Consider the following 53,028-nt stretch of genomic DNA (forward strand, 5'->3'; position numbering starts at 1 on the left):
GGTGGCCTTGAAGAAGCATATAGAAGGGGTTTATGAAATGACTAAAATGGGCGTGGTTCCCGCAGCTCAGGGCAAGAGAGTAGGCTGGGCCTTGGCCCTGGCGATCTTGGAAGTGGCCAAAGGAATGGGAGGCCGCAAGGTGGTGCTTTACAGTAGCAGAAAGCTCACTCCTGCGATCAATATGTACCGAAAGATGGGCTTTCAGGAAGTAGTGCCCGAGGCCGGAAAGTATGCCCGGTGCGATATTAAAATGGAAATAGACCTTTGATGAAAAATCAGGAAAAACCAGAAATTGTGATTCGGGGAGGCACTATAGCCGAAGTCCTTTCCTTGAGTCTGGCCATACCGGAGTTTGAGCAGCCCTATGGGGATACCGCTTATGCGGAGCGCCTGAAGAGCAACCCTCATTTGATAATAGTGGCTGAATACGGAGGGAAATTGGTAGGGTTTAAGGTAGGGTATGCCACGGATGACAAGACATTTTATTCTTGGATGGGAGGTGTATTGCCTGCTTTTAGACGAAATGGAATAGCGGGGATTTTGGCAGAAGTGCAGACCGATTGGGCTAAGAAATCCGGGTATGAAAAGCTGGTGTTCAAAACCCGCAACATCCATAGTGACATGATCAGGTTTGGGCTAAAGCGCGGTTTTATGATCACGGAGCTGATCAAGCGTGCCAAGCCAGAAGATCACAGGATCATTATGGAAAAGAAAATTTGAATAAAATCACGCTGATTATCAGTGGTAGACAGGAGCTAAAGGCTTTTTGGAAGAATAAATGTTGGAAGATCACTTGGAGTAAAAGGGATATATTTCTACTTTTGCAGACCTATCCTGCGCACGTGGTGAAACTGGTAGACACGCCATCTTGAGGGGGTGGTGCCCTATGGGCGTGGAGGTTCGAATCCTCTCGTGCGCACAAATCGGTCTTCTAGTACGCTAGAAGGCCAATTTTTTAATACTGAAACGGGTTTTGAAACGGGGCTCGTTGAAATACTGGGAGGAGAGGCCCAGATTGTTGTGGAAAATAACAAACCAATCTATCCTTATGAATTGGCCACGCTCTATGATGCCAAAGGCGATCTCAAAAAGCGGTGGTGTGTCAATTTTAAAGTTTATAGTCTTCTTGAAAATAAACTGGTCAGAAGGCAACATTGGATATCCTCAAAGTTAAATACCAAAGCTGCTAGGTATAAGGAAGGGAAGAAAGTAATCCGGAATATCAATACCCTATTGGTGAAGGGATATGTCATCGGTAAGTCCAAAGAAAAAAAACGGTTTTCCAAACAAAAAGTAATGACCTTCTTGGAGGCATTTGAATGGGCTAAGGAAAGGAGAGAGGTAAATGTCCGTAAAAGGTCTATGCAGGCTATGGGGCTGCTGATCCGTATGCTAGAAAAATTCCTGGATGATCATGGAATGAAGGATTTTCCTTTGGTGGCCGTAAATCATGAAATGTGTGATGAATTTATGGCATATGTGAAGCGGGAAAGGAAGATTTCCAATAAGACTTTCAATAATTACCTGGGATTTGTAAAAAGCAACTTTAACTTTTTGGTAAAAAATAAGAAGATCCCGATTAACCCCGCTATGGATGTTTCCCGATTGAAGGAGGAGGAAAGTGAGCGGGTTTCGTTTCCGAAAAAAGTCAGGGATAAACTTCTTGTTACCTATGAAAAAGAATGCCCTGAGCTGAAGATATTTGCCCAGTACATTTACTATACCTTTATCAGACCCAAGGAGCTAAGGTATCTAAAGGTCAAGCACATTCATGAAAAGAGTATCCATATCCCTGGCCATGTATCAAAAAATGGGAAAACCGAACATGTCCTAATCAGTCCAGCTCTAGAGAGACTTTTCCAGCAGCTTGATGTGCGTAAATATCCTCCAGATCACTATCTGATAGGAAGCCAAGGAAAGCCGTCATGCCTTAAGGTTAGTGCCAATTACTTTACCAAAAAGCATTTGGAGATACGCAAGAAATTGGACCTCCCACAAGAATATACCCTCTATTGCTGGAAACATACCGGTGTGGTGGATACCTATATCGCTACCAAGGATATCGATTTTGTTTCCCGACATTGCCGGCATAGCAGTTTGGATATGACCAAAAATTATATCAGGGCACTTGGGCTCATGATGGATTATCACCAAAAGGATAGTTTGCCTGATTTGGAATTATAGATACAAAGAAACGCATCTTGAAACGGGGTCAGGTGCTATGGTGCGCACTAATCTGCTTGTATTCTTATTCTGGGTGGTTTTAGACTGTTTTGAAACCAATTTTGAAACCATGAAGGCCTTTGAGATCATTCAAAGGCCTTTTATGAACTAGTCTTCTGTGTCTGTTTTCCATAAAATCCAGATGACTTGGGCTGCCCTATAATGGGTGGCATTTTTGTAGTCCAGGTCAAGACCAAAATGTTCATTGATGACCTGCATATCTTCTTGGGAAAGTAGTTTCTGAGTGCTCATGGTTTCGATTAGTTAGATTCTTCCAAAATAATGGACAGGTCGTCAAGAAAGGTGTAGTTCTGCTTGAACAGACCTATGTTATCGCTAAAAACGAGATTTACCATTCGCTTCTTCAGCTCCGAGATATCCCCGGGCAGCGTCTGATGGTCCAGGAGAAAGTTACGGATGGGCGTAATGCTTATTTCATAGCCCCTTTCCGTATGCTTGAGAGTCATTCCCCTTCCGGAGACCTTGATGGATTCTGTAAATGCATCCCTCATTTCTTCCAGGACACTGATTACATCCGAAACGTCAATGGCATCACCCGTCTGCTGCTCGAAAGTCTTGCTACCTTCCTGCAGAAACCGGATAAGCTTTTCTAACTGGCCAGGCATGGCACTTGGTGAAACACGCTCAAAAATGTCGTGAAACTTTTCGTAGAACGAAATGTTGTCTAAATTTGTCATAATAAAAACGTTTTTAAAGGTTTTTTACGAGATTCTTTGAAAATGATTTGACCGGAGGTCGCACCCTCCGGTTTTTTTATTTCTGGTTAATTAATTGTTCCAATTCAGAATTAAATTGTCTTAATGATTCAGGATCATTTTGTAGTGTCTTTTGGGCAATGCCAACAAGCAATCTTTGAGCTTGCAGTATCAATCCGCCTGCTTTGTCTAAGTTACTTTTATCTTCCTCTGATAGTCCACTGTCGTCTGATTTTAAAATTTTCATACAAAGCTTCCTTCCGTCTATTGCCATTTCTTTGAATTCAGTCATAATTTTCCTCCTCTCCGTTTTCAAACAGATTCATCTGCCTGTTATTGGCAAGCCATTCCTCAAAGGTTAGCTCCCTTGCCTTCTTGAGGTTTTTGTTTTCTTCATCCAAAACTCCTTTGGCATTTTTGAAATTTGCCTTTGCCTGATCTACTAGAACCAATCTTTCTTCAATCACCTTTTGTTTTGCTTCGAGGAATTCCTGAGTATCCACGAAGTTTTGGTAAAGTACGTCGTAGCATTTCTTTTTATAAGAAAGTACAAATTCTCTTGCCTCTGGTTTCACATTTTTAGGGTTGATAGTGAAGAGCCATCCGAAGATATATTTGAACGGAATACAGAACATTTCATACTGCTTTCCATCGCTTCCAGTTGCCAACCTCAGGTTGGCAACTGAGTTCAAAATATCGTCGTTTTCAATCTTCCTTTTTTGCCCATCCTCATCAATTCCTAAAGCTTTACAGATTGGTCTTATAGGAACTAATTTACTTCCATTCTCGATCACTAAGATTTTACTCTCATTGATGACTGCTACTGTTTTTGTTTGTGCCATATCGATATATTGTTAATATGTATATTTACAACAAAGATAAATAACTGGTAATATAAAAAACAAGTATTAGTCAATAAAAGTTTATACTTGTTGCAATTACAACAAAAACAACATACTTTTGAGACATGGCATTAATAACTTTAGACGTACCGAATGAGAGCCATTTAAAGGTTAAGCAGTTACAGCTTGAAAAAGAAATGGCAGGAGAAAAAGTAAACTTGAAAGAGATTTACTACGAGGTCATAAAAAAAGGCCTAGAAACCATTAAAAAAGAAAACCCGACCAAATAGGCCGGGTTTTTTATGAGGTTCAAATTTCTTTGTCTTCTTTAGAATAAATACTATAATATGTATATTTTTCATCGACCTCAGACCATTTATATTCTGATCGCTTAAACCTTAGTTTTTCTAAAAATTCAACCAATTCTTTTTGAGAATCTTCAATGTTAGCATTACTGGCAAAAAATCCACCTATTAAAGTAATTGTAGTGCTGTTTCTGGCTTTAACTTCAACGTCGATATTTTCTCTCCAAAGTTGTTTTCCTAATAGTCTCCCGTATTCTTTTCGTAGTAGTGGGAATTTATTTTTCTGGATAGAAGGAGCTGTTGCTTTTATTGAATCAATCTCTTTTTGGATACCTGTATAATTGATATGTTCCAGGGCTTTTTTAATTCTCATTTCAATATTATCAAGTAGGATCATATCATCGATTAATTCTTCTAGTGAGTCCCAACTGGTTTTATCCTGCAATAAGGAAAGTTTGGAATTAACTCCTTTAAGTCCCTCTAGGTATTTTTTTGCTTCAGATTTCTTAAGCTCCGCTTCCTTCTCTTTTCGTGATTCTTCTTGAGATATTCTAATTTCTTCTAAATACTTTTGAGCATTCTCATAATTTTGATCGCTTTCTTTAACCTCAATAAAATGTTTTATTGCGTAAGATGTATTCCCTTTTTGAAGTTGATCTAAGCCTTCTTTATAATGGTTGGTTTGACAGGAGAATAAAATAAGGCATAGGAAAATAGATAAAGCTAAATTTCTCATAAATAAAAAGATTTGTTTTAAAATGTTAAGGTAATAAAAATCCCTGAAAACAACATTTGGTTTACGTTTACACTCTTTTCATTTGCATACCAAGGAGTGATGAACGTAAGTTGCTTAGGGCCTCCAGTATTCCGTTTTGACAGCTGGATTAAGTGGTTGTATCTTTTTTGGGCGGATAAAAGCGTCTGAATTACCTGCTGTTCTTCTTTTTTCTCGCTGCCTTTTTTCATGGTTCAATAATAATTATCGTTTGGCTTACTTTATGTATTTATCCTTTAATTTCTGTCGTTTATTTCTGAACTCTTCCAGCTCACTATCTACCAGGTAGGCTTTTATGCTTGTCGGTAAATTATCCAATTTGGAATCAATGGATTTCAGGAGTGTCAGCATCTCTGGGTCCGAATTGTTGATTGGCGTTATTGGGGTTTTAGTACCGTTTGACTCTCCGCCTTTATAGAACCCTCTGGTCTTTTCCTGCCGGATGGCCTCGATGGCCGGAAGCACATCGGCTACATAGGGATGAGAGCGAATAAAGGACGGGACCACATATTCATCTTTATGGACATAACCCGTGAATTCTCCATACCGGTCGCCTATGCCCATTCCGGATCGTCCTGTGTCGCCTCCGGAATAGAAGGAAGTAACAGTAGATGAAGACCTCCTATTGCCTTGTGGACGCTGTGGAGTTTCTTTCTCTTTTTCGGTCCCGCCTTTCCATTCTGGTACAGAGGTAGAACTTAGCGCACTTTTAGCTTTGCCAATTGCTGCCAGAATTGCTCCTGTCATAGTGGCTAAATAACTGGCAAAGACTAAGGGATTACCACCTGAACCTGCAATTACCTTAGGAACAACACTAGATAAACTGGCAGCAAGGTCAATTCCTATTTGGGCTGCAGTAAGTACTTTCTGAAACTTAGTCAGTTCTCCGGATTTGTTCCCAATAAAATCAATCGCCCCTCCTAATGCTTGGCTCATGCCTCTTGCAATTTCAATTCTCGCTTCAGCATTGGTCCGTTCTCCTTCTACTGATGCATCTCCATATTCTTTCTCAATTTTTTGTATTTCTTTCTCCCATTTTTCGATTATTTCTGCTTTATCAAATCCATGCTCGTCGGCCATATCCAATAATTTTTGGAACCGATTATTGGTTTGTAGAATGGCCAATTCTTTTTCCTTGCCCAATGCCTCTAAAACTTTTGTAGCGGCTTCTTGTCTGTCCTGCTCAGCTTTATCGATGTAGGTAGATCTAATTAGGTCAAGTCGTTGTTCTTTTTCCAGTTCCAACTGGACAGATTCATCTACATACTCCTTTAAGGATATGGTACCTTGGTCATAAAAAGACTTAAGTTCAGCTTGCAGGGTGTCGTATTTTTGTTGGGTACGAATAATTTCCTGATTTTCTTCATCCATTCCAGCCATCTGGTATTCCTGACGTATTTGCCGGATTTTTTCCTGATAAGCTAGCCATTGCTTTTCCAGCTTTTCGAGTTCAGCTAAGGCTTTGTCAGGGTCAATTGGAAGGCCTGTATCATTACCTTTTTTATCGGGATCTCGATCATCCTTATACTTCGCGTTAACAGCTTTTACCTCTGTTGTCCTCATGCTTTGGAGTTCGGCCAAAGTATCTTCATACTGCTTATGGGTGGCTATTTGATTGTCCAGGTGTTCTTTTAGCTCTTTCTCGAGAAGGTCATATTTTTTGTTTACAGCAATTAGTTCATTTTCTTTTCCAATATCAGTACCAGTAGATAGTGGGTTGTTTGATATCTTATCCTGAAATTCCTCCCATTTGTCTATTGTTTCATCACTTATTGAATTTTTAAGATTTATTCCTAAATCTTTTGCCAATTGGTTTTTAGCATCCATAAGCGCCTTGTTCTCTTCCAAGGATTCATTATAAGAATTTGTCTCAACTTTAAGCTTAGCAATTTCATCAATTAGTCCTCTGGAGTCTGATGTTCCAGGGTTTAAAAAGTCCCAAACAGAGGATTGTTTACCTGCTTCGTTAGCTAGATTTGTAGCAGTTTCAATAAGATTGTTTCCTTCTTTTAATTCCAGGTTGTATTTTTCAGCAATTGCCACCATTTGCTCTCTTACTCTTCTCTCGGTATCAGTTTTTTGAATAAGTTTATCCGCTACTTCTTCGCTCTGATCAATTATTTCCTCCTCCTTAATTTTTAGGGCGATGCTATTTATCATTTCCTCATTTGCCCTTGCTATTGCGTTTGCTAGTTCATTATTGGAGATTTTTTCAGCGTTGAGGTTACCCAAGTGTTGCGGATGATTTTCTATTAACTTATTTATAAGTTTTCTCCGCTCTTCCATCCCTTCATTAGTGGTTATAATTTGGGTATATAATTGCATCATCTCTGTCCTTTCTGCCTGCATAGTTTCAGACACAGGGATTTCGATCCATTCAGCCCATTTGGATACAAACCGATTCAAGCCATCCATTATGGCACTGTTTACGAACATCCCCGCCAGCCACTTCTGGACCTTCTCCAAGTTTGCGGCGAAGTTGTTGTTTTTGGTGTTGAATTCGTCGATTACGGAAGTGCCTTTTTCGAAGGATGAATTGGCGATGTCTTGCTGCTGGCGTAGTTTTTCCGTGTTATTGGCTAGGGTACCGAGTACGCCGACCACTCGCCCTCCATCCTGCTCCAGGTCGACCATTGTGGACGCCAGTTGGGTGATGCCATCGGAATTTCCCTTGACGCCTTCAAGCACGCGAAGGAATGCCTCATTGGCATCATTGTTCATCAGTTCCACGAACTCTGTTACTTCCAATTTGGCATACTTGGCGTATTGCTTGGCATTTTTGGCCATGTCCAGGAAGAGCTTGGAAAGGGCGGTGCTGGATACTTCTGAAGTCTGGCCCAAGCTGTCCAGCGTGGCACCTAGGCCAAGGATGTCCTGAATGGTGATCTTGGCCAGTGGCGCCACGCCGCCCATGCGTTTTGAGAATTCCACCAAGTAGCCCTCATTAGCGGTGGATGCCATGCCAAGATCATTAATGGCGGACCCGACTTTGAGCAAGGAATCCTCAATGCCTAAAGCGGCTTTGATATCATAGGTGTCGGTAAGTTTACCCAGTTCACGCATGACTTTCTCCGGATCACCAAGCGCATCGCCAAGGGAGACGTTGATTTTATCAGCGGCGCGGACAAATCCCTCGATGTCTTTCCGGGAGGTGATCCCTAGGCGGCCGGCTATTTCCGCCAGTCCCAGTAGCTCCCTGCGTGGCGTTCGGGTGTTAAAAGTCTTCAGGGTTTTGCTGAGTTTTTCGAGCTCTTCATCGGTAAGGTTGGTAGTTTTCTGCACATCTGCCAAGGCGTCAGAAAGCCTTGCCGATCCGTCTATCATGGATTGGAACTGGCTGAATATTTCAGTCGCTCCTAGTGCAGATAGGGCAATAACCCCGAAACTCATCAGCTCTTTTTTGATGCCGCTAAAGAAGCCTTTGCTGCCGCGGAGTTCAGCGTTTTGGTTGCGGATCTCTTTATTTACATCCCGCAGCTCTGCCTTGAGGCGTTTGTAATCCTTGGTGCCGCTGGTGGTGGTATGCCGGATCTCGTTTCGTAGCTCACGCTGATACCTGGTCAGCTGGCCAAGGGTCATTCCGGATAGTCCCAGCTCTTCCCGTAGCCCGCGGATCTGCTTTCTGACGTCTGCCAATTTTTTGTTGGCCCGGACATATTCATCGGTGCCTTTCTTGGCATTCTTCATGTCGATCTGGAGCTCCTTGGCTTCCATTTCGAGCTTGCCGAGTTCGTTGATGCCTTGCTTGCCGTCCACCTGCAGGCGGACGCGGGAGATGTCTTCTTTTACTTTAGCCATGGTAGTGATCCCCTTCGGCTACGCTCAGGGGGCATTAGTTGGTATGGGGCTAAATTGGAGGGAATTGGTGGGGGAGTGTAGGACAAGTGTTTTGGAGAGGAAAAAAAATCAATTAAAAATCAATGGTAGTTTTATGGATTTAAAGTGATCACAGATTGGCCATTTTTTTGTTTTGTAGAATTGATAAAAAAGATATTTCTTTGAAGTGAACCAATAATTAAATATAACAATGGAGCACCATGAAAAAATCAATCCGAATATTATTAGAATCAATAATAGTCGTGTAGGACTAACAATAAACGATCCTGAAGGGAATCAAGAATTGCTTAAAATGTTTAACGACCTACCAGTAAACAAATCATTCAAATCCAAAATTTCAATAAAAGTTGAATTTGAAAAGGATGAGAAAATGAAAGAACAAGTATTTATGGAGTTTGATAATGTTTTACTTCAAACTAAGGAGGTCAGTTTTGGTTGGTAGCAATTTTTATTCATTTTCTGATTTAAGTATAAAAGTTATTGTAAGATGCCTCTTGATCAGTTTTATAAATTAATAGAAAATTCCACAGAAATTTGGGATTCAGGAATAGGTTTTCTGGTAATGATTTTTACTGGAATTCAGACGTTTATTGTTGTTGTTGCTTTTAAAGAGGGTAGAAAGTATTTACATCAGCATAGAGAGAAAATCAAGGAGGAAAGGAGATTAGAAGTGATATATAATACAATGAAATTTACAAAGAACTACATTAGCTGGTTGATGATTTTATACAGAATTCCAATTAGCATAAAGGAGAAGATGGTAAAGGGAAGTCTTACTGAAAGTAAAGCTGCTTTGAAGATTATTGAGGAATATATTTCTAAAAGAAATCAATATTATGAGAAAAATGAGCTTCATACTGATATTGATTTAAATGTTAAAATTTTAGGGGAAAAGAATATTTCAAGGGTTTGGAATAATCTTTCAGAAGCGGTTTCAGCAATAGACCATAAATTTGAAGATTTAGGAAACCCCGACCATGGTTTAGATCCCGATAAAATTAGAAAAAAAGTTATGGCTATCCCTAATGGAATGTTGGATCAGAATTATGATGAAAGTAGACAGGCATTAAGTAGTTATAAAAAGCTTATGGATTTGCTTTTAATAGAATATCGAAAAAAAATTACTCCAAAGGAGTTGCTTTAAATTAAGCATATAGAAACAGGGCCTAAGCCCTGTTCTTTTACTTTTTAACAATCGGCAGAATCGATCTCAGAATACCAGTATGGACTTTATATTCTTCGCCATCCTTGATCTTGAGGGCGTTGAAGGGGATGGGGACGAGGGAGACGGACTCCTGTTTTTCCTTGATGCCTTCCATGTCCTTGTCGTATTGCTCCTGTTTGGATGGGGGGATGACCTGAATTTTTTCGCCGTTGTATTCCTGGTCTTGGGCGTAGAGGCTGAAGGCCTGTCTGGAGGCAGCTTCATATCGCTTGGCTACGGGCTCGGTGGATTGGAGGTTTTGGACGGTGTCCCAGGCGACTTCCGGATCAAGTTTTAAGTTGGCCAGGCTTTCGAGGCCTTTGTGGATGTTGAAAATCTCCCAAGCAGTAAGGTTGTGCTTCTTTGGTTTTTGCATGATTATTTAATATTTGCTTGTACAAGTTTGTTAAAGGCTGCGAGGTCACTGGCCGGGACCGTGATCACCTGACTGGCGAAATCTACCTGCGAGGCTCCTTTGTCCAGCGCTTCCTGGCTTGCAAAAACTTTATGCTCCACATAGATGTCCACAGTGCCGTCCGGCTTTTCTGGTTTTACATCAGCCCGATGAAAAACGTGTACAGCATCAGGGTAGGTAAAGTGATGTGCGGTTGATTGGTGAGGTTTTTTGATCGTTTTCATGATAACATAAATTATGGTTAGATTCCTTTGATTAGTCGCCCGTTGGCTCCTGCTGCAAGGATATAGTTCCCAAACTTGGCCAGTGATAGCAAATGATCCGATACGCCACTGGGCTCTATGGACCAGTTGATGCCGTCACCGCTTTGGATGATCGTTCCATTCTCGCCGCAAGCCAGCCAAAGGCTGTGATAATCGCTGTAAATTACATCACGCAGGTTTTCTGACGTAGGACTGGATCTGCTGGTCCAGGAGGTGCCGTTTCCGCTGGTGATGATCGTGCCGTTATTGCCTACTGCCACATGCCGGATGGTGCCGGTGGTTCGGGAATAGATTCCGAATAAGTTGCTGGATGTAGGAGTGGACTCCAACGCCCAATAAGGACCATCTATGTCGAAGTAAAGGTTAAGGATGACCCCGCCATTACCACAAACAATGATCTCCGTGCTGATGGCATGGAGATCATTGGAGGTGTTTACACGGTCGTAATCCCCCCAGCTATTTAGGCCATCACTTACCGCGATAGTCCCGTTATCACCTACTGCGTAGAACCCATTCGATGATACCCTATACGTGATCCCGTTCAATGAACCGAATGAGCCAGTGGCTGTCGTCCATGACCCTGTGGTGGTCGTTGTGTAAAACAAATTTCCTGATGTAGCGGGTGCATAGAAGTAGCCCGTGCCAAAATGGATCACATCAGTATAGATGTTCAGTCCAGGAGCTTGGCCCGTCCAAGAGCTACCGCTGTTAAAAGACCTACTAATCGCGTTCTGTCCTACCAGTACGATATCGGTATCTTGATCAGCATCGACCCCAAGAATATCGAATGATGATCCAGTAGGAACATTTACCCACGTCAATATCCCAACGGGCCAAATCTGCGTAGATCCGGCCATGACCTTTTTTACATTAGAGGATCCGGCTTTAATCTTTCCGATCTGGGTGATGACGGTATTTCCTAATCTGATGGACATAACCTAATCCTTTATAAAGGCGATGCTTGGCTTGGTGCCCAGGGCATCCCACTGCGCTTGTGTCCCTCTCCAAAAATTTGTTATGGTATCCGCTGATTGATCCACCCTGCCGTAGCGTGAGTCGTGGTTATGGGCGACTTGGGAGTATCTGGAATCGAGCTGGGAGTTGTTACGGACTTGACTGCCTCCGGTTCCGGAGATTACATAGCCTTGTGATTGCACCCAGCTTTGAGTCGCATAGCCATTCAGGTCGGATGATTGGAGGTATCTAGAATCAAGTTGTCCGTTACTTCTAACCTGTCCCGAGCCAGAGCCTATTGTTGCCTTTTCAAACCAACCCGACCAACTACTCCCGTCGTAGTATCTTTGCCAGCTCTGGTAATTCGCTCCTGACATAACTTCCTGAACCCTTCTTGAGCTGCCTCCAATATGAGTTATACCCCATAGGTTACCAACCGCCCCTGATGGAGCACCGGTTGCCGAAGTAGGTGCAAGAAAGAATCCTTGTCCGGCTGTGTTTAAGCCCGAATAAACAACGGCATAACCTAAACCGTAGTCTCGGAAATTCCCCCACCCAAAAGCTGTTTGACCGTTCAAAATCCTACTGTCATCACCCTGCGCTACCGTACCTGATGTCGTGCCAAAATTCTTGTTAAATGCAGTATTTTTGGAGAATAGGGGTTCGTACCCACTTTGTACCCAACTTTGCGTGGCCGGGGTGGAGAGATTGCCACTGTGCCATACTGTTCGATTGGAAATTCCGTCCGAATATTGAAGTCCATTGATGCCGCCCGCTTCATCTAGACGGATAGACGTGTTTGAAACGTCATTCCTGATATCTAAACTACCCGTAGATGAGGATCCAAACCCTAAAAAAGCCTGCCTGGTAGCCCCATCGATCTCATAAATTGAAAAGTAACCTACATTGGAATTTCCCGAACCGGTACCTTTGATTCTGAAAGGAGAGAATGAAGCGCCCCATAATATACCGGTTTTGGTCTCATCGCCAGTTTTATGTATAACCGCAGAATCCAACGCATAGCCTTGAGAGCTTACCCAGCTTTCTGTAGCATAACCAGCAAGATCTGCACTAGTAAGGTAACCCTGTGATGTCACCCATGATTCTGTGGCAGGATTTAATAGATTGCCAGAATGCCACATCTCTCTCCATGAAGTACTTGGGTTAAGGGATAGGTTACCAGACCTAAAAAAATACCTATTGGCAGATTGGGTAATTCCAATTTGGACACTTGTAGCAGACACGCTACTATTTTGAATAGTCTGAACCCATATTGTTTCTGCAAGAGGAAGATTAGTGGCTGAGGAAGTAAATAGTGTATAATTAGTCACTCCCTGCATGGTGCCGCCATCAGAAGCATTTCCACTTGATATCTGGGGTCTGGAAAAAACATAATCGCCCGATAGCTGGTATCTTGCATCTAATTGAGTATTCGTCCGCACTTGGGATCCCCCAGTACCACTAATAGTGTAACCTTGCGATTGCACCCAACTTTCTGTAGCATAGCCATTCAGATCAGCACTCGTCAGATAACCAGCAAGCGCATGATTGCCCCATCCAAAAGCCGTCTGTCCATTCAGAATCCTACTGTCATTCCCCTGGGCCACGGTACCTGAAGTAGTTCCGAAATTCTTGTTAAATGCAGTGTTTTTGGAGAATAGGGGTTCGTACCCACTTTGTACCCAACTTTGCGTGGCCGGGGTGGAGAGATTGCCACTGTGCCATACTGTTCGATTGGAAATTCCGTCCGAATATTGAAGTCCATTGATGCCGCCCGCTTCATCTAGACGGATAGACGTGCTTGAAACGTCATTCCTGATATCTAAACTACCCGTAGATGAGGATCCAAACCCTAAAAAAGCCTGCCTGGTAGCCCCATCGATCTCATAAATTGAAAAGTAACCTACATTGGAATTTCCCGAACCGGTACCTTTGATTCTGAAAGGAGAGAATGAAGCGCCCCATAATATACCGGTTTTGGTCTCATCGCCAGTTTTATGTATAACCGCAGAATCCAACGCATAGCCTTGAGAGCTTACCCAGCTTTCTGTAGCATAACCAGCAAGATCTGCATTAGTAAGGTAACCCTGTGATGTCACCCATGATTCTGTGGCAGGATTTAATAGATTGCCAGAATGCCACATCTCTCTCCATGAAGTACTTGGGTTAAGGGATAGGTTACCAGACCTAAAAAAATACCTATTGGCAGATTGGGTAATTCCAATTTGGACACTTGTAGCAGACACGCTACTATTTTGAATAGTCTGAACCCATATTGTTTCTGCAAGAGGAAGATTAGTGGCTGAGGAAGTAAATAGTGTATAATTAGTCACTCCCTGCATGGTGCCGCCATCAGAAGCATTTCCACTTGATATCTGGGGTCTGGAAAAAACATAATCGCCCGATAGCTGGTATCTCGCATCCAATTGGGTATTGGTTCGCACCTGACCGCCTCCGGTGCCGGATACTGCATAGCCTTGCGATGTTACCCAGCTTTCAGTGGCGTAGCCGTTGAGATCTGCACTGGTGAGATAACCAGCCAACGCATGATTGCCCCAACCAAAGGCCGTCTGACCATTCAAAATCCTACTGTCATTCCCCTGCGCTACCGTGCCGGCAGCCGTTCCGAAATCCTTATTGAATGCAGTGTTTTTACTGAATATAGGCTCATAAAAAGCAGCATAATCTGCCGGTTGGGCGGTGATGACTCCTGTTCTACCGAAAACACTTGCTACGGCATCAGTATTCCTGACCACATCCCAAATGACACCATCGGCTATCGCCCAGTCTCCCACTTCATAATAGGTGCCATTATAAGTTCCTGCGGTTTGGGTTACGTAATAGTGGCCTTTGACGGTAGTGGGATCAGGTAAGGCTGGGGTGTTGGTGTTTGCGTTCCATTGCCCCTGGTAGCTGACATTCCCTAGCAAGGCATCATTGATCTGGGAAAGGGGTACTTTCCCATTAAGATCGAGTGTGGCCACGCCATTGACTATGCCTTTCTCCGATTCTCGAATATATCGTCCATCCAAGTTGATGGTCAATCCGAAGAGCCCTTGTCGGGTAAAGGAGAGGTTACCCGTAGTTTCGTTAAAGTTTCCACCGGTAATGCTCCGGGTGTAGGCCGTGTCCCAGTTGTTTTTATTGTAGCCCAGTTTCGGGGTAGTGCCGGCAAAAAAGTCATCCATCTGGGTTTTCGTGTAGAAAAGCCCTTTGGACTGGCCAAGGTTTATAAGCTGATCATCTGTCAGTGCGTAGGGGCTGACCAGTGGTGCCGTGAGGTCCCGGGATCCATCGGTCTTGACAAATGATTCCAGTTCTTCCGGAAGGCCATAGATCTGTCCGATCTCATGATTGTGCTGATTGGAATTCAGCGCAGCCGACCCTGTATTGTTGATGTAGGCGGCCATGATGCCTTGCCTGATACGGGTATTTTCTTGTCCGGGAAGGAGTCGTTTGAGTTGGGCTGCTAGTCTGGATTGGCTCATTTAGTCTTTACCTTGTACATCTTCACTTTGGCCAGGGTCTGTTCGTCCCTTGTGATGGCTTCTTCGATCTCATCGATCAGATATACAATGTTACGAATGCGGATAAGTGATGTCTTGGACAGGTTGATCATGTCCGCATCTGATAGTAATAACACCGATTCGTAAATCCGGGGCTTGCCCTGAATGGTTTCCAAATCCTTCCACCAAAAGCCCATGTGCTCCGATCGGATATTAAGGTCATATTGGTTGGCGTTGACGGTTTCATCGGCTTTGTAATGGTTGGCCGAAGCAAAGGAGTAGGGATCGCCATTGGCGGCGGTTTGCTGACCGTAAAATCCAAATATCCTTAATCCGATCTCCTTGTTTTCAATTCCCGCTTCGGGATTGTTGGCGGTCATCTCGATTGCAGGAAGTTTTTTACCATCCACCCAAGCGTCTTTTAGGGAGTAGAGTGTCAGGGGTTTGTCAATCTTAAATTCGGATGCCTCCTCATCCTGCATCACAAAAGCATATAGCTCCCAAGCAGGGGATTCATCCTTTGCCTTCTCAAATCGAAAATAGGCCCCCAAGGATTGCACCAAGGCGATTTCTTCCAGTTCAGGATTAAGGGCTGTCATATCGGTGTATTTCTGCACCGTATAGTCAGGAGCCTCCGGAGGTTGGTTGTTCAGACCGTCAGCAAACAGCGGGTCCGGGTTGTCATAGGAAAAGGAAAAGCCATTTTCTTGGGCATGTTTCAGCGTGTACACGCGGTGCGCCTGCTTGGTCAGGTCCAGCACGTCCCTGCTCCGGATGATGTTTCGGATAAAGCGGATGTCCACCCGGTTTTGAAGGGGATTGAAGTCATATTTTAGGCCAAAGAAATTTTTGAGGCCTTTCAGGAATTCAGGACACGAAACATCAGGGAGATGGTTTTTGACCTTGATGGCCAGGTCCAGGACATTGCGATAGCTGTAATTGGGATTGTCGATATCGGGATTGTAAAGATTGCCCGTAATGCGGCTCACCCTATTGCCGGTGGAAGTGCTTTTCACCTCAACAAAATCCAAGGTTCGATTATTGTAAAGGAGCATGTGCTTAACCATGTCCTCCTCAAAAAACTCACCAGAAGCCACGATTCCCGCTTTGGCAAACACCTTTTTGACGACTTCGGTAAGGTAAAGAAAGGGGATGGCCGTGTGCTCCCAATTGGTGGCATCTTCCCAGGTGGAGAACACAGAATTGGTGATATGGAGATAACCGTTGGGATCGTACCGGTTTACCTGACCATCAAATACGGCATTATTGCCTTCATATAGTTCACGGTTGTATAGTTGCGGAAAGGCAATCCTTTTGGATGGATCAAAATTGTCAAAATTTGACATGTCCAACCGGATATCATCATCCTCTCCCACGCGAAGGTTTCTGTTGTTAAATTCAATCCATTCGCCTCTTCTGGTAGTGAATCCGGAAACGCTAATGGTGAGTGCGGTGCTTTGCTCGATTACCTTGATATAACTTCCACGGCCTATTTCATCATTCGAATAGACCACACTGGTTTCCATGGGGATGCCCAGCGAATGGAGCCAGTCCAGCACATCCTGATAAAAAATACTCAGCTGCTCCTGTACGTGATTATAATATTGATCTTCTTGTCCTGCCTGGACTTCTCCGGATATATCATAGTCGGCACGGTTCCATTGCTTAGTGGTACCGTTTACAGTGGTGTCCACACGCTCGGCCGTCGAAAATCCTGACAGGAACATGCTGAAGATTTTAAACGTCTCCTCTGGTTCGTTCAAGGTGATGATATCTTCATCCTCATAGCAGTCCCCAAGTTTGGTTTCGGCGAAAGCGGAAACAAAGAATCCTGAATTGAGCGCAAATACCGCTTCGATGGTGTCATCGTTAGCCTCTAGTATTTCGAGCTTCCCTTTATAGATCCTATTGCCAGACTTCCACAGTTCCGCATCAAAAGGGACGGAAAAGTCCCATGCTGTTTGGGGATCATTAGGCAGGCCCAAGGCGGTCATGAGCGCCTGATCGAGCGGAATGGTGATGGGATAGGAGTAATCCCCCACCAGATCACTGGTGAATATTCCGGTAATGCGTTTGCGCGTAAGCTGGTCGATAGGGATGGATTTGCCCGCAACCCTAAGTTCTAAGGGCAAATATGCTACGGGAACACCTGGTTCGGTAGGCTTCGGATCCGGGTCAGGATCGGGCGGCGGAGCTTCCTCTTCGAAGTTGGCCGTTATAAACGTGTCCGAATCGGGCATGACAAAATCAAAGGAAGCCTGATCCGACACTTCTATTTCGTCAATGGTCCAATTTACAAATTGATAGCCTTCATTGGCCGTGGCTAAAAGAGGGACGATGTCATTTTCTTCATGGATATATTCACCTGTTTCGTCCACTGCGCTTCCTCCTTCCGAGGGTGAGGCGATTACGGTAAGCGATAACTCTAGGGGAGGGGAGTTGGGATTGCACATGGTGTGGTCTGTGCAGGATCCTCCAGATGTAACTGTGTAGGGAAAAGAGACCGTCTGTCCGGGGTTGTTGGCATCCTCAAAAGTTGGGGCAGTCTCAGAGCAGAGGTAGATGGTATTGGTGCCATCGCCATTGTCGTAAGCTTCCAATTCGGTCATGGAGACATTCGTCAAGGCACCATCCACAGGAGTGTAATTGACGAGATATTGCGATACCTCTCCTTGAGGTATCGTCCATTGGTGACAGATTCCGGCCATTATCGAGAATAAGCTAAGTTGTCAAATGCAAATCGGGCGGTAAATTCCGCAGTGTGCTGATAAACCCCATCAGTACGCATTAGGTGGTCGGTATTTTCCAATAGGAGCTTCCGCAGCTTGTTGCCCTCTACCAGGTAGGTGTGGTTACGTAATGTCATATCCTTCAATGCCAATTTTTCCTCCAGAGGCATATATCCCGTGCGCAAGATCATGGAATCATGGGATTTTTGATTGAAGGTGCGGTAGGTACCTTCCTGTCCGTCATGATCAGGCACCACGGCCGTTTCGAACACTTCGCCAGTGGGTTGGTTGGAAAGGGCCATGACCCCCGTGAGCGGCAGGCTGTCAAATCCACCAAGGCTATTGCCATAATAGATTTGGGAGAAGTACTTTGGCCTGTGGTGGATTAACCTATAGGTTAATTTTTCCGCCGTACCGGTCAATCCGGTAATATCGATATCGACTGATTTGATCAAGTCAAAATTTGCGGGAAGGGTATAATTCCAATAGACAGGTCGGTACTGGGTAAGGGATCCCAAGGAACTGCTAAACGTATCATCCGGGGTGCCATCCAGGTACTTTACCACAGTGCGCAAGGTGGCGGCTCCCGAGATTAGCGGAAGGATGGAGAGGGTGATTTTTTCCTTCTTGAACAACCTCCTGGCCAATGGACGACTGGTCAGGAATAGATAAGCCGAATCGCTGACCAAATCATTTAGATTGTGGACATAGCTTTGTCCGGCCAGCCAAGCGTGAAAGATGGCCGATTGGCTGAAGGCAGTGGCTTCTATGCCATCTACCACGTCCCGCGACTGTACCCGGTACCTTTTCACCAAGCCATCTATCTGCTGAACGGCGGATGATGTAAGGTCAGGCCGTTGAAAGGCCAAGGCTCCGGACAGTGATCGATGTAGAAATACAAACGCTTGATCGGTGTCGTAGGAGTAGGGGTTCAAAAACTCTCCGATCCTGCGAAAGGAATCACTTCCGTAATCGTCTTCGATTTCGAGTTGGCATTCGAGTTCGGAAGTACCTTCCCTGCCAGAAGCTGGATCCGCATCATCAGCAAAGGTAGCTTGGAGTGGATCCAGAACCGGGTGGATGGCTGGTAATGGTGTAGTGAGGGATGAGGCCATTTTGAAGAATCAAGATTCAAGATGAAAGTATCAAGACTGGATCGCATGGCGATTGGGGTCTTATTTCCTCACTAAGTTACCTTTGTTAACAGCTATTTGTTAGGACGCCTGTTAGGATGCTTCCATCCTTTTCCTAACCAGGAACAAATAAATAAGTAAAATGCGGCCGAATTAACAATAAACTCTAAAATCTGAATCATGGTAATTGTTGGTTTAGTTGGTAAAAACGAAAAAAGGCCAATCCTCAATTATGAGAATTGGCCTTTTTTCGGCGAAATATTTAAGTACAATTTAGGAATTATAATTGAATAACTAAAGAGTTTTAATTTGCTATTTTAAAAAGTATATTAATAAACTCTTATATCTATATAATTTTTAATAACTGATATACAGTAGGTTATTGTGGTTTTATAAGGATTTCTAAGAACTTGTTAAAAAAATGAATGGCACATCAAAAGCTAATTTTTATCTTTAAACTATGTTGAACGGTACAGAAACAGAGAAACCTTGAACTCTCTGCTTCTGGATTGAAAGAGTTCAAGGTTTTGAATAAACTAAAATCAGAAAGGAGGTAAATTATGCAGTATGAAATAATCCTTTTGATTCTAGCGTTCGGGTTGAATTCCATATTGGAACTATGGAAATCAATTCTCCAACGTTGGAATAGGGCTGAGAGGTAATCAACCCATTCAAATCACCAATTTAGAGAACATGTGGTTTTAAAATTTCAGGAAAGCAGGCTTTTGGTCTGCTTTTCCTTTTTCAAATGTAAATGTATTTTTACTTAAAGTAAATAAATTATTTACTAAATCACAGATTCCTGGAGGCTATTACTCGCTTTCTCCAATATGATTATCATTAGAAAGATGTTTTTGAGCTTGATTTAAATTATTAGTTAAACTTGATTCCTACAATCTCGGTCTCCCCACATTCCCTCTAGACCTTGATTCCAATGGCTCCTTTACTGAATTAATAGCGGCTTCCATAAGGGTGTAGCCCAAAATCCCTTGGAGGTCGTTTATGCGGCCATAGAAGGTACGGGAGTACCATTTTTTTGGACGACGTTTTTTGATTTTGAGGAGCTGGGCGTTGGTTTCGGTGGATTCGATCTTTCTGGCGCGTCCGGCGCCCATGTCCACAAATCGTCCACGGACCAGGAATTCCAGTTCAGCCTCTAAAAGATCGTTTGCTTTCTGGCTCACTTGATGGTCCAAGGAACGGTCGAGCTTTTCGGTGTCGTCGACCTTTAGCCGCTTCTTTTCGATGCGCAGCATCATTTCAGTGCGCTTGGTCCAGTTGGTCAGTATGTTGAGGACTTCGAGGTTCATGAGTTAGATGTTAGACGCTAGATATTAGATATTAGACTTGAGTCGGAGACTCTGGGTTAGTAAAGTGCTGGGGCGGAGACCCAGCACAACCGATTATGGCATGGCGATCATGAGGCTCTCGACTCCGCTCGAGGTGGCATTTACGTCATCGCGAGGCCGACGATAGGAGGACGAAGCGATCTAGTGCTATGGGGACGAGATCGCTTCGCAGGCTCGCGATGACGGTATCAATCATTAGAATACCAATCGTCTTCTACGTATTGGAGTTGGGAGCCTTGGGCCATGTTGATTTCAAAACGCCATCCGTAGCAGTTTTGGAATACGGGGCCGACTTTGTTGTACTTTACTTGGCTGAGGTCGAAGAGAGACAGCATCTTGGGGATACCAGTGCCTCGTCCACTGGCCAGTTGGACCTTGTGCCGGAACATCTGATTGATGATGGCCATACCAATTTGCTTGCAGTTGTCCATCTTTAAGCGTTTATCTTCGGCATTCTGAATGGTTACCCGCTGTAGGATCATGAAGGCGCCATAATTGGTGTCCCGGATATTGGAGTTGATATACTCAAGCTCGCCTTCGGGGTTTTCCAATACCATACAGGGATTAGCCATGTTCATGGCGGTCTGGGCTACGCTTAGGATCTCGTCGATATCCATAAAAGCAAATCGAGGTGAATCTTCGGTATGGCTGATGGGTTTGTAATCCTTGGCCAGGTTAAGGAAGTATGATTCGTAATCGGTGTAATTGATCATTGGTATAGACTTTAGACAATAGACATTAAAACGTCATCGCGAGTCCGACCTTGGGAGGGCGAAGCGATCTTGTGCCTCGGAGACGAGATTGCCGCACTTCACGTTCGTTTCGTTCGCAATGACGATTTTTCATTTCTTCTTGGGTTTTTGATTGGCTTTTTGGATGCGGTGGCTGATATCGGTGAGTGCAACGGTGAGGTTGGTCTTTCCGATTTCCTCAATTTGGGTCATGTCTTCTGCCAGGCTTTGGATTAGGGAAACCCATCCTCCGGAATTGGATTTTCTTGGTTTGTTGCCTTTGGGTTTCTCCTCTTCCTTTTTGAAAATCAGGGGAAAGTTTTTGATCAGTAGGTTTCGGCAGCCATCAAACCACATAAGGATGGCGATTTTGGTTCGGTGATCAATGGCCTTTATCTTCTTTGCCCGCTCGTTAACTTCACCATCCACCAGTGGAAGCCGACAATCATAAGCGTAATCCGGAGCGGTCTTCTTCCGTCTGGGACGGTAGATCACCGCAATGAATTTATCGAGCGTGTTTTCGTCCTTGGTCTTGAGGTAATCGAGGAAATGTTTTTCCGCCAAAATATACTCCCAAAGGGTGCAATTGGACAGCCTGTCCAGTGGTCCCGAAAATAGGACAAATCTACCCCCTATATTTTTTATTTTCTGGGTGGTAAAATCCGGGAATTCGGCAAAGGATCGGGTAATGAAAATCAAATCTCCACGTTCGGTGATATTTGCCTGAAATAAGTAAAAGAAGCGGAGCCTTATCCGCTTCCACCATGGCAGGGATTGAGTGAGTACAAGGAATAGGAGCTTGGCCAGATCAGTCCCAGCCTTCTTGGTGGTTGAGAGCCAAGCCGCAGTAATGAGTTGCTTACGGCTCAGCTCGTCCCACCTTGAGGGTAGTGGATAGTTGGTATTTCGTATGGTGATTTGATGCATGGCTATTTGGTTAGTTGATTCGGAGACTCAAGGTTTTGAGGTGCGGGGGCGGAGCCCCCGCACAACTAAGGCGTTTTTATTTTGATGAATAGGATGATCGCGCCTATGACGATGGCCAGGGCGATACCGACTCCCATATAGGGGACAAGGTTGGGCTTTCGCTCGACCTCCATATCCAAATCGTCTTCTTCTAGGTTATCGGATTGCTCTGCACTTCCTTCAATAGAAGATTCAGTTTTTGTGTTCGATATTCCTCGTTCCGTTCCCTGAATATTCGACCGTGTATCTCGTCTTGTGCTATGGCGGATTGAATCTGCTTCTCCGACAAATTCACCGTTAGCATTGATCTTGATCGGTTTGCCATTGGTGTAAACCGTAAGTCTGGATTCTTCGAATTCCCGAAAGGATTGGTCATATGATTGTTCGAATTCATTTTGGGCTTCATCTATGATTTGCTGATTAAATTCCGTTTTACTTTCCGACTGCTGTCGGATAGAAGTCTTCTGCTTGGTCTTGAATACAGAGCAGGAGGATAGGAGCAATAGTGCACTAATGAGTAATCCAGTCGGCCACTGCATAGATCTGTCGTTTAAGTCGTTTCTTTCTATAGACGCCATCGCCCTCCCGGGATCCGGCATCATTGGTGTTCCCTTCCACGGTGACGGCGTATTTTTCTGTCCATTCGTGGATAAATCCTACATGTGCGATGCGCTTTTTTGTGCTAAAATAGATCCCAAACACATCCCCAGATTGTGGATTGCCTTTTGCTTCGCTGTTTCGCTGATAGATTACCCTTGAGGCGGGAAACCAGCTTGGAGACCAGGCATTGGCCCCTGAAGCCGGTAACCCATTTTCACTCAGCACCCACTTCACAAAGGCCGCGCACCAGGCGTAGCCTTCTCCAAGTCCTACCGATGCCAAATACTTTTTGATAGCTGGGCCATGGTTGTTTTTTCCAACCTCCAGTTGGCCGACTTCTTCTAGGAATGTGGCTGTGACCTGATGACGGATACTTAGTGTATCCGTCATCGCGAGTCCGACCTTGGAAGGGCGCTGCGATCTTTCCTCAGGAAGAGGAGATTGCTTCACTTTGCTTCGCTCCGTTCGCAATGACGGTAGGTCTTCTACAGGTAGGCGGCTACCAGGATCACTCCGGCAAGCAATAAGGAGAGATAGACCAAGCAGAATAATAGTAGTCTTTGCCATGGGGTCAGTTTTAAGTAATCTTTGATATAGACTGTTTTTCGGTAATAGTCGAACAGGAATTTGAAATTAAAGCGGATGCCCATAAAGGCCGCAGTACTGAGAATCGGCAAGATGACCACTGTGACCAATACTGTCTGAAATATTCCCCAATCAAATACTCCTGCAGTAGGATCTATCCACCGGATTATAGGAATGGAAGCGGCAAATAGGAGAATGCTAACAGGCACTGACCATAGTTCTGGCCAGAGTTTGATAAATGAAAGGAGGCGTTCTTTTATTTTAGTTATCATCGTGTTTGATTTTATTGCTCATCAGAAGGGAGAGCATGGTTTTGATTTCGATTAGACTATTGCCCTGCTGTTGGAATTTTCCGTCCAGTTTTTTGACCTCTTGAAATACCTGTTGGTTTTTCTTGGATATCAGGTCGCGGATTTCCTTTAGACCATTTTCTTGTTTTTCGATTTCGGTCTGGTGTTCGGTGATCCGTTTTTCCTGATCCTGCTGTTTGTACCACATCCTGATCAAGGTGGCCAATCCTGCCGTGACAGTGGGCAGTGCAAATGCAATTACGCCCCATAGGGGGATAGAAGTGTTGATTTCCATAGGTCTAGAAGAAAGCTAATCCCCAGTCGGGGTCGTTGCGTGCGATGTGATCCGTCTGATCTTCATCGTCGATATAGTTTTCGGAGTCTTTGAATTCGGGAAAGTGTTCGATATTTTCTTGGAGGTAGGCCAGTAAATCGGTGATGACGCCATTGGCTTTGCCACGGTAATTTTCAGCAATGAACTTGACCAGGTCCTCGGGGGCTGTTTTTACTGCTTTAGGCATCCGGGATTGCATGGCCTCGATCACTAAGGGCCCATTGTCGGAAAGTACCAGCATGGTATCCACGAATCCCTCCGCCACGGTAAAGTAAGCCAACGCCTTGCCGCACTTTTTATAAACCCTTAGGAGCCTAGTTTTTTGGGCGGAATCTTCCTCGGATGAGTAGCCTACCACTTTTGTCCAGAGGCTGTCTCCAAGGGCAGCTTTCACTTTCTCCTGCTGGTCGGTCATGGTAGGAAGAAGCTTGTTGAACAATACCCGCGAGTGGTGAAGGCTGACATACTGCTCAAATTGCTTCAAGGTGCTCAACACAGACATCTGGGAATCTTTATAGGTGTCTGTTTCCTCCCATGCTGTCAATAGATCGCCTTCCGGCAGAGTTTCCATAAAGGCCAAGGCAGATTCCACGGCGCCCCATCCCTGAAGGGAACATTGTTTCTTCAGCCCATCAATCTGCCATTCAAAAGCTGTCTTGGTGTTTTCGTTTGAAGCAATTTGAATTCCTGAGGAGGAAATCAAAACCTGCCCCATGTCGATATACTGCAATAAAGCCAAGTGGGCAACGGCTTCGGACAAGAGCTCTTTGAGTGCTCGGTCATTATCCGCTGCCCCCGCATTAGTAGCACGGTCGTAGATGGCTGAGGAGAAGATCCGCTTGATCACCTCACGCTCTACGAGCCTGATTTTTGGCTTTATATCATCAAATCCCAGCGCAATGCTCGCAGGGATGTATTCTTTCAGCTCTTCGGTGGAATTAATTAGCATCATTGTCCTCGATTACGGTTTCGCGTTGTGAAGGCGGTACCTGGTTAAGCGTTTGCAAAATTGGCTGCTGGGTGTACCAGTGGGTTTCTATTTCTTCGGTGTTCCATCCATTGTACCAGCTGGCATAATTGAATGGATCACAAATAATGTCCACGTGGGAAGTGATCAGGCTCATGTAAATGTTCAGGGCTTCCCTTTTGTCGGAGCCTGACCGATTTGAACCACCTTTCCCGGGAATCAATCCATGCAAAGCGGGATCGATCGAAGTGGCCGAGAAAACTTTGATGGTTGCCTCAGAGCTGTCTGCCAGCAGGGCACCATCCTTCATTTTGTCATCAATTGCCGTGATTTTCCAACCACCATATTCTTTGTTTTGCAGAGTCTTAAAGGTCGTGTACACTGATTTTCCGGCATTTTTGGCCCCGGTAAGCACATCGTTAATGATCTTAAATTCTTTTTCGATGGCCTTTCTCTTCTTCTCATCAGACATGCTCATCCAGTTTTTATACCGGTCAGGCATCCAATAATCGGGCATCTCAATGTGGTACCTGATCAGGGCGAGATTTTTGAGAATGGCGGCTTTCACTTCGGGGATCATATTGCCGAAAGGCAGCCATTTGGACACGACTACAGACCACCAATGTGACAATTGGTAATAGTTCTTTCCCGTTGGATAGCTAAGCGGGAAAATGTAACGCAGCGTATCCCCCCGCAATGCCTTAACATCCTCTGGGTAGGAGTTGAGCGGATCGAGGACCTTTACTTTAGAAAGTTTGTCATCCTCCAGTGAATTGTCCCATTCTTCCCAGTTGGGGTGAAGATAGACCCAAACCAGGTCCCCATTGTCTTTACGTTTGCCATACCTGCAATCTTCCGCTTCCATGGCCACGATCCGCGTGATGGACTGGCGGTCTTCCGAAAGGATCAGCTGCGGGAAGGCATTTTGGAGGTCGTAGAAATCAATGGCTGCCTGACTCAAGTAATGGCGGTTCCGGAATTTGAACTGATCAATTTCCCAAACCATTTTTTTGAATTGGTCATTCTTGAGGATTTCCCCTTTGGTCAGCGGTTCCTTGGTGATGCGGTCACGGATTTGATATTTAAGCCCACCACCATAAAGGGCGCGTGCTTTCCAGTCAAGTGCAGAAACCAAGTCGGGATTTGATTCCTTTGTCTTTCTGGCCTGTTGAGGGAAGTCATTGTTTTCGCCCCAAAAGGCAACAGGGGTAATGTCAGAATCTTCCTCCCGGGAAGGGGGAAGTTGGGTAGGGGGTGTTTTGGCAATTTCCTGTGTGCTGAAGAGTACAGGAGATTGGGTGTCTTCAAAATAGACTATAGATCCATCGTCGTTGCTTACCATACGATTTCCATTCCGTTGAATTGCTTTATCAGTCTGATGTGCACTTTGGTGATGCTGCCTTCTGGTGCTTGGATATTACGGGTGGCATTGTAATGATGCCTAGGGGACTTGGAGGAGCCAAATCCATCCACATTCCGCTTGTACAGGGGCAGGGATTTGTTGTGCTTGGAAAGGATTCCGCCTTTGATTTCCTTTTTCATACCGCCTTCATTCCGTCTACGGTCTGCGGTATAGAACTGGATGGTAAAAGGGATCGGGTTGCCTTTATGGTCCAGCCGATCCATCAATTTGAGGGCGTCTTTTAATCGAATGATTCCTTTGCCGTTCATCATGATGCTAATATGGTGAGCGGTTAAGGAAGGGGGGAGGACAGAAAGGGAGTAGGGTTGTGTCCCCGTTTTAATTTTTAGATATTGCGAAAAAAACTACTATATATATGAAAAATCAATTTTTACTACTCTCGTTTTCGATTTTGGTGCTATCGTCATGCATGTCAACAAATTCCAGCTCCACAAATTTTACTCCTAATCCCCATGTGGAGACTTATGAAGATTTGGAGCATGATAAGGATGAGCTCTACATTTTAGCAAATGAATGGTTTAACCAGGCATTTGTAAACGCAGAAAGTGTGATCAGTTTTAGGGATAAGGAATCTGGTGTCATTATTGGTAAGTATCGATTTTTTGGAACCAGATATACCACCCAGTATGGGACATCTGATAACACTGTAATGGCTTCAATTGTTATCAGATTGAAGGATAATAAAGCGAGGGTCACCATTACTCCTTTAGGTGAAATTAGATATTCTAATATGAGTTATGATGGGATAAGTTCTGGAAATAAATATTCAGAGGAAGATGCAAAAAGGGACATGTCAAATTTGGCTAATGATTTCAATCATTTTGTAATGTCAGCAAATAATGATTTTTGATTTAAGGGGCCTAGCGCCCCTTTTTATTTTTTTAGGGGCTCCATCAAATCAGGAGACTCATTTCGAGTATTGTTAATATCCGTTGATACTTCATAAGAATCCATGGCATCAGCAGGATAAGGGGATAGTAGTTCTTCCAGATCATTAGGGTTCTGGTCGGGATCCATCCAGACTTTGGCATCTTCTTCCGTTAGGATCACGGGCATTCTGTCGTGGATCGGGGCGGTTAGTTCGTTGGGAGTGGTGGTGATTATGGTAAAGGAATTATAATCTTCTCCTTCAGGCGTCTTCCATCGGGACCATAATCCGGCAAAGGTGAAGATCTCCCGGTCTGGGACAAAGAAACGAAATGGTATCTTATCCTTGCCTTCTCTTTTCCATTCGTAGAATCCATCTGCATAGACCAGGCAGCGTTTACCTTTATTGAAAAGTGGTTTAAAGGATGCTTTTTCGGTCACGGTTTCTGATCGGGCATTGATCATTTTATACCCAATATTTTTATCCTTCGCCCAATGCGGCACCAAGCCGAAATGATAGCAATCAATTTCGTCTGGATTTTCAAGTGTAGTAATGGGTACCAATTGAGAGGGGGCGATGTTGGATTTTCCCTTCCACCTTCTAAATGCCCCGATGGCCCGGGCTTTAATTTTATCCTCTAATATTTCTTTATCCTTTTGTAATCCATATCGTCCACACATGATTTTTGGGTTTTAAAGGTATCAAAATAGCAAGATCATGCCTTTGATCCGCTCCATTGCATCCAATTTAAGCATAAAATAGGATGTAATGGAGCGGTTTAGTTGAAAAAACGACTAAGTTATTTCAACTTTCTTTTTATAAGCCATTGAAATATAATTGCTTACCGATTTTTGTAAAAAAATCGGAAGCTGCCTCGCGCAAGCGACTAACGACCCGCCCTGTCCTGTGTATGCAATTGCATCGCATGCTAGGGCATCCGTATGTGACAAAACGAAATAAAATTTGGATTTTCGGGGAGATCCGCCCTTTCGGGAATTAAAGGGAGGTTACAAGCGGGAACGAGCGATTACCTTCGATCAATGGACGGAATTTAGCCCACACCAGCGAATCTAACGCCTCGCCCCCATGGGTTGCATGCTCGGGTGGAATCTGCTTCTTCTGCTCACTGGTTTTATCCTTCGCAAAGTCCCCCTTCTTGTCTTTTCGGGTCAATGTGGCACGTAAGGATATCATAAGATCAATATTGTTGGCGAGGTTGATCCGAAAGCGTGGCAATCGTTCGTCCCCTGCCAATACTGCCTCCCAGAGATAAAAGCGACTTCGGTGGGAGGAGGATTGACCAATATAGTTCTCGATCACATTCCACCCCTTGGCCTTGAGCTCATTGATCCATTCGTCTGCAAACGAAATATCATCCTTGGCGTTCTCCCCAATGGCGGTGTGGTCATAATTAAAAATAACTGTATTGTTTTCTTTCTTCTTGTGGCGATAGTACCAATCAAACTTGGCAACAAGGTTCTTGATCTTCTTTGGTTTGAGCACAAACATGGAGTTGATGATATCAAAGCTCGATTCCTTATCTTGCCCAATGGTCACCCAGTTGATGGCACTATTGTAATCACATCCCAGCTCCAAGGGCAATTCCATCACCAAGTCCCCATCCCACCTGCAATCCTGACGGGTGTCCCCATTAGAGTCAAGGCCATCAATGAAATCTACATTGGGTGCGTAATAGCCATGCTTATCGTCACTGAGGAGATGGTAAAAGGAATTCTCGGCCTTGTCCGGCTTTTTGTTCAGCACAGAAAGGGCAAACTCATAAATGGTAAGGCTCTTCTTATAATTCTCAATCACCTGCATTCCCAGCGCATGGACATTGTCCAAGGTGCTGGCGCGGCTGACAAATGAAAGGCCTTTCCGTAATTCGTTGATGTCATCCAAATAACGGTCGATCTCCTGCTCAAGCTGCTTGATCTTACGCTTGGACTTGGATTTCTCCTTTTTTGCCTGCAGCTCACTGATTTCAAACTGGATGGCAAGGATCACCGCTGCGGTTTCCGTATCAGAATCTTTCTCCAGATCATAAATCCAATTGCCTGGCATCTCTGGCCGTGGCTGGTCAGTGGTCAACAGCATGGATTCACAGCAAGAAAGATCACCATAAAGGTGTGATTGCCCTCGGAGGGTAAGCAGTACTTCCTTGAATTTCTCCCGGGGAAAGAACTTCACCTCATCAGCATAGAGATAGGCCAAGGAGGCACCATTGGCGATGTGCAATCGGTCAATGGAGATCAGCAGCTGTGCAGATCCGTTCCACCATTTGATCAGGTGGGCGTTGGTGCTGGGCTGCCGGTAACATTTGGGGATTTTGAGGTGATCGGGTGGAGCCTTCCGGATCCAGTAATGCACATTCTCTTTAAAACCCATCCGTTCCCAGCCAATTTGAAGGGCTGGAATGATCATGTTCAGCAGTTTGTCATACGTAATGGAGACAATGCCACCCAGTGACCCAGGCATGTCCACGACATTCCTTGCAATAAATTCCGCTCCTGGGCCTTCAGTCTTTCCCGTACCACGCCCCCAAATACAGGTTCCCAGTTGTGGGCGGATCAAGTTCATCTCCAACTGGGGGATATTATAATGTATGCGCTTAGTCTCCGTCATCCTCTGGGGTATCTTCTGTATCTATAATGATGGCATCATCGATTTCGTCCTTTCGCTTGGCTGCCTTAAGCTTTTCCAGCTTGGTCTTCCAATTGGCGGGAAGTTTGGTTTTAAGCTGATCAGGAAAGAAACCAACTTGGAATTCAGGAATCTTGATTTGTTCGTAAATGTCAGCTTCGGAGGACCCCATAAACTCTTTAATAGCTTCCTTGTATTCCTTCATCAGAGAGGCATAGGAACGGTTATCCCCGGAATCCTTGGCAAGGCTCAGCCCTTCCAAAAGCATCTGGATATAAGTATCGATATGGTATTGGCGATTGAAGTAGGTGACTTCGCCAAAGGCTTCCTGTGTGTCCTTATAGATGCGCCTGGCTGTGGAAAAGCTCACATCCCACATGCTCTCCATCATGGCGATGACCTTCTTGGCACCACCATACTTTTGGATCAGCTTATTACAGGCTTTCATCCGCTCGATCTTTTGTTCCAGGGCAGGACTCAGGCTGACATTGTCAGTCAGTTTTCCCTGAAAATACATGACGATTTTCTCGACATCCGTCCGTAAAGTCAATTCCTTATCGGGTTTGTCCGGCCATCGGTTTTGAAGGACGTTATTGTTCTCTACGTTCTTTCCCATTAATACTCTTTCCTTTTGACGGATTCCAACATTTTAAAAGCCAATGTTTGTGCAGGACTAGATCCGGCCACGGCCAGGTCAATGATGCTTTTGCGCAAGGCGGCTTCCTGCTTGAGTAAGCCTTTTCGAATGGCTCTCCGGATAGCTTGGTTTGCTGTTTCCAGTCCGATGATTTCCAAGATTTCCTCTTCGGTGAAAAAGCATCCGGCCAATTCTTCCACCTCCTCCAATTGCTCCTCATTTACCATGGAATACCTCCTTTCCATGGATAGTGTCATCGATCCACTGGGCGTGGAACTTGGCGGATTTCTCATCAGTGAAGATAACCCCGGCCTCAATCCTTGGATTCTTGGATAGGTTGGCAGATCCTAAGACGGTTATTTTCCATTGTTCATTTTGGATGACCAATACTTTGGCGTGACATTTCGTGAGCCGGATATTGGTGATAATGTTCGAGGCCAATTGCAAGGCTTCTGGTTTTCGCTTTTCGATGCGGTAATCCAGTACTGCATTGATCTCTGTGATGAGCCCCTTTCTGATCATGTCCACCAATGCCCGCATGGGTTCCTCGGTGATGGTCCAGGTCGTTAGCCATACCTTGGCGGGACCGGTCTTTAGCAGCAAGTATTCCAGGAGGTGATGCATGGACCATTTTCCGCCAGTGCTGAATTGGATGCACTGGTCATGGTCAATTTCTCCGATGACCGATTGCAGTTGCAATAAGGACTTTCCCAATGCATAGGATGCCCGGGCCTTGGTTCTTAGTCCTTTTGGATTTCCTGCCTGGTCAGGGATTGGTTTTGGAATATCGTTGGTCGAAAACAGTTTCATGCGCTGACCCTCCTTTCCAATTCAGCCTTTTCAGCCTCCCAGGTGGGGATGTTTTCTTTCTTAAGTTTGCCTTTTTTGGCTTTGCTGATATAGGTGCGAAGGGTTCGGATGCGCTTTGACATTTGTTCGGGTGTCATATCGTCCATGCCCTGATCGATATATTCTGGTTTCTTTCCGTGAACCTTCACAAAATCCGCTTCCTGCCAAACCTCCGATACCCTATCCATCAGATCCAGTACTTCAAAGCAAGCTTGTTTCCGCTTGCCGTCATCCTCGATCAAATCCAACTGCCCAAAAACCATAGAGGCCTTGGAGTAGAGTGGCAACCATTTTTCTTTTAGTTCAAGCTCTTCCGGGGATTGTGCTGCCCTTTCGGTGACCTTAACGGTAACAGCTGGTGTGATAGTGGCTTGAGGTGGTGTGGTATCCCTCCCAGTCGGTTTCCTTCGGCTCCGCTCAGGAACCGGCTTGTGTAGGGATGTAGGAGCTGAACTTTCCAGTTGATCAAGTACCTGATGCAATTCCTTTTTGAGACGGGCACGGTTAAAGTCATCCTCTCCGGAGGATAGCATTTCTTTTACAAAGAACTTTCCTTCCACATGATCATTAAACCATTTAAGACCGGTGGAATAATCGAAGTCCTTAATGATCTGGCGAAGCTCGGGGTTGCTGCCTTTTGCATTGAATTTCTGAAAGAACTGTTTGATAAGTTCATGTGGCTTATATTTTTCTGAATTCAATACCAGGTCAGCCTTGATCCAAGCAGAACGATCCTCCAGTCGTTCGATATATTCCTTGGGATCGAGTCGCTTTTTGTAAACGGGGACCACATGGAAATGCCCGTCCTGTTCTCGCTTCATGTGCCTTTCCAGGCAGATCGCAGGTGGGCAGTGGATGTGAACGATATAAAGTTTGTATTGATTGCGGATAAAGTCCGCATAGATCTCCTTAAAAAATCGGGTGCCACCCGTCGTTTCATAGATCACTTGTTGGTGGTCTTTGATGGCCGCTTTAGTTTTCCGGGCTACCTTGTGCTCAAACTCGTGGGTATTGTGGCCGTCTTCTAAGACTTCCCCAAAATTATCCTTGCGATAATCGTCCAGACATACATACTGATAGGAGGGAAGATGTTTTTTAAGGGATCGGGAAAAGGTGGATTTCCCTGATCCCATATTGCCATAAACAATGATAATTTCCTTCATGCAATAAAATTATTGCATTGCAATCATTGCAATTAGGACAAACTTTTACTACTAAATGTGTATTCTGATATCAACCATTCAAATATTTGTTGATTTTTTTTAAGATATCCCTATTATATAAAACACTTCGTTTTAATTTATATAGTGGATTAGTTCTATCTAAATGCTCATAATGATCTGTATCACGATTTTGTAAAGAGCTTAGTCCCCAACCCTTCCACAGGCTAAGTTTATCACCATTGTTAAAAGTAATAGATTTCAAGGAGAAAGAAAGATCTAATGATTCCTTATGAGTAGAGTAAAAGTCCATATAATTTTTGATTGATTTTGAACTTACTGTTGTTGAAATGTCGCTATTTTTCGAAATAACATCATTTTCTGTTATTGATTGGTAAAATATGGATCCATTTCCTTTATCACCATAACCTAAAAAATCTCCAAAGGAATCCATGAGGTAAATATCGACCTCTAAGTGTCTAATGTCACTTTCAGAATGGTTAGTAACTTTTACCCGTAAAGAAGTCGCATTTAATGATTGAAGTTCAAAGGATAAAAATTGATTTGTGGCTTTGTTTATTTTGGTGGTTAAGGATTTATTTTCCTTTTCTAATTTTTTTCTTTCATTCTGAATTTGAACCTTCTTTTTTTCCTTGTTTTGGTCAATTTGATTTTTGTACGAAAATGCAATAATTAGTATTATGAAAAAAAAGGGTAATGAATAAAATATTTTTCTTTTCATGAGTAGTAGTTTAATTAAATAATGATATCTAGTAAAAATTAAAATTAGGTAGTTCAGCGAAAAAATCCAACTAAAAGACATGCCCCATGGGTGCAGTAATAGTTCAGGGTTTTATTATTGATCAAAAAAAGGGAATCAGCTCCCTTTCCTCATTTTTCTGACCATGGCTGCTTTCAGTTGCGCGACGGTCTTTTGTTGGGCGATAAGGTTACGTTCCTTAGCCAATACTGCCTTAAGGTGCTGCACTATCTGGTCAAATGCCTCCATGCGATTTTCATGAAAGGCCACTTGTCCCATTACGATCTTCCTAAACTCATAAAGCCTGATAAAGGGGATCACCGATCCATGAAGGTGGTAAGCAAATACTTTGTCCTGCCAAAGCCCATAACACAACCAATATATTCGGTCCCGATCTTCCGTGTTATCAAACGTCAGCACAAAGCAATTGGCCGTTTCTGACTCCAGCGGTTTGCCGGCATTGTTGCCTTTGCTTAGGATGAAAAGATGTGGCTGGTTGTAGGACCTACCAGGAACGTGTGATTTTGCAGTGAAGGATTTCATGTGCGTGATGCGGACTTTCCACTCCTCGCGCTGGAGCTTAAATGATGAAAGCCCGGCACCAGGGAGAGGAGATCACTAAAGGCAATTGGAAACGGAATAAACCGGCAGGGGAAACGGGAAGGCTTTATGCCGTAGTCTCTTGTCCTGTGTGAAATCATCCTCCCTAACTTTGGCGGCACATGATTGAAGTGAGAGAGATTACTTATACCATTAGCGTTTAAAACTGCTAATTCTCCCCCTTGGAGGGGGAGATGCCAAAGGCAGAGGGGGTGAAAAAAAGGAGCTTTAAAGCTCCCCGTTGTCGGCCATGCTGTAGTGGCCATCGGCAGTGATGATGATATGATCAAGCAAGTGGATGTCCAGAAAGTCGCCACCTAGTTTTACTTTTTCGGTAAGGTTTAGATCTTGTCTGGAGGGTTTGAGTTGGCCAGAGGGATGATTGTGCGCGACTATCAAGGCTGATGAGTTGGCCAGTAATGCTGCCTGAAAGATGGTCTTGGGATCGGCTATTACTCCGGAAGTCCCTCCTTGGCCTACGAAGCGGTAAGCGATGACTTTATTGGCGCGGTTCAGCATGAGGACGCAGAAACTTTCATAATATTCGATGGTGTCCTGATCCCAGAGCTCCCTGAGGAGGGTTGCGGCATCCTTGCTACCGGTAATTTGTGCGAAAGGCTTGCCAGTGGTCTTGTAGGTAGCTTTTACTTCTCCGATGGTGTTGAATAGATTTTTCATGATAGCTTCGCCGACTTTTATCTCCTGGCGCCGGAGGGATTTGTGAAAAATTGATTTGGCTATCACACCGGGAAAGGGGGCGACTAAGGGCAATTGGAAACGGAATAAACCCAGCAGGGAAAGCGGGGAGCTTTATGCCGTAGTCTCTTGTCCCGTGTCGGAAACTGTTCCCGAACTTTGCTCTATGTCAATTGCATAATGTGTGTTGGAATCCCACTTTGTCACCCTTAGCGGAGTCGAAGGGTGGCAAAAAGGCTTAGGGATAGCAGTGGATATCCTTTTGAAAAAAGATAGTAACGGATAGCCCGACTCCGCCTGAGCGGAGAAAGCCCCTGAAAAAGTAGTTAGATGTAAAACAATGGATAAAAAAAGCCTCTCCATTTCGGAAAGGCCTGTGATATTACTTACTAGAAATTTCTTCTACCTTGGCATTTCCAAAAATGTGGCAACCAGGTGGGAGTGAAATTCTATTTAATCTGTCTGATATTTCAGAATTGTCTGGGTATTTTTCAAATTCAAGTTCTCTTTCCCAAACGGCAATGTCGCGTTCAGTTTTTGTTTCTCTTACTACAAAACTAATTTTAAATTTCCACATACTATAAACATTGGTTTTAAGTCCATTGCCAAATTAAAAAAAGCCTCTCCATTTTGGAAAGGCTTTATCACATTATTGAAAATATGGCATTGAATAGATCACACTAAAACCAAACCGCACGAACCTGGGTCGTAGTGCAGATCTGCAAAGGTGATATGGGTTTGGGCTGCATGTTTTCTCTTGTCCTCGATCGGTACCTGCAAGGATGCCGGATAGTATGTCGTGCTGAGGATAAAGGAACGCATAAACAGGCTTTCGGAGTGAAGTTTTTTCGATTGGTCCAGATGGGGAATATCTTCGTCGATATCCATTGGTGCCAATTGGATGACTTCATGAGTGGGATTGGCACTAGTATCATCTAGGGGAACTATATCGGTATAGATCCCCACTGCGAAAAGCACCAAAAGAAAAGCAAATAGTTTTTTCATTGAAAGTGGTTTTAGGTGAATTGAATATTTCATTAAATGAGACTTCAATTTGGGGGATACAGTATTAAACAGGTAGGACAGAAATAATGAAAACCGTCATCGCGAGACGGACAGAAGGAGGTCGTGGCGATCTCGATATTAAAAGATGAGATCGCTTCGCAGGCTCGCGATGACGGAGCAAAACACAAAAAAAGGATCGGCAGCACCGATCCTCTTTACCTATAAAACCCAAAATAACCTTATTTTTTGTCCGTTTTCGCTGGCTTGTCGGTTGGTGCGGCTACCTTTCTCAGGTAACTGGTGCCCAGATTGATAAGCCTTTCGGCAGTCTTCTCATTGATCTTGGCAAGGTTAATGACACCCAACTTGGTGCCGATAGGGCCGGGTTTTACCCCGACCACCTCATACTTGCCGTCCAATATCGGTGTGGTCTTCAAATCACTCATTACACAGCTTCAGTTAAGGGTACTTCATCGATGTAGAATGGTGGATAGTAGATCGATCTCACCGTAATGGAGGTCATTTTCTCTCCACTGATTTCCGCAGGAGTTTCAGAGGTTGCTTCCTCTACTTCTGCAGGAATGCCCTTATACCCGATAAAGGTATATTGATCCGTCTCGCCCAAAAACTTAAAGGCTACCACCAGTGGCCGGTTCCTATTGGCCCTTAACCATCCAAATAGCTGCTTGCTGACACCTGACTTGGCGATGGTGAGCGTGTTCTCAAACGACTTGGCCCTTCTGGCTCCGACCAATGCGGAGTTAAAGGCGTTCTTTTCCAAAGTTGCTTCGAACTGGAAGAACTTCTTGCCGGTCTTCATGGTAAACACCTCAGCACCTAAATCCACATACTCGCCACTTTCAGTAGCGCCTGTGAGGGTAGGAAGTGCAGGCCAAGACTCTACATCGTTATAATCTGCGATGCAAACTTCAACCTCCAGACCAGCGGATTCTTCCAGGTTCTGGGCACCTTGATAATCCATTAAATCCATATTACTTGATCTCTTTTAGGAGTCCAGAACCTCGGTCTACCAGGGATTTGGCCAATTTCGGATCGGCAGCAATGTCCTCAGGGGTAAACCTTCCTTCTTTGTTCACGAAGCCACCTTTTACCAGGTACTTCTTTTTGCCTATCTCTACGATAGTGCCTTTGCCTTTTTTACCTGCCAGTTTTAGCTGGGATTTCAGGTCGGCCACGATCTCGGAAGAATCTTCCAATTCCGCTTTCAATCGTTCGATTTCCTTATCCTTGTCAGCTAGTGCCGGATCAGGTGTCTTCAAATCTTCCTGAGCTTTTTGAAGACTTTCCTTCAAGGAATTGTTTTCGTTTGCCAAAGCCTCGGCTTTTGCCGTTTCTGCTTTCAACTGATCCTGAAGAGCAGTGATCTGCTCTTCAGGAGTTGGTGTATTTTTCTTATCTGACATTATTGCTGGTCATTTACGTACAACACTTCCAGATCCCGGAATTCAAATCCGAGCATCCATTTTACGATGGCGTCATAGCCGTGAAGGTTTTCCACGACCTTGCCCACTTTGTTGGAATCGGATGTTTGGTTGGTTCCCAGCACCATATTGCCTTTCATGGTCATGATGACCCTACGGGAATTTGACATCCAGGTCTTAGGCCTTACCCTTAACCGTCCTCCGGTATTTTTAAGGATAAATTCCTTGCCCTCTTCGATGTCTGAATTGGCAATGCCTTGGCCTGAGCCAAACTTGCTGTTGACATTAATGGCAAGGTCCTGGGCGACATCCATGCTGACCTCTGCGACCATTCCTTTGTTTTTGTGAGCTTCCGGCACAACGGCCCACATGGAGTGGAAATAGTCGTAAGCGGTGGTCTCATCGAAGGTACCGCCGTCACCTACGGTCAATAGGCCTTCGTTGGCGATGGCATATTCGATTTTCTCATGCGGACCGTCCAGGATGACCTTGTTGTCCACATCTTCCCATTTGGCCGGGTCGGTCTCTGGGGATTGGCCGGCAGTGGTGTCCGCTACATCGATCATGCGATAGATGATTTCATTGAAATACACCAAGTCGCCTTCGGAATAAACTGCACCCGCATCAAAGGCATCCACATTGTCCCCGTGGTACTTGGAGAAGTAGAAGTTGTCATTGATCTCGGAGGCCAGTTTGGCAAATTCCTGTGCCCATACCCAATTGGCAAAAGGAACTTCTTTGGCATTGATGTCAAGCATCTCGGACATAAATGTCTCGCGGAGTTCTTCAGGAATCATGCGGATGATTTTCATCCCCCGTTGAGGAGTCAATGTTCGCTTGGTCCATTTTCTCCCACCTTTTGCATGCTCGATGTTGAGATTCAGTGGTCGAGCCCCTGAATCCACCGTCATCTTATACAGATCCCTAGGCTCTCGTACATTACGTATGACCGTGAGGTCATTCATAATGTCCAGGCCATTCAGCATCTGGTTGATCAGGGTTTTGTCCCACTTGTGGATATAGGCCTTGATCGCAGAAATATCGGTCGCTGGTGATACTGGCATATTGTGATAGTTGGTTTAGTTGGTCTTGATTAGTCGGCTTTTTCTGATTTATCAGGGTAGCCCATTTGCTTGCGAAGGTTCCTTACTTCCTTGTCCGTCTCGCTGAAGTAGTTTTCAGGGGATTCTTCTCCTTCGATTTTTTCAGGATCCTTGCCCTTGGTATTGGTAGGCTTGACTCCTGATTTGCGATAAGCCTCGATATCGAGTTTGAGGCCATTGTTCTCGGTTTCCAGGGTGGTCTTTTCTCCTTTCAGGTCATTCACCGTTTTGGCGAGGTTGTCCTTTTCGGTTTTGAGGTTGGAAACTTCGGTCTCCAAGGTTCCCTTTTCATTGGTAAGGGTATCCACTTGGGCTTGTACAGGCTTCACAGCATCATCCACCTTGGCCTGTACTTCGTCCGAGGTGAATCGTTCATTGGCGCCGGTAAATTGTTGAATCTCTGCTTTTACGGCAGCGATATCCTCGGCAGTGAGCTCGCCCTTATTGAGCAGCTCAAGTGAATCTTTGAAATCCATATGGTCTTGATTGGAATTTGGTGACTGGTTTTTGGCAGGAGGAGCTGGGGGATTGGGATGTTTTGGAGCTCCATGGGAAGATGAAAGGTTCAGTGTTTTTCTTACATGCTCTGTGACCCGGTTAAAGAAGCTTTTGTCTTCGTCCTTGGGACGGTAAAAAGCCATTACCTCCTCGTGATTCATGTTGGCAATATTGGCAGGAGGAGCCTCTTCGGCCTCGTAATCATCGATCTCATCAATAAACTTCTCCTCCAGTGCTTCCTCCGGGGTGAGGTAATGGTCCTTATAGTTAAGGTAACTGTCCATGACCTCCTCTTTGGTCATGCCCGTTTTCTTGGCCAGCTTATTGGCAATAAGCTCATCGTACTTGTCGAGTACTTTGGCCATCTCCCGCAGCTGGTCGGCATTGCCACCGCCCCAGCTCATGGCATTGTGGATCATTAGCATGCCGTTTTGCGCGGAATGGACGGTTTTGCCAGCAAGCAAGAGCAGTCCGCCCATGGAAGCGGCCAAACCATCATTATAGGTGTGGATTTCCTTCTTACTGTTGATCACCGCATTGAAAATCGGAAAACCGTGGTACAGTGATCCTCCCGGACTGTTGATGCGGATATTGATGCGGTCGTATTCTTTTTCGAGGGCCTTAAAATCCCTGACGAACTTATCAGCCGTGTTCTTGATCTTCCAGGTATCCTGGTCCCAGCTGGGGATGGCACCGTACATTAGGATGTCCACGGTCTTATTGGCCGTGGACTTATTGGTGATCTCGTAAAAGAGGGGATTGGTCTTGCTCATGGTGTGACATCGGGTTTGATGTCACAAGCTTAAGCATCCCCTGTGTCGGTTCAGGGGACAGAATCAGGCAGTTTTGGCCGCTGAATGGGAGATGCTAAGAGAATTATCGTTGCTGTCAGTGACGGCTCCCCCGGAGTCTTCACTATAGGTTATGGTGCAGGGATTGACGTTACTACCTAAAAAATGTTTCTCCCCATTGGTCGTTTCCAGATAGACCAATATTTCCTTGTCAGCAAATGCCTGGTGGATCTTGCTTTCGCGGAAAGTGCTTGCTTGGACAGTGGATTCTACCAGCATCCCATGATTGCTTTGGTTACTGGAGCATTGGAGAATGGCTTTTTCCAATACCAATGGTATTTTGGTAAAATAGGACGTTAGGGATCCTGTGTCGGGCAGGTCATTGTCAAAGGTCAAGTCAGCATAGTCGGTGGCATCTGCCAACATCAGTAGGGTGATCAGGGAGGTTCTTTCCATTTTACCAGAGGGGAATGAGTTCTTTTTCTATTTCACGTTTTTGGTGGCGCTGCCATCGTTTATAGGCGGTTTCCATCTTGAGGTCTTCCTCGGAAAGGTCGTATTTTTCCATAAAGCTGCGAATAGCTTCTGCCGCATCAGAGCCAAATTCCACCGCCGCTTCCACGTACAGCATCATTTTCAGATTGAAGTGGTTTTCTAATAATTTGGAAACCGCATAAAGTTTTCGGGGACCGGCATAGCGACAAACTACTGTAATGGTGACGTGAGTTGCTTCTTTCTTTTTGAGATGCCTATCCCAGTCTCTGACATTACCCAACTTTCTTCCCAATAGAAGTTGATCAATCCGCATATGGTGCCTATAGCCATAATCTTTACGGAGCATTTTAAGGACTGATCTGGATACGGGAATATCGTATGCTTTCATATGTTTAAATTACTTATTAGGTGAAAAAGTGAATAGGACAAATCTACCCCATACATTTTAGTTCCTTTTTTTGGTTTGAAGTGAAGCCAGGAATTGTTCCCGGTGGGCTTTGTCGATCTGGAAATAATCTTTTAGGGCATCCATGTAGTCAGACTCCCTGCAGGGCTTTGCTAGGAATTCAAGGTAATTAAGTGCCGTGCATTTATCTTTAAACACATCTCTGCCCCTTGCATGAACAAATGCTCCTTCTGTAGTGGCATAGACCGAGACCCAATAGACATAGGTTTGATCATCGGTGCAGTGGAGTTTGTATGTCTTCTTTTGGGTGATGGAATGGAAATATTTCAGCATTAATGAATTGTACTTTTTTAAGTGGGGAAAATAGCCCCTTAAAAAATCCTTTCACGCACTAATTACTTACAAGATACGTGTTTTTTGTGAAACTGAAAAACGATGTTACATTGTTACATCCCATTATTTTTACGTTTAAAATATTGACTTTCAGTCAAATAAATTATGTAACACGATGTTACAAGTTTTGGGCTGGATGTTACATTGTTACATGCAGCTTTGTTGTATGTAACAGCTTTTTGTTACATTTTTCAAAAATTGTTACAAAACCAGTTACCCTAAAAATCCTTCTCCATTTCCTTTATTACTACTTTTTTACTTATATTTAACTCTAATTGTAACAATGTAACAATGTAACACACTTTTTCGGCGAAGGAATTTGGGCGTAAAAAGTTAATATTCTACTATGTTTTTAGTTTTTGTACTATGTAAAGTTTCTAGTTTGTCCGAGTCCGATTATTTTTCAATCATTAGTGTTTTGATTGGGGGCTTTTTGGCAATAATAGGGTCTGTTATTGCTGTCATTACTCAATCGATAGTGAATAGTAGGAAGAGGAAAAAGGAACTTCTTGAAATAGAAGATTATTTTTTCACTTCTCTTGATTTTATCTTAAGCTCAATGGAAGAATTAAAAGCATCTATCACAAAATTATCCAATAATTTGACTCAATACAGTAGCTTATTCCTTAGTGTTCGAATACCCTCCGGTTTTTCTACGGAAGATTTACGTGAGATTGATGGAAAAACTTTGTATAGGATTATTGTTGCTTCTAGGAAGGGTGATTCAAAAAGGAAGTCGGAAGATATGATAAACATAATGAACGGGCTTAGGTATATTGATCGCCAAGTCAAGGAGATTGAAGAATTCAATGGAAAACTTCTGGATAGCCTTAATGAACATGTTGAAGTCTTAAATGAAGCCTTAATTCAAATTAATTTTCTGTACAATGAATTTACCGTTTCAGCCTACAAAAATAAGGTCTTCCCAGGTAATGATTCATTTTTGGATTTGCTTGAAAAAGTTTTGGGAAAGAATCAACAGGAGATAATCAATTCTTCAGATAAAAGTAATTTTAAAGTGATTTATTCAGGAATAATCGAACCTATTTTGTTGTTTATTCGGTCAAATAAGGACTTAAAAGATGAAAGGATAGTGGAAATGATTCCTTGCCTGATTAAAGGTAAACAAGCCTATAATGAATCCGAATCAATCAGGAAGGAGAGTATAAATACTCTATCAAAATATATTAGTAATCTAAATTCCGTTCAAATTTTGATGAAAGAATGCAAAAAGACCACTTTGTTAAGAGAATTAAAATAAGCTTTTAAAATATGACCCTTGCAGATCTTTTTAAAGAAATATGGGAAGCCGGTAAAACGCGGATAAAAACACCTATTATTGGGGCTTTTATTATTTCTTGGATGGTATTTAATTGGAAACCTGTTATGATAATCCTTTTTGAGCAAGATTTAATGTCTTGCCGGATTGAAATTGTTAAAGATAATTATTCGTCAATTTGTTCAAATTTAGTTTATCCACTTATTTCTGCATTTATTGCAGTTATAGCTGTTCAATATTTTTCAATAGCCTTAAATTTTTTATTAACTCATGCTAAGGGTGTTAGAGATGGCGAAATGAAGAAAAAAGCATTAGATAAGCTCAGAATTGACTCTGATATTCTTACAGAAAGGGAAAGACTGTCAAAGCTAAGAAGTTCTGTTTTAAAGGAAGAGTCTGAAGAAAATGAAATTATTCAATTGAGGGAACAGGCTAATGAGCTTAGAAAGCAAAATATGTCTCTTCAAAATTCCCTAACAGAGACACAAAATGAAATTACCAACCTAACTAATCGAATTTCATTGGATTATAAACTTTCGAAGACTCATAGGAGTGAAGATTTTATAACTATTGCGAATTCCATTTATAATGAAATTAAGAACAGAGGAGAGTTAGATCATATCCAACGTCTTTCTCATGCTTATAGGTTAGATCCTAATGATTTAGGTTCAATAAATCTGGAAACAGCTGATTATTTAATAGGCAAAAAAATATTGACCCATGTCAAAGCCAAGAAAGAGGAGGCATTTTTAATAACAGATTTGGGATATGAAATTTTAAATTTGTACTTCAGTGATTATGATGATGATCCCAACCAATAGGGATTTAAGGGGAGGTGCTAAATAGAAAAACAACCCCCGCTTTGGATGCTGTTTTAACCTTTCAATTCCTAATCCTAGCTTTTCATTCTCCAGCTGGATGAGCTCCTGTTGCATTTGCTCTTTCTCAGAGCCACCACTTATTTAGCATAATACACCACAATACCATAGAGGATACCACCAATGATGATGACAAGTAATCTTTTATAATCATTCCACCGCTATTTAATCCTTCTTAATCGCTCTACCATTTTTTGCTATGTTTACTAATGTTTTCAAATCCTTTTCACTTGCCCTTTCCCATTGCGTGTATGCAGGGCCAAAGCTTCCGTCCTTCTCGCAATAATCCCTTCGGATCACCTTTACCATGATGATACTGCCCAGTAGCCAACGGTTTTTTATTTTGAACCGGCCTGTGAGTCTTCGGGTAAGCTGTTTATAAAATATCATCGGCGTCTTGTTGCATGATTTCGTCATAAGCTTGGTCAGCCAAAATTTCCACTTGATCCTTATAGGTAAGGTATTTATCTGGCTCAATGGTAGCCTCCATTTTATAATGGTCTCCCTTGTAATCGATGTCGAATTGATAGGTGTTCATGTTACGAGTGAGGCTGATTTTGGACACTACTTCCAGTACATTTATCTTTTTACGGGCAAAAACCTCATGGGCAAGCATAGCCAGTTTGTTGGTCTTGGGGGAATTAGGCAAAACCTTTCCCTCTTGGCTAATGGTGGTTATTTTCATTTTGAGGCTCTTTTCTTGAGGGTTATTTTGTCCTCAGGATTAAGGATTGCGAGGGTACATTCAGGAGCCCCACCTTTAGTAATGACTTTTTGCCATCCCTGTCCAATTTCTGGGACTCCCTTTCCTTCTGATATCCATGTGATCATGCTCCCTATAAATGCAGGATTGGCCTTCTTTTTAAGGATCCATTCACCTGGTTTGGAAAAGCCCACAAATGCATCATTGGTAATGGGGCTCACTGCCAATGCCGTACAATCCATAAGGTCTTGAAGTAACTTATGCAGGTTATCAATATCGATATGATATCGGTCAAAAAGCGCAGAGGCAATGGCCACACTGTCATCTGTTTGAATATTACACAGATAGGCAGCTAGTTCTTCTGTTTCGAATTGTCGTATTTTCATTTTTTAAATAGGTTTAGTTGATCGCGCTTCCAGTTTCTACCAAAGCGGCGGTTATTAATATGGTGGGGACGGTCATGGTTCAAGTGGCATCGTTGGCAAAGGGCTGCCAGGTTGCTGAAGGCATTGTTGTCTCGGTTTTGGTCCAGGTGGGCCACGGTAAGAATCACCTTGGATCCGGTGTCTGGGTGGGGCTGGTAATTCTCAGCCCCACACCATTCACACTTGTTCTTTGCTCGATGAAACCTGATCAATCTGCTGATCAGGGACCATTTGGGATGATACTCGCTGTAGTCGATCGGCATTTTTTAGATGCTAGATATGAGATCAAAGACTTAAGACCTGAACAATTGCCAGTCCTCTGCAAATAAGTCAGTTTGGGAGGCAAGCCATCCGTTGACAATAGTGCCATCTGCGGCTTTCATACAGAGGTAGGGATTGAAATGTACTTCTGATTGCGCTGGCCCATTACCTCTTTTACTTTCCCCTTCGGAAAATGAAAACTGGGAGAAGTAGAAGTCTTTGACACATTTGGGAAGTGATTTGACTTTATTAATGACAAAATCGGCGGTAAGGCTATCTGATGGGCGCATGAAAACAAACATGACTTTTCCGTCCCACCCTTCTCGAGTGACCGGTTTGCCAGCTTTTATCGCTGAAAGTGCCCAGCCAAAATCCAAGCCATCGGCTATTTCCCAACCTATTCTTTTATAATGCACATTGGCTGATGCATCGACGATTTCCCCGTCTTTGGTCAAGGCCCTGACGTAGCCTTCTTCATTCATAAACCAATAGCCTCTCCACTCTGGGAGTCTTACTTTTTTACCTTGCTTAAGGGCTTCATTTGCTTCATCAAAATTCATGTGATTTTTGTTTGGTAGTGAGTAAATAGTATCAAGTTTTAACCTTTCCGTCTGTTGCTTCAGGTTCAGCATTCGCTTTACCTTTTGGCTATGGCTTTTGGGCTTAGCCAATTCGAAGTACTGTGGATGATCCCGGATAGTCTTGGCTATTTCCAGTTCGGGGATGGGGATCTTTTCGGTAGCTGCGATCATGAACCTCCGAACGGCTTCAGGGGCTTCCTTGTATTGTTCCTCCGTGAGGGGCTTGATTTTGTATCGGGGCATAGTCTTTAGATGTTATGTATGAGAATATTTTCGAACGCTTTTAACTTGCCATATTTTGCAACTTTCAGGAACCCTGTTGTTTCTCACATGTTCCGCAAAAACATATGATGAGAGAAATTCACATTGGCAGTAATGACTGGTTGGAATTGTTTCTTTGTCTACCTTGTATACAGGGCAATTGGCACACCTTTCCATTGGTACAGCAAGAGCTTTTGGATATGATTGTGATTTGCCGGTGATTTTATGTGTGAAAATCACCGTGCCTTTATACCTTCTATCCTGTGGACGGATGCGTGATAGATCTACTGTTTTCATGGTTCTATATTCCTTCGGTAGGTTCATCAAGTTTATCCTGTTCTTTTCGGATAAAGTCCTGGATGTCCCACTGGTCGATGGGGGCTACTTGGAATTGGTTGGCGAGATTATGAGCCACTTCTTCCGTAATTGGATTGATAGCGTAGATGGCACTGGGGTTTAGCAGCCGGGTGAATTTTCCTTGATGGGTGGTTTCCGGGACATCTACCCTTATAAAGTTGGAGCCGCCAATGGCTTGTTCGGTGACCTTTCCGGCCATTCTGGTGTGGCCGAACAATTCAATTAAGGCGTAGGATTCAAATTTTGGTGTTTCCATAGTTTTAGATTTTAGAAGTGAGATATGAGAATTGAGATTACTTTAATGATTCCACACATTGCCCGACCGGCCATTCCATGGCCGGAGGGGTGACGGCATTGCCGCATTGTTTTACTTTTTGTCGGGAGTTGCCCACTATCACATAGTTATCATCGAAAGCCATGGCACGCTGTACTTCGTGGGCCTTGAGCATGCGGTAATAGCAATCTTCTATTTTCGGTTTCTGGTAGCTGATCACACTTACCCGGTCATGGGTGGGCACGGTGCCCATGGCTTCATTGACACCGCTGGCTTGGCTGGATCCATTGTAATAGCTGAGGAATGATTTTAGGGCATCATCGGATACTATCCCATGGTTGATCATGGTGGTAAGTGCCCCGAAGGGCTTGCTGGTGGGTTTGGATTTACTTTGCCCCTTATTTTCCACTACCAGTGGACTGCCCAAAATGGCATGGTTTACACCACCTGAAGTAATGGTGGATGCGGAATGGGAAGCATGTTTGCATTCACCTGTCTTGTTCATTTCGATGATCCAAGGCGTGACCAGTGACATAGATTGCCTTACCGTTTGGGTTTGAAAGTGTCCGCCCACCGGTTTGACATATCCATTAAGAGAAGTATGTTCACCTTTGATCACTATGGGGGTGGCAATTCCATGACTGAGGTCAGTACATTGGGTACCAATGGGAAGTTCAATCGACGATTTTACCCTGCATTCCAATCCTGAAGTATGGCGTGTATTGATGATAAGGGGATCCTCTCCATACTTCTCCAGTCCATACTTGATACGCTTCATGGTGTTGGGCTTTAGTGGGCGTGAACGTTCTCCGATCTTGGTGCCCAGATCGCTCCAATCAATAGCATTGAAAGCGGCGTAGTAATATGGTTCTACCACGGTGCCATCCGCTGGGCAAACATATACATATTGACTCCGGTATTTTCCGTATTTCTTTTCCGAATTCTTCCAGTGTTGTATTGCCCTGATATCCTTTCCGCAGCATGGGCAGCGGGCGAGGGGCATCCAGTTCAGATCGGGGGCTTTGTTCCCTGCTTTCCAAAAGACAATGTACATTCGATCCCTCGACTGGGGAGTCGGCCAGAAGTGCATGGAATTGAGATAACAGCACTTATGCTTATATCCAAGGGTGTGCATGGCCTTTAGCCATACGTCAAACAGTGCCCAGCGCAATTTGGCTTCCACCACATTTTCCACGATGATAAAATTATACTGGTGGTATTCCGCAAATCGGCACACGTCCCACATGGTGGCTCGTGACCTTTCTGTGGCAGGATCGATCTTTCCTTTTTCATAAAGGTCGAGCTGTAGCTTTACCGACTTATGGCGATTGCCACCTGCCGGACTGTGCGTGGTACATTCCGGTGAAGTGATCAGTCCGTCGGTGGTTGGATATCGCCTAGGGTCACAGGCGGAAATGTCCGTACAGTCATGCCCTGTTTCAGGAAAGTTGGTGCTGTGTGTTTCTATGGCCAAGTCCCAGTGGTTCAAGGCCATTTTTACTTCAACCCCACCGCCAATCCTATTGGCATAGTTGCGCACGCCCTGGGAACTTCCCCCGGCTCCGCAAAATTGATCCGTGATGGTTATATAGGAATTTTTCATTGCTATAAGGTTAGTGTTTTGGGTTTTTAAAGATTTCCTGTGGTTTGGATATTGTAATTCACTATTTGATCTATTACCACAGCAAATTCATCCCCTTCAAAGAGCGCTTTGTAAAACCCATCTTTATCGTATTTGTGCTTTATTTTTTCGAGGGTTTTATAAAAACAATCCTTGATATTCTTGTCAGTCAATTTTATGGTGAAATCCACCTGATAATTCGAATATTCATTGTTTAGATTGTTAATGAATTTTGTGTGATTGGCCGTATAAAGGAGTTCTGCGAATTTTTTATTGTTCAATTTCCAACAGAAAATAAAGATGGTCGCTATCCTTAATTTGTCATCCACACTGTGAATTCCTCTTGTAGTTTCATATATGATGTTTTCGATTTCCATAGCATTGATTTAAAATGGTGCAGGGCCTTTTTTCTTTTGCCAAAGCTCTTCCTGCTTATATTGCTTGTCATCCAGAGACTGTTGATCTTCGAAGGATCCGGAAGGAGTTTGGTCATCATCGTCTTCCATGTCTTCCTTTTTGAATGCCCAAGGGGATTTGAATTCCTTCATCTCTATTTCGTTTAGCCATTCCTCAGGTTTGAGGATGTATGGCCGGGCGATTTCTGTGTAATAGTTGATATGGGGCGTATTGTCTTCCTGAATGTTTACGATCGTGGATGGAATCTTGCATCGGGCGGTTTTGCCCAGGCTGAACCCACGTTTTTTCTCCATGTAGTATTTGAGCTTTTCCTCGTCGATCTTGTATTTTTTGGTCTCGTTGATGTAATGGAGCATCCTTGGACGACTGATTTTGAGCTCTGGGATCTTGTAGGTGAGGAACATTTCCTTTACCCAGTTTTCCACGGAAGCATCCACTTGGTTCTTGGTGACCTCGACGATTTCCCGCATCTGGTCTGTTATAAAATCCTGCGGCTCAAACCACAAACGGTCCTTTTTCTCATGGAATACCTTTCGGTTGGCCAAGAAGTGGATCCACGCGGGGATCTCTTCTTTCATCTTGTCCACCATAAAGGGGTCGCGGGTCCTGAGTTTGGGTACCTTCACCACAAACCAGCGGGTTTCCTCATCTTCCATTTTCATGAGGTTGTCGGCATCATTGGAGCAAATAATCAGCTTGCCGTAATAGGGGATTTCTTGGATGTCCATTCCTTTGTTTTCTAAGAAAATAGTGTCAGAGGTTACCAGCTGCTTGAGCTTCTCCTTCTCCGCTTTCTTGTCCACTTCCAAGAACCCTTCATCCAGCCCGATGATGAATTTGGTCGCATAATGGCCGTTAAAGTTCATTTTGAAACGGTCATTGTTTAGGACGGTACCGTTGCCGTTGTACACCATGCAGAGCCATTTGATAAAGGTGGATTTACCTGTACCGTTTTCGGGCGATACCAGGCAGGGCACGGGAAGCATTTCCTTTGGGTGCTGCAGCTGGATGGTCAGGTAATCCATGGCTACGGTAAATTGGTCACCCTTATATGCCTCTTCTTTGTACATTTCCTCCTCTTCATCCCACCAGATGCGGCCTTTTCCTTGGAAAAGGTGTTTGATAAATTGTAATGTCGTATCCACCCTTCCGGGCTTAGGTTCATGCACCAATGGTTCCATGAGGTTATAGCAGCCATATACCACTCGTTTATAAGACACTGGATCCCAGTTGGGCTCCACATGGTAGGAATCATATTTTGGAATCTGTTCATTGATCATTCTGTTGGCGATGGCCTGTGGGTAGTCACGCTTGATTTCCGCGACTGACCATCGCTTTACTTTTGTTTCCAATAGTCCATACCGGTTGGGGATTTGGATAATCTTCACCCAGTCAATGCCAATTCGCATGTAGCGGTCGGCATCTTCGATTTTGACATAGGCCAGTTCTTCTCCCGTCCATTCATATTTGATCTTTTGGTAGATGAAAGGACGGGAGCCAATGTATTCTTTATAGATATTGTAAAACTGGTTTCTACCATGAAGTCCAAAGTGCTTATCAATGGTGCTTTGTTGGCCATCTGTCAGAATAATACCATCGAACCATCTTTTGGCAAAATGGAATTGGGTAAGGTCTTCAAAGATGTCTTTGGCCTTGGCAGGAGTCTGGATTAATAAGTCGTCCAGCCCTTTGGCGGTGTCCACAAGCTTCGACTTACCGTGCATAAAGTACACTTGCGAAAGGGGAACATTCTTGTCCTCTATAAGCAGGTGCAGGGAATTGCGGAAATTCCCCACGGCATTGGCAAAGCTCTTTTGGCGAATATAAAGGTCCTTATCCTCTGCCCACTTGACCACTAGTGCATCGGCATCCAGCAGCATCACGATGTTTTTTACTTTGCAGTCAATGATGACCTTTTGGATCAGCTCATTGATTTCTCGCTTGTGGTTGGTGTCTCCGCCATAAAAGCCATGAATACCTGGAATGCCCATGAATTCCACTCCCTCCATGCCCTTGATCTTGGATTTTTCCATCCATGCCTTGAGCGCTTTAAATTCCCCTTCGATCAGCACCAGCGTTTCGATCTGGCTATTCTTCCGGTCTATCCAAGCCTTGATGATGCCGGGCGTCAGGTATGGGTATTGCCCGGATCCTTTTTCCTGATGGTATTTAGCCGTCTGCTTTTTGCCATCCTTTTCGTAGGTGCGTTCTTTTTCGAGGCGTATCCTGACGAAGTTGTTTTCCCATTTGTTTCCTTCCTTTCGCCAGCGAAGGGGAGATCCCGTGACATTGAAATAGTTGATCTGGATGCCCTTTTCGCAGGGCTCTAGCAGCTTGTGGGTTTTGGTCTCCTCAGTTTCTATCCATCCACCCTCGACACTTTTAAATACCGGGGTAGTGAGGCTGTTGGCTTCTTCGGAAATGTCAAGCGCACGCAGCCGCTTTTCGTAGTATAATTCGACATCATTGCTTATTTTTTGATTGGTGGGCATTCTTGTTTAGACTAAAGATTTTAGACAATAGATGTTATGCTTGTGACTGGAGGCAGGCGAATAGGGGATTGGAAAAATCCTTGGTTTTATAATTCAGCCAGATGCATTCGGTCCGTTTGGAATCGTAGCCTTTCCCGTTTGATCTGGAGCCTCTAGAATAAGTTTCCAAATCGATCCGCTGAAAGCCATTCGGTTCCAATGCCTCCTCATAGATGGGATGGAAGTACCCTGACATGATCACCTTTCCCTTACATGAAGTCACAAAGTCCAGTACCTCCTGGTGTTGCTCATTGGTCATTTCGTTGGCGTAATCATTGAAGTTTACCCGGGTGTCCTTCAGGTAGGGGGTGTCCCAATAGAAGCAGGTGTCCTTTGAATCCCATTTTTTGGCCACGACCATGCAGTCCTGATTTTCGATGATGATGTTTTTGATTCTCCGGTGGATGGCCGGTAGAGATTCCAATCCATTGAAAAAGGTGCGGGCGACTGAGCTCTCGTATTTGGTACCGCCATAATTGAAGCTTTTATTCCCCATTGAACCGAGGTATCCCATTGACAGTACTACATAAATCTGTCTGGCCCGTTCGATTTTCTCCTCTTCCGTTCTGAATGTTTGCCGGCAGCGTTTCCATTCTTCTCGGGAATAAGGCGTGAGGTCTAACCTTCTGGAAAGTTCTTTTACCGATTCGGGATCCCGTACGACCTCAAATAGGGTTACTAGGTTATCATCGATGTCGTTATACACTTCACAGAATGACGGGTCCTTCTGCATCATCACCCCAGCCATCCCGCCACAGGGTTCTACATAGTGTCGGTGGACGGGAAGAATCTGGGAGATAAACTTGCCAACCTTGTTGAATTTACCTCCATAGTAGGGGGTAAGGGTTTTGAGTTTAGCCATGGGAGGCCTCCTTTCCAGCCATTTTGCTGTAAATGTGAAATAGCCTTAAAAACTCTTCTCGGATGTCCAATTGGTTGGCAATACAAAATGGCTTTCCCTTATAAGCGTGTTTGGCTTCTCGAAAAGTTATATGTTCAATTTCAAGTGCTTTTCGATCTTCTATTTTTACTTCTTTTGAAAGGGGGTAATTGAACGAAAACTTATCTGCTATTGCCCTCATTAAGCCGTCCTCTATTCGCTGATAGTCTGGCATGGACTTTTTGATTGGGCTTGCCATGTCTCCTAGATATGCTTCTGAAGCATCATGAAGCAATCCTTCGAGTTTTAAGTGGTTAGGTAACCCATTTGATACTTCTATAGAATGATTCGCAACCGAATAGTGGACTGGAAGGTGATTGCCAAACCTGCATTCCAGCGCAAGGCCATGGGCAATGTCTTCAATGACAATGTCATCTGGGTTAGGGTCGAATACGTTCAGGTATTTCCCTGAATAGGTGAGAATACATGAACCGGCATACAAGGTTTCGTCAGCCTTAGGAATTTCCTTACCAATTCGTTTTCGGTCAAAGTGATCAGCATGGACCTGTCTGGTGGATACTTCCTCCAGGTGTCTTGCATCAATGAGTTTATGTTCTCCACCGGATCCGTCACAGATACTTTTAGCTTCATCGAAATCAAATCGATGGGCCTTATCAATATCGGTGGTATAACCGGCCTGTCCTGCTCGCCAAAATAATAGGGAGTTCCCAACATAGCTGTTTGCCCAAATAAGGTACTTACTCATCAGTAGCCTCCTTCCCCAGTTTTTCTGAGACTAGTTGATCTTTCCTCTCTTGGATGGTGCTTAGTAGGGTCTCCATTAGTTCCAAGTTTTTTTCTTCTACCGCACTGATAAAGTCAACACCCAATTTTCTTAAATATGGGTCATTAGGCCGGCCTAATCTGTCTCTTGAGATAAACTCTGCCCGGTAACTGACTGGGTTGGTGTACCAGCTTCTTGAATAAACCACCGCATCTTCCCATGGCTGGCGGTCTCGCGTGCTTATAGCTCCAGATTTTGCTGATTTGATTAAATTATGCCAGTCGAATTTGTCTTTGAATGACTTTTGCTCCGGCCATGGGCTTTCCATAGCCAGGGTGATTTCTTTATTGGCTTTCTTTTCTTCCTCTATCGACCGTTCTAGATCACATTCCATTTCCCATAATACATCCCTGATGCCTTTTATTTCTGTTAGGGAGATGGTAGTCAGGACAAGGGTTTCATGCTTTTTGTTGGTGATCAGGATCTCGGCCTTGTCTTTGGTTTTTTTTGCCAATTCTATCTTGAAGTCTGGCGAAGTCCAGGCAAATGATTTCATGTTACGATTGGTTTTTGAGTTGTTTTAATTCCTGCGTTTTTCTCATGATCCTTAGCCATAGTTCTGCCCTTTGCTTTTCGGTTAGGCTGCGGTCATAGTCTATTCTGTTATGATATCGCTGGATATCATCCTCCAGCATCAGGATGTCCTTGGGCAGTTGGGGATTTTGGGAAGTCTGCGTTTCGGGTTCGTTTGATTTTCCTGTCGATTTCCCGGATGGCTTCTCTGTACCGGCTGGTAAGTTCATAGCGTTTCTTCTTTAAGGCGTGTATTCGGTTTTGTTTTCGGTAATGGGTGTTTTGGGCCACACGGATGATGCTGGTGACAGATAATCGCATGTCGCGCAGCCTATCGATCAGTAAATTCAAGATCCACCTCCTTCCTGGGATAGGATCATGAGTAGGCTGATCAGCCATCCAGTGCCGGCCATCAGTAAAGTGATGAAGAGTGCAAGAATGAATTTTGGCAATAGGTCAATCGGCTCTCTATCTGGATGATTACCCATGGCTGGCCTCCTTTCCCTGATCAATGACGCATTTGATTTTGATGTCGTGATTGACCTCGATCCTATATTCCATTGCCTGTACTTCGTAGATGCTCAGCTTCCAGACCAGCAGCCCCGTTTCGGCTGCGGCATCCATGATTGTATGGATAATGTTTTGGTTCATGGTCGGCCTGGTGATCTTGGGGAGGTACAGGCCGGAAAGTCGTTCGCTGAATTTTTCCC

The 53,028-nt window shown here is 44.1% G+C and carries 65 protein-coding genes and 1 tRNA gene (2 of these 66 running past the window's edge); 10 read left to right on the top strand and 56 right to left on the bottom strand.

What is annotated here, in order from left to right; genetic code table 11:
* The 4 genes from DN752_RS17665 to DN752_RS17680 all read left to right on the top strand — a co-directional run.
* A protein-coding gene (locus tag DN752_RS17665; protein WP_112785183.1) for a GNAT family N-acetyltransferase crosses the window boundary here: on the top strand, positions 1 to 268 show its 3' portion. Its footprint begins 194 nt before the window's first position; the window shows 268 of its 462 coding nt (coding positions 195–462); the start codon falls outside the window, past its left edge; the stop codon is at positions 266 to 268.
* Entirely contained in the window at positions 268 to 720 is a 453-nt protein-coding gene (locus DN752_RS17670; RefSeq protein ID WP_112785184.1) for a GNAT family N-acetyltransferase, read from the top strand. Before DN752_RS17665 ends, DN752_RS17670 begins: the two co-directional genes overlap by 1 nt.
* A gap of 116 nt (positions 721 to 836) precedes the next feature.
* Positions 837 to 919 (top strand) — tRNA-Leu (locus DN752_RS17675).
* A gap of 101 nt (positions 920 to 1,020) precedes the next feature.
* A complete protein-coding gene (locus DN752_RS17680) occupies positions 1,021 to 2,184 on the top strand; it encodes a tyrosine-type recombinase/integrase (RefSeq protein ID WP_162633252.1) in 1,164 nt (387 codons plus the stop codon).
* A gap of 147 nt (positions 2,185 to 2,331) precedes the next feature.
* Here the strand turns inward: DN752_RS17680 and DN752_RS24550 are convergent, their stop codons facing one another.
* The 4 genes from DN752_RS24550 to DN752_RS17695 all read right to left on the bottom strand — a co-directional run bounded on the left by DN752_RS24550 (position 2,332) and on the right by DN752_RS17695 (position 3,781).
* Complete coding sequence (locus tag DN752_RS24550; RefSeq protein WP_162633253.1) at positions 2,332 to 2,475, bottom strand: hypothetical protein; 144 nt, start codon at positions 2,473 to 2,475, stop codon at positions 2,332 to 2,334.
* A gap of 8 nt (positions 2,476 to 2,483) precedes the next feature.
* Complete coding sequence (locus DN752_RS17685; RefSeq protein WP_162633254.1) at positions 2,484 to 2,921, bottom strand: hypothetical protein; 438 nt, start codon at positions 2,919 to 2,921, stop codon at positions 2,484 to 2,486.
* A gap of 76 nt (positions 2,922 to 2,997) precedes the next feature.
* Positions 2,998 to 3,231 carry a hypothetical protein gene (locus DN752_RS17690; RefSeq protein WP_112785187.1) on the bottom strand — a complete coding sequence of 78 codons (234 nt, stop codon included), beginning with the start codon at positions 3,229 to 3,231 and terminating at the stop codon, positions 2,998 to 3,000.
* Complete coding sequence (locus tag DN752_RS17695; RefSeq protein WP_112785188.1) at positions 3,224 to 3,781, bottom strand: phage antirepressor N-terminal domain-containing protein; 558 nt, start codon at positions 3,779 to 3,781, stop codon at positions 3,224 to 3,226. Before DN752_RS17695 ends, DN752_RS17690 begins: the two co-directional genes overlap by 8 nt.
* A 125-nt stretch (positions 3,782 to 3,906) precedes the next feature.
* On the opposite strand from DN752_RS17695, the gene DN752_RS24555 reads away from it, so the two are divergent.
* Entirely contained in the window at positions 3,907 to 4,071 is a 165-nt protein-coding gene (locus DN752_RS24555) for a hypothetical protein (protein ID WP_162633255.1), read from the top strand.
* 19 nt (positions 4,072 to 4,090) lie between these two features.
* Here the strand turns inward: DN752_RS24555 and DN752_RS17700 are convergent, their stop codons facing one another.
* A complete protein-coding gene (locus DN752_RS17700) occupies positions 4,091 to 4,822 on the bottom strand; it encodes a hypothetical protein (protein WP_112785189.1) in 732 nt (243 codons plus the stop codon).
* Positions 4,823 to 5,077: 255 nt separating this feature from the next.
* Positions 5,078 to 8,659 carry a phage tail tape measure protein gene (locus DN752_RS17710; protein WP_112785191.1) on the bottom strand — a complete coding sequence of 1,194 codons (3,582 nt, stop codon included), beginning with the start codon at positions 8,657 to 8,659 and terminating at the stop codon, positions 5,078 to 5,080.
* Between the two features lie 229 nt (positions 8,660 to 8,888).
* Between DN752_RS17710 and DN752_RS17715 the strand changes: the two genes are divergently transcribed.
* Positions 8,889 to 9,140 (top strand): hypothetical protein, encoded by a 252-nt coding sequence (locus tag DN752_RS17715; RefSeq protein WP_112785192.1) that lies wholly within the window; start codon positions 8,889 to 8,891, stop codon positions 9,138 to 9,140.
* Between the two features lie 45 nt (positions 9,141 to 9,185).
* The gene (locus DN752_RS17720; protein WP_112785193.1) at positions 9,186 to 9,842 is read left to right on the top strand and encodes a hypothetical protein; all 657 of its coding nucleotides are present in this window, start codon (positions 9,186 to 9,188) and stop codon (positions 9,840 to 9,842) included.
* Between the two features lie 37 nt (positions 9,843 to 9,879).
* Here the strand turns inward: DN752_RS17720 and DN752_RS17725 are convergent, their stop codons facing one another.
* From DN752_RS17725 to DN752_RS17800, 16 genes are all read right to left on the bottom strand, one after another.
* On the bottom strand, positions 9,880 to 10,278 hold the full coding sequence (locus tag DN752_RS17725; RefSeq protein ID WP_112785194.1) for a hypothetical protein: 399 nt from the start codon (positions 10,276 to 10,278) through the stop codon (positions 9,880 to 9,882).
* 2 nt (positions 10,279 to 10,280) lie between these two features.
* Positions 10,281 to 10,541 carry a hypothetical protein gene (locus DN752_RS17730; RefSeq protein ID WP_112785195.1) on the bottom strand — a complete coding sequence of 87 codons (261 nt, stop codon included), beginning with the start codon at positions 10,539 to 10,541 and terminating at the stop codon, positions 10,281 to 10,283.
* Between the two features lie 17 nt (positions 10,542 to 10,558).
* On the bottom strand, positions 10,559 to 11,515 hold the full coding sequence (locus DN752_RS17735) for a WD40/YVTN/BNR-like repeat-containing protein (RefSeq protein ID WP_112785196.1): 957 nt from the start codon (positions 11,513 to 11,515) through the stop codon (positions 10,559 to 10,561).
* A gap of 3 nt (positions 11,516 to 11,518) precedes the next feature.
* A complete protein-coding gene (locus DN752_RS17740; RefSeq protein ID WP_112785197.1) occupies positions 11,519 to 15,022 on the bottom strand; it encodes a hypothetical protein in 3,504 nt (1,167 codons plus the stop codon).
* Positions 15,019 to 17,748, bottom strand: a complete 2,730-nt coding sequence (locus tag DN752_RS17745; RefSeq protein WP_112785198.1) for an InlB B-repeat-containing protein — start codon at positions 17,746 to 17,748, stop codon at positions 15,019 to 15,021. The genes DN752_RS17740 and DN752_RS17745 overlap by 4 nt, the downstream gene beginning before the upstream one ends.
* The gene (locus DN752_RS17750) at positions 17,748 to 18,884 is read right to left on the bottom strand and encodes a hypothetical protein (RefSeq protein ID WP_112785199.1); all 1,137 of its coding nucleotides are present in this window, start codon (positions 18,882 to 18,884) and stop codon (positions 17,748 to 17,750) included. The genes DN752_RS17745 and DN752_RS17750 overlap by 1 nt, the downstream gene beginning before the upstream one ends.
* Before the next feature lie 908 nt (positions 18,885 to 19,792).
* Positions 19,793 to 20,212 (bottom strand): hypothetical protein, encoded by a 420-nt coding sequence (locus tag DN752_RS17755; RefSeq protein ID WP_112785200.1) that lies wholly within the window; start codon positions 20,210 to 20,212, stop codon positions 19,793 to 19,795.
* Positions 20,213 to 20,439: 227 nt separating this feature from the next.
* Positions 20,440 to 20,964 carry a hypothetical protein gene (locus DN752_RS17760; RefSeq protein WP_112785201.1) on the bottom strand — a complete coding sequence of 175 codons (525 nt, stop codon included), beginning with the start codon at positions 20,962 to 20,964 and terminating at the stop codon, positions 20,440 to 20,442.
* A gap of 129 nt (positions 20,965 to 21,093) precedes the next feature.
* On the bottom strand, positions 21,094 to 21,909 hold the full coding sequence (locus DN752_RS17765) for a hypothetical protein (protein WP_112785202.1): 816 nt from the start codon (positions 21,907 to 21,909) through the stop codon (positions 21,094 to 21,096).
* Positions 21,910 to 21,974: 65 nt separating this feature from the next.
* A complete protein-coding gene (locus DN752_RS17770) occupies positions 21,975 to 22,487 on the bottom strand; it encodes a hypothetical protein (protein ID WP_162633256.1) in 513 nt (170 codons plus the stop codon).
* Positions 22,459 to 23,115: a CHAP domain-containing protein gene (locus DN752_RS17775; protein WP_211324065.1), complete on the bottom strand. Its 657-nt coding sequence runs from the start codon at positions 23,113 to 23,115 to the stop codon at positions 22,459 to 22,461. Before DN752_RS17775 ends, DN752_RS17770 begins: the two co-directional genes overlap by 29 nt.
* Positions 23,034 to 23,405, bottom strand: coding sequence for a hypothetical protein (locus tag DN752_RS17780; protein WP_112785204.1), 372 nt, complete (start codon positions 23,403 to 23,405; stop codon positions 23,034 to 23,036). Before DN752_RS17780 ends, DN752_RS17775 begins: the two co-directional genes overlap by 82 nt.
* A complete protein-coding gene (locus DN752_RS17785) occupies positions 23,395 to 23,718 on the bottom strand; it encodes a hypothetical protein (protein WP_112785205.1) in 324 nt (107 codons plus the stop codon). The genes DN752_RS17780 and DN752_RS17785 overlap by 11 nt, the downstream gene beginning before the upstream one ends.
* 4 nt (positions 23,719 to 23,722) lie before the next feature.
* Positions 23,723 to 24,709: a DUF6712 family protein gene (locus DN752_RS17790; RefSeq protein WP_112785206.1), complete on the bottom strand. Its 987-nt coding sequence runs from the start codon at positions 24,707 to 24,709 to the stop codon at positions 23,723 to 23,725.
* Positions 24,696 to 26,066: a hypothetical protein gene (locus DN752_RS17795; protein WP_112785207.1), complete on the bottom strand. Its 1,371-nt coding sequence runs from the start codon at positions 26,064 to 26,066 to the stop codon at positions 24,696 to 24,698. Before DN752_RS17795 ends, DN752_RS17790 begins: the two co-directional genes overlap by 14 nt.
* A complete protein-coding gene (locus tag DN752_RS17800) occupies positions 26,060 to 26,398 on the bottom strand; it encodes a hypothetical protein (RefSeq protein WP_112785208.1) in 339 nt (112 codons plus the stop codon). The genes DN752_RS17795 and DN752_RS17800 overlap by 7 nt, the downstream gene beginning before the upstream one ends.
* A 104-nt stretch (positions 26,399 to 26,502) precedes the next feature.
* On the opposite strand from DN752_RS17800, the gene DN752_RS17805 reads away from it, so the two are divergent.
* Positions 26,503 to 26,997, top strand: a complete 495-nt coding sequence (locus DN752_RS17805; RefSeq protein WP_112785209.1) for a DUF4468 domain-containing protein — start codon at positions 26,503 to 26,505, stop codon at positions 26,995 to 26,997.
* A 23-nt stretch (positions 26,998 to 27,020) separates the two neighbouring features.
* On the opposite strand, the gene DN752_RS17810 is transcribed toward DN752_RS17805, so the two are convergent.
* The 19 genes from DN752_RS17810 to DN752_RS17900 all read right to left on the bottom strand — a co-directional run bounded on the left by DN752_RS17810 (position 27,021) and on the right by DN752_RS17900 (position 40,433).
* Positions 27,021 to 27,695, bottom strand: coding sequence for an SOS response-associated peptidase (locus DN752_RS17810; RefSeq protein WP_112785210.1), 675 nt, complete (start codon positions 27,693 to 27,695; stop codon positions 27,021 to 27,023).
* Positions 27,696 to 28,011: 316 nt separating this feature from the next.
* Entirely contained in the window at positions 28,012 to 29,640 is a 1,629-nt protein-coding gene (locus DN752_RS17815; RefSeq protein WP_112785211.1) for a hypothetical protein, read from the bottom strand.
* Entirely contained in the window at positions 29,627 to 30,274 is a 648-nt protein-coding gene (locus DN752_RS17820) for a hypothetical protein (protein WP_112785212.1), read from the bottom strand. The genes DN752_RS17815 and DN752_RS17820 overlap by 14 nt, the downstream gene beginning before the upstream one ends.
* Positions 30,274 to 30,540 (bottom strand): hypothetical protein, encoded by a 267-nt coding sequence (locus DN752_RS17825; protein ID WP_162633257.1) that lies wholly within the window; start codon positions 30,538 to 30,540, stop codon positions 30,274 to 30,276. Before DN752_RS17825 ends, DN752_RS17820 begins: the two co-directional genes overlap by 1 nt.
* On the bottom strand, positions 30,512 to 31,105 hold the full coding sequence (locus tag DN752_RS17830) for a phospholipase D-like domain-containing protein (RefSeq protein WP_112785214.1): 594 nt from the start codon (positions 31,103 to 31,105) through the stop codon (positions 30,512 to 30,514). Before DN752_RS17830 ends, DN752_RS17825 begins: the two co-directional genes overlap by 29 nt.
* Entirely contained in the window at positions 31,102 to 32,307 is a 1,206-nt protein-coding gene (locus DN752_RS17835) for an AAA family ATPase (protein ID WP_112785215.1), read from the bottom strand. The genes DN752_RS17830 and DN752_RS17835 overlap by 4 nt, the downstream gene beginning before the upstream one ends.
* A gap of 70 nt (positions 32,308 to 32,377) precedes the next feature.
* Positions 32,378 to 33,046: a hypothetical protein gene (locus DN752_RS17840; RefSeq protein ID WP_112785216.1), complete on the bottom strand. Its 669-nt coding sequence runs from the start codon at positions 33,044 to 33,046 to the stop codon at positions 32,378 to 32,380.
* A gap of 135 nt (positions 33,047 to 33,181) precedes the next feature.
* Positions 33,182 to 33,607, bottom strand: a complete 426-nt coding sequence (locus tag DN752_RS17845) for a DUF6943 family protein (RefSeq protein WP_112785217.1) — start codon at positions 33,605 to 33,607, stop codon at positions 33,182 to 33,184.
* 285 nt (positions 33,608 to 33,892) lie between these two features.
* Positions 33,893 to 34,342 carry a JAB domain-containing protein gene (locus DN752_RS17850; protein WP_112786603.1) on the bottom strand — a complete coding sequence of 150 codons (450 nt, stop codon included), beginning with the start codon at positions 34,340 to 34,342 and terminating at the stop codon, positions 33,893 to 33,895.
* A gap of 400 nt (positions 34,343 to 34,742) precedes the next feature.
* A complete protein-coding gene (locus DN752_RS17855) occupies positions 34,743 to 34,937 on the bottom strand; it encodes a hypothetical protein (RefSeq protein WP_112785218.1) in 195 nt (64 codons plus the stop codon).
* Between the two features lie 98 nt (positions 34,938 to 35,035).
* On the bottom strand, positions 35,036 to 35,365 hold the full coding sequence (locus DN752_RS17860; RefSeq protein WP_112785219.1) for a hypothetical protein: 330 nt from the start codon (positions 35,363 to 35,365) through the stop codon (positions 35,036 to 35,038).
* Between the two features lie 239 nt (positions 35,366 to 35,604).
* Complete coding sequence (locus tag DN752_RS17865; RefSeq protein ID WP_112785220.1) at positions 35,605 to 35,811, bottom strand: hypothetical protein; 207 nt, start codon at positions 35,809 to 35,811, stop codon at positions 35,605 to 35,607.
* Positions 35,811 to 36,356 (bottom strand): hypothetical protein, encoded by a 546-nt coding sequence (locus DN752_RS17870; RefSeq protein ID WP_162633258.1) that lies wholly within the window; start codon positions 36,354 to 36,356, stop codon positions 35,811 to 35,813. The genes DN752_RS17865 and DN752_RS17870 overlap by 1 nt, the downstream gene beginning before the upstream one ends.
* Position 36,357: 1 nt before the next feature.
* Complete coding sequence (locus tag DN752_RS17875) at positions 36,358 to 36,789, bottom strand: hypothetical protein (protein WP_112785222.1); 432 nt, start codon at positions 36,787 to 36,789, stop codon at positions 36,358 to 36,360.
* Positions 36,789 to 37,871, bottom strand: coding sequence for a hypothetical protein (locus tag DN752_RS17880; protein ID WP_112785223.1), 1,083 nt, complete (start codon positions 37,869 to 37,871; stop codon positions 36,789 to 36,791). Before DN752_RS17880 ends, DN752_RS17875 begins: the two co-directional genes overlap by 1 nt.
* 29 nt (positions 37,872 to 37,900) lie before the next feature.
* The gene (locus DN752_RS17885; RefSeq protein ID WP_112785224.1) at positions 37,901 to 39,181 is read right to left on the bottom strand and encodes a head maturation protease, ClpP-related; all 1,281 of its coding nucleotides are present in this window, start codon (positions 39,179 to 39,181) and stop codon (positions 37,901 to 37,903) included.
* A gap of 63 nt (positions 39,182 to 39,244) precedes the next feature.
* Positions 39,245 to 39,655 carry a hypothetical protein gene (locus DN752_RS17890; protein WP_112785225.1) on the bottom strand — a complete coding sequence of 137 codons (411 nt, stop codon included), beginning with the start codon at positions 39,653 to 39,655 and terminating at the stop codon, positions 39,245 to 39,247.
* 1 nt (position 39,656) lies between these two features.
* A complete protein-coding gene (locus tag DN752_RS17895) occupies positions 39,657 to 40,082 on the bottom strand; it encodes a hypothetical protein (protein WP_112785226.1) in 426 nt (141 codons plus the stop codon).
* Positions 40,083 to 40,139: 57 nt separating this feature from the next.
* On the bottom strand, positions 40,140 to 40,433 hold the full coding sequence (locus DN752_RS17900; protein ID WP_112785227.1) for a hypothetical protein: 294 nt from the start codon (positions 40,431 to 40,433) through the stop codon (positions 40,140 to 40,142).
* A 442-nt stretch (positions 40,434 to 40,875) separates the two neighbouring features.
* Between DN752_RS17900 and DN752_RS17905 the strand changes: the two genes are divergently transcribed.
* Both DN752_RS17905 and DN752_RS17910 read left to right on the top strand, forming a co-directional pair.
* Entirely contained in the window at positions 40,876 to 41,754 is an 879-nt protein-coding gene (locus tag DN752_RS17905; protein ID WP_162633259.1) for a hypothetical protein, read from the top strand.
* 11 nt (positions 41,755 to 41,765) lie between these two features.
* Positions 41,766 to 42,593, top strand: coding sequence for a coiled-coil domain-containing protein (locus DN752_RS17910; RefSeq protein WP_112785229.1), 828 nt, complete (start codon positions 41,766 to 41,768; stop codon positions 42,591 to 42,593).
* A gap of 222 nt (positions 42,594 to 42,815) precedes the next feature.
* Here DN752_RS17910 and DN752_RS17915 read toward each other — a convergent pair whose 3' ends face one another.
* The 15 genes from DN752_RS17915 to DN752_RS17980 all read right to left on the bottom strand — a co-directional run.
* Positions 42,816 to 43,040, bottom strand: a complete 225-nt coding sequence (locus tag DN752_RS17915; RefSeq protein ID WP_112785230.1) for a hypothetical protein — start codon at positions 43,038 to 43,040, stop codon at positions 42,816 to 42,818.
* Positions 43,027 to 43,335: a hypothetical protein gene (locus DN752_RS17920; RefSeq protein WP_112785231.1), complete on the bottom strand. Its 309-nt coding sequence runs from the start codon at positions 43,333 to 43,335 to the stop codon at positions 43,027 to 43,029. Before DN752_RS17920 ends, DN752_RS17915 begins: the two co-directional genes overlap by 14 nt.
* Positions 43,332 to 43,739, bottom strand: coding sequence for a hypothetical protein (locus tag DN752_RS17925; protein ID WP_112785232.1), 408 nt, complete (start codon positions 43,737 to 43,739; stop codon positions 43,332 to 43,334). Before DN752_RS17925 ends, DN752_RS17920 begins: the two co-directional genes overlap by 4 nt.
* Positions 43,736 to 44,041 carry a hypothetical protein gene (locus DN752_RS17930; protein ID WP_112785233.1) on the bottom strand — a complete coding sequence of 102 codons (306 nt, stop codon included), beginning with the start codon at positions 44,039 to 44,041 and terminating at the stop codon, positions 43,736 to 43,738. The genes DN752_RS17925 and DN752_RS17930 overlap by 4 nt, the downstream gene beginning before the upstream one ends.
* 30 nt (positions 44,042 to 44,071) lie before the next feature.
* Positions 44,072 to 44,863, bottom strand: coding sequence for a DUF2829 domain-containing protein (locus DN752_RS17935; protein WP_112785234.1), 792 nt, complete (start codon positions 44,861 to 44,863; stop codon positions 44,072 to 44,074).
* A 319-nt stretch (positions 44,864 to 45,182) separates the two neighbouring features.
* Positions 45,183 to 45,494, bottom strand: a complete 312-nt coding sequence (locus tag DN752_RS17940; RefSeq protein WP_112785235.1) for a hypothetical protein — start codon at positions 45,492 to 45,494, stop codon at positions 45,183 to 45,185.
* Between the two features lie 37 nt (positions 45,495 to 45,531).
* Positions 45,532 to 47,115: a DNA cytosine methyltransferase gene (locus tag DN752_RS17945; protein WP_112785236.1), complete on the bottom strand. Its 1,584-nt coding sequence runs from the start codon at positions 47,113 to 47,115 to the stop codon at positions 45,532 to 45,534.
* A gap of 26 nt (positions 47,116 to 47,141) precedes the next feature.
* Positions 47,142 to 47,510: a hypothetical protein gene (locus DN752_RS17950; protein WP_112785237.1), complete on the bottom strand. Its 369-nt coding sequence runs from the start codon at positions 47,508 to 47,510 to the stop codon at positions 47,142 to 47,144.
* A gap of 9 nt (positions 47,511 to 47,519) precedes the next feature.
* Entirely contained in the window at positions 47,520 to 50,042 is a 2,523-nt protein-coding gene (locus DN752_RS17955) for a primase-helicase family protein (RefSeq protein WP_112785238.1), read from the bottom strand.
* A 34-nt stretch (positions 50,043 to 50,076) separates the two neighbouring features.
* On the bottom strand, positions 50,077 to 50,943 hold the full coding sequence (locus DN752_RS17960) for a DNA adenine methylase (protein WP_112785239.1): 867 nt from the start codon (positions 50,941 to 50,943) through the stop codon (positions 50,077 to 50,079).
* Entirely contained in the window at positions 50,936 to 51,727 is a 792-nt protein-coding gene (locus tag DN752_RS17965) for an HD domain-containing protein (RefSeq protein WP_112785240.1), read from the bottom strand. The genes DN752_RS17960 and DN752_RS17965 overlap by 8 nt, the downstream gene beginning before the upstream one ends.
* Positions 51,720 to 52,301, bottom strand: a complete 582-nt coding sequence (locus DN752_RS17970) for a hypothetical protein (protein WP_112785241.1) — start codon at positions 52,299 to 52,301, stop codon at positions 51,720 to 51,722. Before DN752_RS17970 ends, DN752_RS17965 begins: the two co-directional genes overlap by 8 nt.
* Position 52,302: 1 nt before the next feature.
* Entirely contained in the window at positions 52,303 to 52,548 is a 246-nt protein-coding gene (locus DN752_RS17975; RefSeq protein ID WP_112785242.1) for a hypothetical protein, read from the bottom strand.
* 117 nt (positions 52,549 to 52,665) lie between these two features.
* Positions 52,666 to 52,806, bottom strand: a complete 141-nt coding sequence (locus DN752_RS24560) for a hypothetical protein (RefSeq protein ID WP_162633260.1) — start codon at positions 52,804 to 52,806, stop codon at positions 52,666 to 52,668.
* Positions 52,799 to 53,028, bottom strand: the 3' portion of a protein-coding gene (locus tag DN752_RS17980; protein ID WP_112785243.1) for a hypothetical protein. 28 nt of this gene lie beyond the right edge of the window; the window shows 230 of its 258 coding nt (coding positions 29–258); its start codon lies beyond the right edge, outside the window — the gene reads right to left on this strand; it ends in the stop codon at positions 52,799 to 52,801. The genes DN752_RS24560 and DN752_RS17980 overlap by 8 nt, the downstream gene beginning before the upstream one ends.

It is taken from the genome of Echinicola strongylocentroti (genome assembly GCF_003260975.1).
Taxonomy (GTDB): domain Bacteria; phylum Bacteroidota; class Bacteroidia; order Cytophagales; family Cyclobacteriaceae; genus Echinicola; species Echinicola strongylocentroti.

Bases quoted from the DNA above. Each gene is read 5' to 3' on its own strand.
- DN752_RS17670 (WP_112785184.1), top strand. From the start codon at position 268: ATGAAAAATCAGGAAAAACCAGAAATTGTGATTCGGGGAGGCACTATA.
- DN752_RS24550 (WP_162633253.1), bottom strand. From the start codon at position 2,475: ATGAGCACTCAGAAACTACTTTCCCAAGAAGATATGCAGGTCATCAAT.
- DN752_RS17685 (WP_162633254.1), bottom strand. From the start codon at position 2,921: ATGACAAATTTAGACAACATTTCGTTCTACGAAAAGTTTCACGACATT.
- DN752_RS17690 (WP_112785187.1), bottom strand. From the start codon at position 3,231: ATGACTGAATTCAAAGAAATGGCAATAGACGGAAGGAAGCTTTGTATG.
- DN752_RS17695 (WP_112785188.1), bottom strand. From the start codon at position 3,781: ATGGCACAAACAAAAACAGTAGCAGTCATCAATGAGAGTAAAATCTTA.
- DN752_RS24555 (WP_162633255.1), top strand. From the start codon at position 3,907: ATGGCATTAATAACTTTAGACGTACCGAATGAGAGCCATTTAAAGGTT.
- DN752_RS17700 (WP_112785189.1), bottom strand. From the start codon at position 4,822: ATGAGAAATTTAGCTTTATCTATTTTCCTATGCCTTATTTTATTCTCC.
- DN752_RS17710 (WP_112785191.1), bottom strand. From the start codon at position 8,659: ATGGCTAAAGTAAAAGAAGACATCTCCCGCGTCCGCCTGCAGGTGGAC.
- DN752_RS17715 (WP_112785192.1), top strand. From the start codon at position 8,889: ATGGAGCACCATGAAAAAATCAATCCGAATATTATTAGAATCAATAAT.
- DN752_RS17720 (WP_112785193.1), top strand. From the start codon at position 9,186: ATGCCTCTTGATCAGTTTTATAAATTAATAGAAAATTCCACAGAAATT.
- DN752_RS17725 (WP_112785194.1), bottom strand. From the start codon at position 10,278: ATGCAAAAACCAAAGAAGCACAACCTTACTGCTTGGGAGATTTTCAAC.
- DN752_RS17730 (WP_112785195.1), bottom strand. From the start codon at position 10,541: ATGAAAACGATCAAAAAACCTCACCAATCAACCGCACATCACTTTACC.
- DN752_RS17735 (WP_112785196.1), bottom strand. From the start codon at position 11,515: ATGTCCATCAGATTAGGAAATACCGTCATCACCCAGATCGGAAAGATT.
- DN752_RS17740 (WP_112785197.1), bottom strand. From the start codon at position 15,022: ATGAGCCAATCCAGACTAGCAGCCCAACTCAAACGACTCCTTCCCGGA.
- DN752_RS17745 (WP_112785198.1), bottom strand. From the start codon at position 17,748: ATGGCCGGAATCTGTCACCAATGGACGATACCTCAAGGAGAGGTATCG.
- DN752_RS17750 (WP_112785199.1), bottom strand. From the start codon at position 18,884: ATGGCCTCATCCCTCACTACACCATTACCAGCCATCCACCCGGTTCTG.
- DN752_RS17755 (WP_112785200.1), bottom strand. From the start codon at position 20,212: ATGAACCTCGAAGTCCTCAACATACTGACCAACTGGACCAAGCGCACT.
- DN752_RS17760 (WP_112785201.1), bottom strand. From the start codon at position 20,964: ATGATCAATTACACCGATTACGAATCATACTTCCTTAACCTGGCCAAG.
- DN752_RS17765 (WP_112785202.1), bottom strand. From the start codon at position 21,909: ATGCATCAAATCACCATACGAAATACCAACTATCCACTACCCTCAAGG.
- DN752_RS17770 (WP_162633256.1), bottom strand. From the start codon at position 22,487: ATGCAGTGGCCGACTGGATTACTCATTAGTGCACTATTGCTCCTATCC.
- DN752_RS17775 (WP_211324065.1), bottom strand. From the start codon at position 23,115: ATGGCAAAGACTACTATTATTCTGCTTGGTCTATCTCTCCTTATTGCT.
- DN752_RS17780 (WP_112785204.1), bottom strand. From the start codon at position 23,405: ATGATAACTAAAATAAAAGAACGCCTCCTTTCATTTATCAAACTCTGG.
- DN752_RS17785 (WP_112785205.1), bottom strand. From the start codon at position 23,718: ATGGAAATCAACACTTCTATCCCCCTATGGGGCGTAATTGCATTTGCA.
- DN752_RS17790 (WP_112785206.1), bottom strand. From the start codon at position 24,709: ATGATGCTAATTAATTCCACCGAAGAGCTGAAAGAATACATCCCTGCG.
- DN752_RS17795 (WP_112785207.1), bottom strand. From the start codon at position 26,066: ATGGTAAGCAACGACGATGGATCTATAGTCTATTTTGAAGACACCCAA.
- DN752_RS17800 (WP_112785208.1), bottom strand. From the start codon at position 26,398: ATGATGAACGGCAAAGGAATCATTCGATTAAAAGACGCCCTCAAATTG.
- DN752_RS17805 (WP_112785209.1), top strand. From the start codon at position 26,503: ATGAAAAATCAATTTTTACTACTCTCGTTTTCGATTTTGGTGCTATCG.
- DN752_RS17810 (WP_112785210.1), bottom strand. From the start codon at position 27,695: ATGTGTGGACGATATGGATTACAAAAGGATAAAGAAATATTAGAGGAT.
- DN752_RS17815 (WP_112785211.1), bottom strand. From the start codon at position 29,640: ATGACGGAGACTAAGCGCATACATTATAATATCCCCCAGTTGGAGATG.
- DN752_RS17820 (WP_112785212.1), bottom strand. From the start codon at position 30,274: ATGGGAAAGAACGTAGAGAACAATAACGTCCTTCAAAACCGATGGCCG.
- DN752_RS17825 (WP_162633257.1), bottom strand. From the start codon at position 30,540: ATGGAAAGGAGGTATTCCATGGTAAATGAGGAGCAATTGGAGGAGGTG.
- DN752_RS17830 (WP_112785214.1), bottom strand. From the start codon at position 31,105: ATGAAACTGTTTTCGACCAACGATATTCCAAAACCAATCCCTGACCAG.
- DN752_RS17835 (WP_112785215.1), bottom strand. From the start codon at position 32,307: ATGAAGGAAATTATCATTGTTTATGGCAATATGGGATCAGGGAAATCC.
- DN752_RS17840 (WP_112785216.1), bottom strand. From the start codon at position 33,046: ATGAAAAGAAAAATATTTTATTCATTACCCTTTTTTTTCATAATACTA.
- DN752_RS17845 (WP_112785217.1), bottom strand. From the start codon at position 33,607: ATGAAATCCTTCACTGCAAAATCACACGTTCCTGGTAGGTCCTACAAC.
- DN752_RS17850 (WP_112786603.1), bottom strand. From the start codon at position 34,342: ATGAAAAATCTATTCAACACCATCGGAGAAGTAAAAGCTACCTACAAG.
- DN752_RS17855 (WP_112785218.1), bottom strand. From the start codon at position 34,937: ATGTGGAAATTTAAAATTAGTTTTGTAGTAAGAGAAACAAAAACTGAA.
- DN752_RS17860 (WP_112785219.1), bottom strand. From the start codon at position 35,365: ATGAAAAAACTATTTGCTTTTCTTTTGGTGCTTTTCGCAGTGGGGATC.
- DN752_RS17865 (WP_112785220.1), bottom strand. From the start codon at position 35,811: ATGAGTGATTTGAAGACCACACCGATATTGGACGGCAAGTATGAGGTG.
- DN752_RS17870 (WP_162633258.1), bottom strand. From the start codon at position 36,356: ATGGATTTAATGGATTATCAAGGTGCCCAGAACCTGGAAGAATCCGCT.
- DN752_RS17875 (WP_112785222.1), bottom strand. From the start codon at position 36,789: ATGTCAGATAAGAAAAATACACCAACTCCTGAAGAGCAGATCACTGCT.
- DN752_RS17880 (WP_112785223.1), bottom strand. From the start codon at position 37,871: ATGCCAGTATCACCAGCGACCGATATTTCTGCGATCAAGGCCTATATC.
- DN752_RS17885 (WP_112785224.1), bottom strand. From the start codon at position 39,181: ATGAGCAAGACCAATCCCCTCTTTTACGAGATCACCAATAAGTCCACG.
- DN752_RS17890 (WP_112785225.1), bottom strand. From the start codon at position 39,655: ATGGAAAGAACCTCCCTGATCACCCTACTGATGTTGGCAGATGCCACC.
- DN752_RS17895 (WP_112785226.1), bottom strand. From the start codon at position 40,082: ATGAAAGCATACGATATTCCCGTATCCAGATCAGTCCTTAAAATGCTC.
- DN752_RS17900 (WP_112785227.1), bottom strand. From the start codon at position 40,433: ATGCTGAAATATTTCCATTCCATCACCCAAAAGAAGACATACAAACTC.
- DN752_RS17910 (WP_112785229.1), top strand. From the start codon at position 41,766: ATGACCCTTGCAGATCTTTTTAAAGAAATATGGGAAGCCGGTAAAACG.
- DN752_RS17915 (WP_112785230.1), bottom strand. From the start codon at position 43,040: ATGATATTTTATAAACAGCTTACCCGAAGACTCACAGGCCGGTTCAAA.
- DN752_RS17920 (WP_112785231.1), bottom strand. From the start codon at position 43,335: ATGAAAATAACCACCATTAGCCAAGAGGGAAAGGTTTTGCCTAATTCC.
- DN752_RS17925 (WP_112785232.1), bottom strand. From the start codon at position 43,739: ATGAAAATACGACAATTCGAAACAGAAGAACTAGCTGCCTATCTGTGT.
- DN752_RS17930 (WP_112785233.1), bottom strand. From the start codon at position 44,041: ATGCCGATCGACTACAGCGAGTATCATCCCAAATGGTCCCTGATCAGC.
- DN752_RS17935 (WP_112785234.1), bottom strand. From the start codon at position 44,863: ATGCCCCGATACAAAATCAAGCCCCTCACGGAGGAACAATACAAGGAA.
- DN752_RS17940 (WP_112785235.1), bottom strand. From the start codon at position 45,494: ATGGAAACACCAAAATTTGAATCCTACGCCTTAATTGAATTGTTCGGC.
- DN752_RS17945 (WP_112785236.1), bottom strand. From the start codon at position 47,115: ATGAAAAATTCCTATATAACCATCACGGATCAATTTTGCGGAGCCGGG.
- DN752_RS17950 (WP_112785237.1), bottom strand. From the start codon at position 47,510: ATGGAAATCGAAAACATCATATATGAAACTACAAGAGGAATTCACAGT.
- DN752_RS17955 (WP_112785238.1), bottom strand. From the start codon at position 50,042: ATGCCCACCAATCAAAAAATAAGCAATGATGTCGAATTATACTACGAA.
- DN752_RS17960 (WP_112785239.1), bottom strand. From the start codon at position 50,943: ATGGCTAAACTCAAAACCCTTACCCCCTACTATGGAGGTAAATTCAAC.
- DN752_RS17965 (WP_112785240.1), bottom strand. From the start codon at position 51,727: ATGAGTAAGTACCTTATTTGGGCAAACAGCTATGTTGGGAACTCCCTA.
- DN752_RS17970 (WP_112785241.1), bottom strand. From the start codon at position 52,301: ATGAAATCATTTGCCTGGACTTCGCCAGACTTCAAGATAGAATTGGCA.
- DN752_RS17975 (WP_112785242.1), bottom strand. From the start codon at position 52,548: ATGAACTTACCAGCCGGTACAGAGAAGCCATCCGGGAAATCGACAGGA.
- DN752_RS24560 (WP_162633260.1), bottom strand. From the start codon at position 52,806: ATGGGTAATCATCCAGATAGAGAGCCGATTGACCTATTGCCAAAATTC.